The following is a 56,039-nucleotide window of genomic DNA, read 5'->3' on the forward strand; positions in this document are numbered from 1 at the left end:
TGCGAGCCGTGTCCTCACAACATGGGCGGAGAACAGGACAATCCTTTGCCGAAATTCAGGGCGGTCCACTGGCACCGAATCTGAATGGATATGTTGTGTTTACCGATGTCCCCTACGGTACCGAAGTTTTCGTGGAGGTCAGCGGTCTCCCCGCTTTCCAGCCATCCGCTGGCAATCAACCGCAAATTGGGCCATTTGGTTTTCATTTGCATGAGCATGGCGTCTGTACGGTAGGAAATTCGAATGATCCCTTTGCCGCAGCAGGCGGTCACTGGAACCCTACGCATCAGCCACACGGCAACCACGTAGGCGACTTCCCTGTGCTGTTTTCCAATGACGGCTATGCAAGAATGACTTTTTTCACAAACAAAATCAATGCAGCAGATGTGGTCGGCAGAACCGTGATCATCCATCAAAGTCCCGATGACTTTCATTCGCAGCCGGCAGGAAATAGCGGAAAACGACTGGCATGCGGATTGATCTACGCTGGCTAAAGCTTCAATCGAACAGGAAAAGGGGGCAGCCCTGTAAGCTGCCCCCTCCCTTTATTTCAGCTATCGCCGTAATGTCGACAAATCAAATGCTGGTACTAGCCCTTCCTCGGCTGCACGACCGAGCAACGCCTCGACAGCTGCATAACCATCGTTACCCAAATTTCTCGTAAATTCATTCACGTACAAGTTAATATGCGCTTTCGCTACCTCCTTGGACAGCTCTTGGGCATGGGACATGACATATTCTTGTGATGCGGTTGGATTCGCCCATGCATATTCGACAGAGGAGCGCGTCCAATTGGTCAGAGCCTCAATGTCCATTGATTTTTTCGCGATGATGGCACCCAACGGAATCGGCAGACTGGTATCAGACTCCCACCAGTTGCCCAAGTCCGTCATGAGAGACAGTCCATAGTTTTGATACGTGAAACGCGCTTCATGGATCACGAGTCCCGCATCGATCTTGCCGTCTCGTACAGCAGGCATAATCTCATGAAACGGCATGACAACGATCTCGCCAACACCACCCGGGACATTTTGTGCAGCCCAGAGCCGGAAAAGTAAATAAGCTGTGGAGCGCTCACTCGGAACTGCTACACGTTTGTTGGACAAGCGTGCTGGATCCTTCGTACTCTCGCCAGAATTTCCTTGGGTCAAAACGAGTGGCCCGCATCCTCTGCCCAGTGCGCCGCCGCAAGGGAGCAACGAGTAGTTATCCATCACCCATGGCAATGCCGCATAGGAGATTTTCATTACTTCAGGGCCTTCCCCCTGTGCAGCAAGCGTATTCGTAATATCGATATCTGCGTACATAATATCGAGCTTTGGCGCACCCGGAATCAAATTATGTGCCCAAGCATGAAAAACAAAAGTGTCATTCGGACATGGTGAAAACGCAATTTTCATGATAGTACCTCCCGTAGTACAGAGCTTCCCTTTTCCAGAGATTCCAACGCATCTTTTATCCGCCAAGCGGATTTATCCCGCGGTCCAATTGCATTCGATACCGTGCGAATTTCCAGAACAGGTCGTCTGGCAGCCTCGGCAGCAGTCGCAACGCCATACCCCTCCATCGCTTCAGCTAGCGCGTCTGGCATCCGCTGTGCCAAAGCCGCGGCTGTTTCTGCTGTGCCCGTCACGGTCGATAGTGTAAGTACAATGCCTTTTTTGGCGGCCAAGCCTGCTGCCCTCATTGCTTCCGTTGCCCGCTCGACCAATTCCTGATCGACACTTACCCGAGCTGATCCAAATCCGAGCTCGTCCACACTGCAAAAGCCCTCAGGCGTTTCTGCCCCCAAATCCGCACAAATAATCTCTGTCGCGACAACCAGCGACCCAATCTCTGCTTGTCCCACGAATCCGCCGCATATTCCTGCACAAATGACCAGATCGTAGTCCGCGCGAGCAAGCGCTCTGGCTGTACTCGCTGCGGCGGCTGCTGGCCCCACACCCCCAGCGATGACTGTGAAACGCTTATCTCCTTGTATGCCGCGCATTACCGCATCCCGTTCTGCGTCAACAGAGGTCACGACCAGAATGCTTCTATATTGTTGTGACAAAATCATTTGCCCTGGCTCCTTTCAACCGCTTTCCCTCTTCCACGTTATCGCTACTTTTCGTTCATGTAAAGGCGTTTAAAGAGTTTGTCAAAAGACAGGGAAATAATTACAATGAAACCTGTTGTGCATTTTCGTTAGATGAGAGGTGACCGCTCATGCTTCATCCACAGAATCCGAACACCCATCCCGACTGGCTCGCCCCCCACTCTCTGGCCTGGTACGCTCAGCTAGGCGCAATGACTGGTGAATACGTATACCCGTGGCGCTCTACCATTACGGAACCAAATGGCGAGTCGCTTTTTATGGAACAAATTAGTCGTATGGTTCCGAATCAATCCGTTCTCGATATCGGCTGCGGGCACGGCGCATTCACACTGAACTGGAGCCGTTCTGCTAAAGAAATTGTCGGTTTGGATGTGACAGAAAACTTTGTGCAAAAGGCCTGTACGCAAACACCCGAAAACGTCTCCTTCGTTGTCACCAATACGAAATATACCCTCCCCTTCCATGACGATACGTTCGACTGCGCCTACAATCGCAAGGGACCTACCTCCGCCTATCCAGATATAGCACGCGTCGTCAAAAGAGGAGGCTCATTCATCGGATTACATCCGGGCGATCAATTGTCCGCCGAATTATTCGAATGGTTTCCTCATTTATTTGGTTCACGTCCAACTGACACTCCGATCCTGCAAAATCTACAGGAGAGACTCAGACAAGCTGCTTTCCAGCGAGTGGATATTCAGACGGTGATCGCCACTGAGTATTTTCAGACCCCGCTCGATGTCATTCGCATGCGTTGCTTCGGGCAAAGTCCCACTATTCTCACGTCCGTCATCGATCAACACATGGAGAGTGTAATGCCGATTTTTGATCACTATGCGACTTCTGACGGTCTGCCAACTACGCATATGTATTACCTCGTTCGCGCGATGGTTTGATTCGTCCTGTGAAAAAACCTCCAGCCGCATTTGGCCAGAGGTCGTCACTACGCTTATCCTTTTAGCAAATAGCTGTTGCCATCTTCATCCTGAAAAGTCGCATAGGTCCCCCACTGCATCTTGTTCAGTTCTCCTTGAAACGCAACACCGTTCGCGCGCATCGTTTCGTATGTCTTTTCAATTTCTGTACATTCAAAAACGATCGAGGCCTTTTGTTCCTGCCAGTTGCTCATCATACTTTTCGGATAGAGTACCAAAGCAGTCTGGGCACCTGCTGGTCCTACCTCCAGCCAACTGCTGTTTGGTCCCATCGGGTGCTCTTGCTTGACTTCAAATCCAACCTTTTCTGTCCAGAACACTTTTGCACGTTGCTGATCTTCTACGTAAACAGCTACCGTTGCCATTTTGGTAATCATAATATCCTCCCTTAAAAGCTTGTACCTTGCCACATCCCCATTGTAACCGAAAGAAAGCCAGCTTATTGCAAGTAGAAATCCAAACGCAAGTATAAGCTCCTCCCTTTCAATGCATCATGTTAAGGTAAAAACAAGTCGCAGGAGGAATGAAGAGTGAGTAAAGATTTTTATTCAGCCTTACAAAACAGAAGAACGTACTATGGAATCAGCAAGGAAAATGTTGTATCTGATGAGCGCATTAAAGAAATCGTGCAGGAAGCAGTAAAGTACTCACCATCCGCATTCAACTCCCAAAGCGCTCGCGTTGTAGTTCTCTTGGGTGCAGAGCACGATAAGCTGTGGAACATTACCAAGGAAACGCTGCGTAAAATCGTTCCCGCTGAACATTTCGGCTCGACCGAAGAAAAAATGAATGCCTTCAGTAGCGGCTACGGCACCGTACTTTTCTTTGAAGACCAGAGCGTCGTCGAGAATCTGATGCAGCAATTCGAAGCATACAAAGATAATTTCCCGATTTGGTCCGAGCAATCTTCTGGAATGCTTCAGTTTGTTGTGTGGACTGCATTGGAAATCGAGGGCTTCGGTGCTTCCTTGCAGCATTACAATCCACTCATCGATGAAGAAGTCCAACAAACGTGGAAGCTCCCTAGCACATGGAAGCTGAGAGCACAAATGCCTTTTGGCAAACCAACCGCCCAACCAGGTGAAAAACAATTCCAACCTTTGAATGAGAGAGTGAAGTTCTTTTCCTAAGTAACATTTTGCTCCATGTTCGTAATGGACGGCTCAGAGATTTCGTACTCGGGCCGTCCTTTCGTTTTATTGAGCGATTGCTTTCCTCTTTCGTCTGTGATAATATTACCTTAAACAAAAGATTCTTATTAAAGCGTTCACATATTGTAAAGGGTTTACACTTATGTTTGAACCTTTTACAATGTGTGAATTTTATTTTATATAAATAAAAGTTACATATTCATTTTATTTTGTTGGAGGTAACACCCATGCAAACAGGTACAGTTAAATGGTTCAACGCAGAAAAAGGTTATGGTTTCATCGCAGTTGAAGGCGGAAACGATGTATTCGTTCACTTCAGCGCAATCCAAGGCGACGGTTTCAAAACCCTCGAAGAAGGCCAACGCGTTGAATTCAACGTGGTTGAAGGCAACCGTGGACCACAAGCTGAGAACGTAGTAAAACTGTAAATTACACATAAAGCTGCCCTTGCGAATAACAAGGGCGGCTTTTTTTTCCAGCACTTTCTCCTCACATAATTCGTTCTTTGTTCCTAAAGGGCAGTTGACATTAGCCATGCCTCCCCATATAATCTCTTTATAATGCAGAGTAAAGCAACGGCGCTTTCTAGCATAAAATATTCAGAATGTACACAATGGAATAAACGCGACACGTATTTTCCGTTTATTTTTAGCGAGCTATGAAAGCGGTTCCAGTTGGCTGTTATTACCATTACCTGTAAACAAGTTCATACAAGTAAGCAAAGGCGCTTAGGGTATATCTCATTTATTTAATGAGATCCTAAGTGCTTTTATTGTTTACATCCGCAAAAAAGGTGGGATATCCATGGAGCACATTGGAAGCGTCATTATTTACATCATCATGTTATGTGCAGTGATTGGTGCCATTGCCGCGATCCGCAACAGCGATGAAGGTCTCGGTAAGGAATTCATGGAAGGGATTCACTCAACAGGTTACATCTTCGTTCCTGCTGCCGGTATTATGGCGTCCCTCCCGTACATCTCTTGGTTCGTAGAAAAAGCGGTATCACCCATCTTCAACAAAATTGGAGCAGATCCTGCGATTGCGGCAACTGCGATTCTCGCATCTGACATGGGTGGCTATCAGTTGGCAAACCTTCTGAAAACCTCCACGGAAGGTTGGATTATGGCGATGATCGTCGGTCTGATGGCCGGTGCTACAATCGTGTTCTCCATCCCAATGGGACTTGCTATGTTGGACAAGCGCGACCATAAATACATGGCGCTTGGCGTAATGTCCGGTATTTTGACAGTTCCGATTGGTGCTTTTATCTCCAGTGCCATTCTTGTTTTGACAAATGCAGAAGTTCGCAATGAAATCTCGACGAACGCTGAATCTACTTACGCTTTTGCTATTGGTTTCGGTCAGGTACTTTTGAACCTTTCACCGATTTTGTTCTTCGTATTAGCGATTGCTGCAGGTCTTCGCTTCTTGCCAGACTTGATGATTAAAGGCTTCATGATTTTCGGTAAGACAATGGATGCAGCTATCAAGCTCGTACTCGTATTCTCGATCGTGCAACACTTTACTGGCATCTTCACAAAGATTTTCGGAGCATGGGGCTTCGATCCGATCATCGCCGATCCAACTGACCAATACCGTGCGTTGGAGACCGCTGGTTACATCGGTATCATGCTCGCAGGTGCGTTCCCAATGGTATACATGCTGCGTAAATATGCGGCGAAGCCACTCGAAGTATTGGGTAATAAGCTGGGCATGAGCCCTTCTGGTAGTGCAGGCTTGCTCGCAACGAGCGCGAACATCCTGGCGATGTTCCGTCTCATTCGTTCCATGCCACCAAAAGACAAGGTTATCAACATTTCCTTCGGGGTTTGCTCAGCTTTCTTGCTGGGTGACCACTTGTCCTTCTCGGCTAACTTCCAACCAAACATTATCTTGCCGGTCATGATCGGTAAATTGGGAGCAGGTATTATCGGGATTGCTTTTGCTTACTGGCTCTCCGTTCCGAAAGCACTTGAACTGGAAAAACAAGATCGTGCTGCGGGAATTATCGGTCCAGATGAGTACTTGGATCATCACAGCGCTCAAGCTGAGGTTGCAGCAACCAAACAATAAAAGCAAAAGAGCGGTCCTTCGTGGGCCGCTCTTTTTTCCTTTACACAACTTTTTGGCTCATCTCCCAAATTTCCAATGCAGGTATCGGCTTTTTTGAGCACTCCTCCATTGTTAATTCACGCGCTTCTTTTGACCACAAAAAAGGATAGATCGCGAACATTTCATCGCTTTTTAGCTTGGAAACGTCCTTCTCCCAATCCTTCCAGAAAAATGTCGCATAAAACGTATGGATATCCCCCGTCATTGCCCAGTGCAAAAAGTCGGTATAGCCAATTTCAAGATCTTCCCACGCAAGACTGTCCGGAGCGAAATACCATATACCGCCTACCGACTCCGGAAACATTCCACCATTGATTGCAAAGAATCCCCCTATGACATCGTCTGCTACCAACAGCATCTGATTCATGGCACATTGCTGATTCCAAGAAGTGATCGAACGAGGGAAATGAGGATGACCAGACCCTAGAATCCGTAGCCATCCTTGGTGAATCAGAATCCCGCCTGTTTCAAAAGCAACAGCACCTAGTGTTGACCTCGTCGTTACTTGTAAATCAACGAGCTGTTTTTTTCCTTTCTCCAGTTCAGACGGCAGAAGAGTAATCTTTCGGTCTGATGCTGACTGCCATTTCTTTATTTCCTCCATCGCTGAATCCTCTTCGCAGTACAATTCCTCGAAGCTTTTCATTTCAGCCTCCCCACTCCAAAGTTATTTGTGCGACGCCCACAAGATGACTCTCACTTCGACCAGGCAGATGATAGCGACGCCCGAAGAAAGGGAAGAATTGAAGCGTAGGAATGATCAGGATCAGCGCCCCGACGTCTATTATCTGATTGTCTCTCATAGTCTGTATATGTAATCATCAGATTGGCTCGCCAAGACGAATCCTCAAATTCTACCCTTGATGAGCAGCCTGTAGAGAGCAGCACAGATCTCCTTTGCCCGATTCAAGTGCAGATTTCAGGCTCCCCAATACATGAGACCAAGCCATTTCATGCCAGCCCCGAGCCTTTTCCCACTCCTCTCCCTCTTTCCACCCGAAATGCTCGACCAATACTTGCGTTTTCCCCTCTGCTTCAGACAAGGTGACAAGCACGTAAGTCAAGGCATCCTCATGATTCATGGTATCTGCGAATTCATCCGGTCCCTTCCATGTAAAACCCAGGCGCTCCTTCGGTTCAAAATGGGTAATGATGCACCCTTTCGTCCCCATCTGGTCGCGATTGGCTGGATTGAAGTACAATTCGTATGCTCCGCCCAGATACGGCTCAATCGTTGCATCAGGCGCAAACCACTGAACAAGCCGTTCCTTTCGTGTCCACGCCCACCAAACCAGCTCTATAGATGATGATACTTCTATCTCCTTTTTCAAGAAACCCATTGTGCTTCCCCCCAACTATTTTCCTAACAGTTTGAAAATAGCAATTTCTGTATGACCAGTCAATACAGAACACTCGCTATCCCCACTTTCACGCCTGAACGAGATTTCAAGCGTATAAATGAGTCTGAACAAGTCTGAATGGAATATTTTTTACTAAAAAGTGTAATTGTGCAGTAATCGCATAAGAATGAATGCTATAATAGCTAAGTAAGTAAAAAATTTCACAATGGGGAGAGGAACGATGGAACAACCACTTGCAAAATCGACTCATCAGAAATTACCCATTGGAAAATTGCTCAAGAGGGTCTTCGGTATCCTGATTGGTGCTTCCCTGTTCTCAGTAGCACTCGAAATTTTTCTCGTACCGAACAATATTATCGACGGTGGAATCGTAGGTATCTCGATTATTACCTCGCACCTGTCTGGGTTGCCTCTTGGTGTTTTCCTTTTCGTGCTTAACTTGCCCTTCTTAATTATAGGGTACAAGCAAATCGGAAAAACGTTTGCACTCTCGACCCTCTTTGGGGTTACGATCATGTCAATTGGTACGACACTCCTTCACCCTGTCCCAGGGCTAACGGATGATCCCCTGCTTGCAGCTGTATTTGGGGGCATACTTCTCGGAATTGGCGTGGGACTTGTTCTTCGCTATGGAGGCTCTCTGGACGGTACAGAGATCGTCGCTGTACTGCTTAACAAGAAATCTCCGTTCTCCGTTGGTGAGATCGTAATGTTCATGAACTTATTCATTTTGAGCAGTGCCGGATTTGTATTCGGTTGGGATCGCGCGATGTACTCGCTGATCGCCTACTACATTGCATTCAAAATGATCGATCTGACCATCGAAGGCTTCCAGGAGTCTAAAGCGGTATGGATCATTAGCGACAATCACAAGGATTTGGGAGATGCGATTGTTGCTCGTCTGGGCCGTGGCGTTACCTATTTGAATGGGGAAGGCGGCTATACCGGAGACGACAAGAAAGTAATTTTCTGCATCATTACGCGATTGGAAGAAGCCAAGCTGAAGCTGATCGTGGAAGAAGTTGACGAGAATGCCTTCTTGGCTGTCGGCAATATTCACGATGTGCGCGGTGGGCAGTTTAAGAAGAAAGCAATTCATTAAAGGGAAAAAAAGTGTACCCTATAGTGTGGACGTTTGGGAACGTCGGTCTATAGGGTATTTTTTGTAATTTGTAAGAATGCATCTTACATGAAGAAAACCCCAAAGGAGTAATTAGTTACTCTTTTGGGGGTCTATGATAGGCAAGGCATATACTATATATTCAAACTATACATCCTCACTATTTCTTTAAACATCGTATCCTCTTCAAACAATCTAATAAGATAAAACATCTTGGGTCACTGAAGTCTTTGAAGATACAAATCCCTTCTTCACTGTTCTTTCCATTGTTCTTGAGAGAGTTTTCCAAACGTTCAGTATCAAACTCTAATGAAATTTCCCTGTCTCCAAGGTAATAGCCGCCTTGCTGCCCACCACTATGGAGCTTGCGGAACAAAATGCCGTTGCCCCAGATGTTTTGGGCTTTCACGTTACCGCTTTGATCTAATTCTTCATCACATACCCATTTACGTAAACATATTTCGTAGCGTCCCCATTGGATTCCTTCACAGCACGTAATCCATCCGGATTGTACGCAAAAGAACCGCTGTCCCCATTCTGTTTCGAATAGGTTTTCAAGCGGTTCAATCCATCATAGGTAAATGTATAGCTGTCTTTTGTATGTGGCTCCTCGGTGCCCTCCACATGTTCCCGATTGCCTCTCGTGTCGTAACGATAGGTGCGCTCGCCCTGTGGATTCGACTCTGTCGCGATTCGATCAATCTGATCGTAGGCATAGCGATAGGTCTTTCCATTTTGCGTATGCCCTGTTGTGACGGCTTCCCCAAAAGAGTTGTATTCTTTCCGAGCCTCTACGCCATTCGGATAGCGAACCGTCTCCGTGTGTTCCATTGTGTAAAGAAATGTCTTCCAATTGTTCCCGCAGCCTTTAAAATAGAGTACGCTATCCGTATGTTGGCCTGCGATACGATACAATTTTATGCCAAAAGGAGGCTTCTCCCATGAACCACACTTTTTCGATAGAACGAGTTCCTTTTGACCAAAAGCACGTTCTGGGGCAATTGCTAGAGCTGTATACATATGACTTCACTGAGTTTGAACCTTTTGAAGTCGATGAAAACGGCTTGTTTGGCTATGACTACTTTGAAGAGTACTGGATCGAACCTGAGCGTCATCCCTTTTTTATCAAAGTCAATGGCAAGCTCGCAGGGTTTGTCCTTGTTCGCATACTCCCCAATACCGATTCAACGACCCACCCACTTTACTCCATTGCTGAATTTTTTATCATGAAGCGCTACCGTCGACTGGGCATCGGAAAAGCGGCCTCCCATCAAATCTTCAAAATGTTCCCGGGTGCCTGGGAAGTCTTTCAATTGGAAAACAACGTGCCTGCCATCGGCTTTTGGCGTGCCAGCATCCGCGATTACACAGCCAATCACTATCAAGAGCGTCAAGAGGATGGCAAAGTCATACAAACGTTCATTTCTAGACCTTAACAGAAAAAAGCCAAGGGACAGCGCAAATCCCTTGGCTTTTAGTAAGAAAACCAACTAGCTGATGGCCGCAGGAAACGTCATCACGACAACAGTTCCGCTATCCAGCTTGCTCTCCACCGTAATCTCTCCACCGTGAGCCAAGACGAGCTGTTTGGCGATCGCCATCCCCAGCCCCGTTCCACTGGTGTTCTCTCCTGTGTGCCCACCTCGGTAGTATCTTTCGAACAGATTGGCCAATGTCGTCTCATCCATGCCCGGACCATTGTCCGCAATTTTGACCATAAACTGATCGGTTGCAATCGACTGTACCTCTACGAGCACATGTGTACCTGCCGGGGTATATTTGATCGCGTTTGTCAAAATGTTGACGATGATGCGGCGAAACCAGATTGGATCGACCTCGGCCCTTAACGATTGAACATTCGCCAAAAATTCGATGTCATGCAAGGACGAGCTCGGATCGTTCACCATATCCACCACAATCCTGCGAATGGTTTCTACGATCGCGACAGGTTGCTTGACCATCGGCAACGCTTGGTTCTTGAGTCGATAGGTTAAATTCAAATCTTCAATCAGTCCGTTCATGTAGTCTGACTTTTCCCGTATCGTTTTCCCAAATTCGCTGACTTCTTTTCTGTCCCACTCATATTGTTCGGACTCCAAAAAGGTAGCATAGCCGTAAATCGAGCTCAGCGGTGTCTTGAGATCATGGGAGAGCCCGGTAATCCATTCCTCTCGCGTCTGCTCGATCTCTTGCTGAAGCTTTTCATTGGAACGCAAGGTTTCACTCAGATGCCGGAGAGCGTCAAACACATCCTTGAACACACGAAATGACTTCTTTTCTTTCCCTCGCCAATTCCTTCCGATAGGTTTTCCTTTTTTCCCGATAGGCTCCTCATAGCGACCTTGGGCCAGTCTTTCCAGCCAATTCACCATGTGCAAGAGCGGTTTTCCTACCCGCCACGCATACCAGCTACCTGCGAATAGAACGACCAGGATCAAAATAATACCGATCTGAAGGAACGTTTCCTTGACCATGGCATCCTCCGACGTCTCTTGGACACCAGACTGATAGTTTGGATTCGGAGTGCCCACTACGTACGTCAAGTCGCTCTTCGTGTCATATCGACTTGTGATGCGGACAGGAACATTTTTTGCTGTCTCGCCGTTCTGAAGTACTTCCGTCATGTCTAACTGGGCAGAAGCTTTCGGGTGATTCCATTGATGGATGAGTTTCCCCGTATGATCGTATACCAAGTACCATGCCTTTTCTTGGGAAAAGCTTTTGTTCAACGCATCCCATGTCTCTTTGCTGGTTCCCGTTTTTGCTGCGATTAGTCGCTTCATCATTTCTTTTTCTGGAGCGGGTGTTCCATAGAGAATGATCATATTTTCGTCAAATTGATTTATAACCCAGTGCGTGATGTGATAGGGAGAAGCATCTCGGTCTTCTACATAACTAATCCACTCTCCTGGCCCAAATTGACTGGGAACATCAGCAGGTGTCCGATAGTTGTACAGGATTTTTCCGTGCTTGTCGATAATCTGCAACCAGCCTTGATGCCTCGCCACGCTCTTCTCGATTTCCGGTTCGACGCGAACACGCTTCCCCTCGTAATCCATCTTCAATGTCAAATCGGACGCTTCCAGCCTAGACAAATCGACGGCCAACTGCTCGTTCATTATGCGCCAGCCTAACCCCAGCATCGCGATAATCAAAAACAGCAGCAAGACGAGGAGAAACCCGAACAGTTGCCGGACATATTGAAAAATCAGCTTGTTTCGCAAATTCATGACTGTCTTGCCGGGCTAACCAGCTTGTAGCCCAGCCCTCTCACCGTAACCAGGAGCTTTGGCTGTCCCGGATTTTCTTCTATGCGCTGGCGCAGCTTGTGAATGTGCACCATGACTGTATTTTCATCAAACATCCCGTACTCGTCTTTCCATACATGATCGTAAATTTGTTCCTTCGTAAATACCCGGTTCGGATTCTGGCAGAAAAAGACGAGCAATGAAAATACTTGCGCCGGGCAGTCCACTCGTTCTCCGTTCACGAACAGCTCGGCTGCCTCCAGATTTACTTGAAAACGGCCAAAATCAAAGCGCTTTTCTTCCTGGGCTGGAGAAGATCCCCCTAAGGTTCTGCGCAGATGAGCCTTCATCCGGGCAACGACCTCTAGTGGATGAAATGGCTTCGTTATGTAATCATCCGCTCCATAAGCGAATCCGCTTAATTTATCAAAATCCGTGCCCTTTGCCGTCAGAAAAAAGATCGGTGCCTTCGTTCGCTGGCGCACGGCTCCGCACAGCTCAAATCCATTTTTATCAGGGAGCATGACATCCAGAATCAACAAGTCGTATGTCTTCTCCTCCACCAGACGAATCGCCTCTGCTGCTGTCGTACATGTATCGATCTGGACAAAGCCTTCCTTTTTCAGCACTGTTTGAAGCATCTGCAAAATCGCTTCTTCATCATCTACCAGCAAGATTCTTGCTTCTTTCTCCATATCCGTTCCCTCCCTTGCTGTCATTCATTCTACCATGAGAACCGACGCCAACAAAAAAGATAAGGAAATGGTAAGGTAGCGTTTTAGTAGGGGAAAGGTCTGGCCATTATGATGAAGGAGAAAGGAGCGGATTTACCTATGTGGGCTATTTGCCAACACGAATTTTTTCGGCTATTTAAAAGTATTAAATCGTTAATTACCGTTGCCTTTATCGTAGGCATCTCTTACTTGGTTTCTGATCTCGTCAATCAGGCAGCAAGCTTTCTCCCACAAAAGGAGCTGGCTCAGGGACACGCGCTTGGTATCTTTGCACTCATCATGCTGTTCGGGCCCTTGTTTGTATTCAGCCTGTCTCATGATGTCATAAATCGTGAGCTAGCGGGCAGGACGATTCGCTTTCTCGTCACCCGGACTTCACGCAATCAGATCATTTTGGGGAAATTTCTCGGAGTGGCGTTCTTCTGGTTAACCTGCATGATTATTACGTTTGGCGTAGTTTTCGCCACCGTGCAAACGTTTGACGCCAAGACCTTTTACCTCTGCGTATCCCTGCTTCTCTATTGCATCTCGCTGGCGCTGCTGCTCTCGCTCGTGATACCTCGCCCCAGCTACACGATGTTTTTAGGAATTGTGATCGCACTGATCTTGCCAGGTCTCGGGCTGTGGAGCACCTTCTCCAGTCACCCAGCAGCTCCATGGATTAAATATTTGACCCCCTTTTCATTTATGGAAAAAGGCGGCGCCTGGACCGGCTTCATTTGGCTCTATGCAGCAGCTTTTCTGATCGCTTCTATGTACCTATTCCGACGGAGGGATTGTTAATGGCAATGATTGAGACCATACAGTTGAACAAGCGCTTTGGCAATCGAACGGTCGTGAATGACGTTAGTCTTACTGTGCACAGCGGAGAGATTTTCGGATTCCTCGGTCGAAACGGCGCAGGAAAATCAACCTTTATCAATATGCTGACAGGCATTCTGATTCCGACTGCGGGCACTATTCGCATGTTTGGAGAAGATGCCCATACAGAGGGCTGGAAAAAACGAATTGGCGTACTGCCGGATTACTCCACCTTCTACGACCATTTATCTCCTGCGGAGCATCTGCACTATTTCGCTCAGGTAAAAGGCGTCACACTGACAAAAGAAGAATGCATGCGCATCCTGACAGCCGTTGAGCTTGAGGAGCATGCATCCCGCAAAGCCAAAACCTTTTCCTTCGGGATGAAAAAGAAGCTGGGTATTGCCCAAGCATTAGTCGGAGACCCGGAGCTCATCTTCCTTGATGAACCTACTTCTGGTGTAGACGTCGAATCAGCCCTGCATATTCAAAATTTGCTGCGCAAGCTCCATCAACAAGGAAAAACGATCTTCATGACCTCGCACAATTTGAATGAAGTCGAGAAAATCTGTACCCGCATCGCCATCATGAAAAGCGGAAAAATCAGTTCACTCGGTACCCTCGATGAGCTGCAAGCTGCCCATCAGGCATGGCGATCTGTGAACGTACGTCACTCGGCTTTTACTAATGAGGATTCTGGAAACCTGCGCACCTTTATTGAGTCCCTCGGGCGCAATACGATTTGGGAAGACGGGCGTCTCTCGATCCAGGTCGATGACGATCAAAAAGTGGCAACGCTCGTTCGTGCTCTTGTCCAGGCACGCGTGGATATTTATGGCGTGAACGTTGAAGTCCCTTCGCTCGAACGAATTTTTATGGGGGAAGAGCCTCATGATGCTTAATCTCGTTTTTGCCCTGCTCCTATCTGGAATGCTGCTTTTCAACATCTCGATAGGAAAAAGCATGACTACCGGAAGTATGTCAATCACAATTGGCCTGATTGTCCTCAATCTCATCTTTTTCATCACAAAGTACAGGAAGAGTCAGCATGAAAAAATGAAAGATCAGGTTAGTAGATACGAACGATAATCAGGTCATGTAAATGGGGGAATATTCGCATGGCCAGTAGGTATCTGGAGTTTGCCGTTATCCTGACAGTGATTTTGCTGTATAAAATCTTTTGGGGAGATCTTACACCGGGAGCTGTCGGGATTTTAATCGGGCTGATTATTGTTACTCTCATCCTTTTCATGAGAAAGCAGTACGCAAAACGCGAGGAACAAAAGAAGCAAGAAAATAGGTAGAAAAAGCAGCTTGATTGCCACCGAAAACAGCTCGCAAGCTATGCGGCTATGGGGCAATGAGCTGCTTTTTTCTACAAGATTGCGAGAAGCTGATCCAGTCGTTCAATGATAGCGAGTGGCTGATGTTCGGAAGTAGGCTTCTTCCCCCGTGGATTGATCCAAACTGCTGAGAAGCCTGCGTCCATCGCCCCTGCTACATCTGCCTCCCACGTATCCCCTACGAACAGCACCTGCTCGCTCTCGACACCGAGCTTTTCACGAACATGTTCATATATGCGCAGATCAGGCTTATGATGTCCGATGATTTCGGAGAGAAACACCCGCTCCCGAGGAAAATACGCAGACAATCCCAAACGCTCCAGCTTGATAAATGCCATATCAACAGGACCATTGGTGACAATCCCTAGTGTATGCTCCTCTGCCAACCTCGCAATAGTAGACTGGACAGTGGCATCTGGCTGGACTGCATCCATACATGCCGCTTGGTAGGCGCGTTGAAAATCGTCTACCTGCTCCACTTCAATCTGTCGGTTGCAATCAGCCATGGCTCGCTGAAAACGTAGCCTCCTGTATTGCGTAAAATCGTAGCGTTTGGCAATAACATCGACCCACAAATCATCTCCGTGGCGCCGCAGAGCCTCAAGGAATTTCTCTTGGTCTAATTCTGCTGTAAGTGCATGGGTCGCAATCGTCTGCTGCATCCCTTTCTCCCAGCAAGCTGAAAAGTCGAAGAGAGTGTCATCGAGATCAAATAGGATTGTCGTAAATTTGGACATGGCTATCCCTTCCTTTCTTTTGCGAAATTCTATCTGCATGAGATTCTGTCTTTTGATATGATCATTGTAATGGATGAAAAGGAGGTTGGGACATCTCTGAACAGAAACTCGATATTTTGTTGGAAGGGATTAATGAACTTCTCTTGGTTACTCGTGAAATTTTGGATCGTAAGGATAAGATAATAGCAAGCTCGTAGCATCTTAACCGTCCACTATTGTTTTCACTCCGTTCTTTGGTTGACCGTCTCCAATTCCACAAGCAATGCCTCTTTCAACTCAACTGGCAAAGAAATAGATTGGCGTGTATTCGCATCGATCATGACCATTGTCACATCGGCGTCCGCCACTAATACATCTACAGCGTTGTACAGCTCCTGGCGGATGACGAAGCTTTTTTCACCCACCTTGACGACTGTCGTAATCGCCGTTACCTCTTCACGCATCTTCAATTCTTTGCGGTAGTTAATGTTTATATTGACCACTACCGGCATGATGGCCCGTCGCCTCAATTCATCCAGCGTAAATCCTTGCTCCCATATCCACTCAAAACGCGCCCACTCCATGTACTCTAAATATTTGGCATTGTTAACATGTCCGATTACGTCAATATCAGTAGATCGAACCGTTAGATGATAGCGATGAGCCATCGTTCTCACTCCTTGTTTTTCTTCAGTATACCGAATTTAGGTAACTGAGTGAACATTCATTCAAAATATTCCGAATGGTCTTGCTGTTTTTTCCTGAACTTTTTCCTATAATAAAAATAAACACCAGAAAGGAAGATTGGATGTTCGAACAAGAACTATTGCCGACCTTGCAAACAGCTCGCTCCCGATATCAGGATGCACTCGTCCAATTGGAAGAATCCGAGCTTGGCTGGAAGCTGGCTCCGGGCTCCAATTCCATCGGATTTTTGATTCATCACATCGCAGAAGTCGAATATCGATTCAGTATGATGTTTTTCGGAAGAGCAATCCCGTCCGACATCACCCTCACTACAATTGGACCTGTACAGGATGAAGGAAACTTTACCGAATTGTCTGCCCTGCTTGCTTTCAAAGATGCTGCCTACCATCACTTGCTGGATTCTCTGGCTGCTCTGCCAATAAACGCGTGGGACATCCCCTGTGAAGCACCGATTGCGACTTTGACTCCCCGTCAGGCACTCGGTCGTCTGATCTATCATATGGGCTACCACGGCGGGCAGATTGGACTTATCCGCAAATACGGAGGACCTCAATGAGTCTCATTCTGACAGGTGAGCGGCTCATCATTCGCGAATTGCTGCGCGAGGACTTACCCGACTTACTCGCCACCTACAACAGTAATCCAAAGTACAATCAGCTTCGAAACGGCACGAGCACAATAAGTCTTGCTGAACTGCAAGCCGAATATGATGCCACGATAAGCATACCTTCCGGGCATTGGCTCGCTATTACTCGTGAAGGTACAATCATCGGAGTCATCCATATCGTCCTCTCCAGCGAAAACGATTCAAAAAGCTGGATTAGTCTCTTGCTCCTGCATGCTGATTATCAGCACCAGGGCTTTGGAAAAGAAACAGTGACACTCATGGAAGCCTACTGCATCCAACATGGCAGTGAGCATGTTCATCACGGTGTCATTGCGCATAATGAACCCGCTCTTCTTTTCTGGGGACGGCTTGGCTATGAGCAGTATCGTCAGGTGGAGGCACCAGTCGGTCGTCTGACACAACCGGTGCTGCTGGTAGCCAAGTGGCTAACCCCTTCAATTTAAGGAGGTGAACTATATGAACCGTCGCCTTTTTGAAAATGATGTGCCCACCCTCCTCTCCTAGTCGGTGAGGAAGTAGTTCTCTTACTGCCTCCCGGCTACGGAATAACGCTCGAATGATTGATTCATTATTCCGGGAGGGACTTGTTATGTCACAATCACAATGGAAGCAAATGTTTTTGGGGGCTGTCTGCCTGACACTCGCCGCAGCAATCTGGGGCGGTGTTTATGTCGTCAGCAAGGTCGTGTTGGAAGTGATTCCACCGTTCACGCTATTGATTTTGCGCTTTTGCATTGCTTTAGTCGTGTTGGGGGCATTTACCATTGGTCGCAAGGAGCGAGTTGCGAGAAAAGATTATCCTCTGCTGATGGCCATCGCCTTCGTTGGGGTTACGATCTCAATCGCCGCACAATTTCTTGGTACCAAGCTGTCTACTGCCCACATGGGTGCATTGATTACCTCTGCATCCCCTGCTTTTATTGCCATTTTCGCAGTTTGGCTATTAAAGGAGCGCATCCATCTGAAGCAGGCAGCGGGTATTTTGTTAGCGACGATTGGTGTCATCATCGTCATCGGTGTTCCAGATCAAGCTGACGCCCAGTCTTCCCTGGCAGGCAACCTGATTTTGTTCGTAGCAGCGATTAGCTGGGGGTTGTACACCGTTCTCAGCAAAAAAGCAACGCAGCGCTATTCGTCCCTGCTTGTCACTACCTACGTAGCATTGTTTGGCATCATCTTTACGAGTCCGCTCATGTTTTGGGAGTTGTCTGCCACGCCTATCTCCTGGCAATTTGGTTGGGACATCTGGGCAGGCGTCCTCTATATCGGGATGATTTCTACCGCAGGTGCTTTTTATTTGTGGAACAAAGGCTTCGAGCTGCTGCCCGCAGGGAGTGGGGCCGGATTCTTTTTTGTTCAGCCCATTGTCGGTGCATTTTTAGGCTGGCTGTTGCTACATGAACATTTGGGTGTTGGCTTTTTCGCTGGTGGCGCATTTATTTTTCTTGGTGTCGCCTTGTCCACTCTGCGTACACGTGAATCGGCCAAAAATAAACGTGAAACGACGGAGGAACATCCTCTCCCCCATTACAACGAGAAGCAAGGCTAAAAATCATGTATGCTTACATGCTACGAGGACTTCCCATTCGTTGGGAAGCCCTCGTTTTTTATGCTTATGGACGAAAATATTGCCGGACGCTCCCTTTTTCGAAAGACAGCTCCACTTCAGCAAATGCTCCATTAATAAACGTGATTTGTGGCGGCATATGCCCACAATCTACATCGTAGAGAACAGGGACTTGCAGCTCACAAGCCAGCTCCCGATAGACGTCTTCCACGGTATAGCCGTCGACCGCCTGATTCGCTGGACTGCGCCCAAACATGATCCCCGCACAATGATCGAACCATCCGGCCAGCTTCATTTGTACCAAAGATCTGCGCAGATCAGTCGCAGATAGCTCACAGTTTTCTAAATACCAGATGATCGCTTCATTCCCGATCTGTTCTCTTTGAAACGTTTGCACGTCCCCATACGGTGTGCCGATCACATGCCGAATGATATCGATACAGCCACCAAGTAGCCGTCCCTGCATGTTTACGTGGGGAGTAGTCTCTGTGGTTTTCCATACAGTCGGTTCCGTCAGGTGAAAGATATGCGGCGAAGGATTCGCATGCTGCCATTCCTTTTGATACATCGGGGAAGAGTACTGCAAAACCGACTCGCCCTTTTGCGTGGACAGAACTGTTTCCCACATGGCCGTCGTCTCATCCATATGTGCTCCACGCAAATCCACCAGATTCGTCCCATGGGCCGTAGCCATCCCCGTTTTTAATGTAATCGCAAGCAACAGCACACTCACATCGGAATAGCCTAACACCCATTTTGGTTGCATGGACTGGAAATCAAGCTTGTCTAAAATCTCAATCAGCAGCTCGCCACCCCAGGGAGGGATGATGATATCGACGTCTTCCTCTTGCATTAGGGCGTTGAATTCGGCTGCGCGAATTGTGGCAGGAGCTGACTTGGCTTTTTCCTGAGTCCAGACTGTATCTTTGCAAACGATGGAATACCCCCTGCTCTCCATACGACTGCATGCCAGCCTGATCAGTTCATGCAAATACTCTGGTACACCAGATGATGGCGCAGTTACCCCTATAGTAGCGCCCTTTTTTAACGATGGATACGTGATCATGCTTCTCCCTCCCGCTCACTATGTATGTTTTTGGATAATCATACCATGAAATAGAACAAAAAAAAGACGGCCTATAGCCGTCATCAAGGTATATAAAACGGGAGGGAAGTAGAGGAGTTCAAACGAACGTGTTTCCGGTTCGTGAATGATTACTTCTTGCTGGCGTCAGTCGTTGTAGACTGTCCAGTGGAACCACTGCTTTCGGTTCCCGCAGCACTAGGTGATCCAGTGCTGGTGCCTGCATCAGAATTGGCATCTGTCGCAGGTGCTACCGTAGACGAACCTGTGTCCTTCGATGCATCAGAACTGTTCGTAGATGCATCCGTTGTAGACTGATCTTGCGAAACCGAGCTATCGGTCGATTGTCCGCTATCAGAAGTGGAGGACCCCGGAGCGGTTTCGCTTGTCGTGCCCTCTGGTTGTGTCGCCGGTTCAGGAGTTCCTGTTGTGTTAGAGCAGGCAACCAAGCTGCCAGACAGGAGTAATGCGACAGTGGCAATGGAGAGCCATTTTTTGTTCATGTTCATTCCCCTTTCATTCCTTGGCTTCGTGACCTTCTCGCTGTCACACCTATATCGTAACGGTTAAAGATAACCATTCTGTAAGGAAAGTAGGAAAAAACGATGATCAAAATATGAAAAAAGTATGACCATGATCATTTTGATCGGATCATGATTTAGTTCTCCGGCTTAATCCTTGGAAGCCATATCGTAAAAGTACTGCCCTTTCCAGGCGTGCTATCCACTCTGCATTTGCCATCATGCAGCTCTACCAGCTCTTTTACAATGGCAAGTCCAAGCCCTGTCCCTTTATTGTTCTTGGAACGTCCCCGATCCACTTTGAAAAAACGTTCCCAGATGCGATCAAGGTCATCTGCTGCAATTCCCATCCCTGTATCGATCACTTGAATCTGGACGTATTCCTCTTCCAGCGAAGCACGCATGCGAATTTCACCCGCAGCCGTAAACTTGAGTGCATTCTTCACCAGATTTTTCAGAATTTGCGCGATCCGGTCCTTGTCGGCATAAATTCGCGGCAGCTCGTCCTCTACCTCTACCTCCAAGCGAAGCCCTTTTTCCTCTGCTTCTGGATGGAAGGAAAAAGCAACCCGATTCATGACATCTGCTACATCGACAGGGAACTTGGCCAGATTTACTTCATTGTTCTCCAGCTTCATCAAGTCCATCAGGTCATCCACCAAGCGATTCACTTGCATCGTTTCGGTGTACATCACAGCGTAATACTTCTGCCGCGCCTCTTCTTCCTCTACCAAGCCGTCTTGCAACGCCTCGAGAAAACCTTGGATCGCGGTGAGCGGCGTACGCAATTCATGGGAGACATTCGCCAAAAAATCATTGCGCACTTGCTCTAGATGATGACGCTCCTGCTCCACCTTCTCCAGCTTCTGTGCCATCGTATTGATCGTTTGCGCCAAGTCGCTAATCTCATCAGACGTATCGACCTGGACGCGCTCTGCATAATTCCCTCGACCAATTTCAGCCGCTGTTCTCTCAATCGTTCGCAATGGGCGGGAGATTGACCATGACAAATACGAAACCATGATCGTAGAAAGAAGCACCCCAAATAATGTCGCCCACAGAATCGATTCTCGCATTTGACCAAAGGTTTTCTCAATTCCTTCAATCGGCGCATGCAAAATAATTCCGCCATAGATGTTTTCGCCCTCGCCCCACGGGACGGAGACCGACAACATCGGGTCATCCAGACCTTCGATTTGCAGCTCAGTTACCGCGCTTTTTCCGTTCAGCACGTTACCCGCGATGGAAACTGCCACGGACTTGCCCGTAAGCATCTCATCCTTCATCGAAGTCGCGACAATTTTTCCTTCCGTATCAAATAACCAGATGCGGGTATCAAATGACTCGTCCAGCATCGCCAGCTTGTCCAAGAGCTTTTTGTTTACTTCATTGCTGTTATGGATAGCGGCATTTACTTTTTTGGCCATCCGCAAAAGCTCTTCTTCTTTCGCGTTGTAAATATACTCTTTCGTAAAAAAGGAGAGAACGATCCCTGTAATCCCCAACCCTACCAAAACGGTAGCCAAAAAGCTGACCAGCAGTCTGCGGTAGATACTTTTCGACATGCCTAGCATCAGTGATCCACCCCAAACTTGTAGCCGATCCCCCAAACCGTTTGAATGCATTCATAAGGGAGCTTGTCTAAACGCTGTCTGATCTTTTTAATATGAACATCGATCGTTCGAACATCGCCAAAATAATCAAAGCCCCACACTTGTTCCAGCAATTGCTCTCGCGACCAAACACTTCCCGGCGATTTGACGAGTTGAACAAGCAGATCAAACTCCTTCGGGCGAAAGCTCACTTTTTCCCCGGCAACGATCACTTCCCGTTTATCCAGATCGATCGTCAATTGATCAAAAACAAAAGTCCGAAGCACTGCCTCCTCTTCTACCTTTGGCTTTGGCTGTAATCTGCGCATAATCGCACGGATACGTGCAACGATCTCACGTGGACTAAACGGCTTCGTTACGTAATCATCCGCTCCGAGCTCCAATCCGAGTACACGGTCAAACTCCTCATCCTTTGCCGTCAGCATAATAATCGGCGTATCCCACTTCTTGCGGATTTCCCGGCATGCTTCAAAGCCGTCCAACTGCGGCATCATCACATCGAGAATGACCACATCCGGCTGTTCCTTTTCCATCATCTCAAGAGCTTCTCGTCCATCTGTTGCTGAGATGAGCTCGATTTGTTGTTTTTCAAAATAAAGGCGAATAATTTCGCGTACGTTTGGATCGTCATCGGCAACCAAGACTTTCATCGTGGACATAGCCAATAACCTCCCTTCTTTCAAAACGACATAGAATGAAACATGCCGTTCAGACAATTTACGTTTTTCCATGGTAACATAGATCACCCGTGTTGTGGACGGATAGAAGTCCTATCGAGCTGGTAAAAGCAGGACAAAAATTGTTTGCGACAATAAAAAAGCGAGTGGAGCTAAAGCCCACCCGCTCATATTATTTACTTCGTTTCTCTTACAATCGGGACACTGCGTGTGAGGCTAGCCCACAGCAACCCTAGCAGTGCGCCTACAAAAGCTGGCACCACCCAACCAATTCCTACTTTGTACAGTGGCAATTGTTCCAAGATAGGCGTTAGCGAGTCGATAGACAATCCAAGCTGGGAAGCTCCATCCAACAGACTGATGACAGCCGTTGCCGTGATCGCGCCAACGTATACGGCACGATGTCCATTAAACATCCGATCACAAAACGTCAGCAGCATCAGCACGATCGCCAGCGGATAAATCGCCATCAAGACAGGCACAGAGAACGTAATCAACTGCGTCAAACCTACGTTTGCTACCGCAGCACTGAACACACACAGGATCACTGCCATTTTCTTGTAGGAGATGCTAGGAATACGACTCGAGAAAAATTGACTGCACGCTGTGACGAGCCCAACCGAAGTAGTGAGGCAAGCAAGCGTAACAGCTGCTCCCAGCAGGAGCGAACCTAATGGACCGAACAGTTGGTGCACGACCCCGGTTAAAATTTGTCCGCCATTTTCCGATTTCGCAAACGAAACACTCGTCGCGCCCAAATAGCTGAGGGCAAGATAGACAAGTCCAAGACCGGTAGCGGCGAGAATGGCTGCTTTGATCGTGGACCACATCACTTTTTTGCGGTCAATGATGCCTCTAGCCTGAACAGCCGTTGTTACTACCAACCCAAATACCATTGCAGCTAATGCATCCAGCGTCAGATAGCCTTCGACAAAACCCTTGAAGAACGCAGTATCCTGATACGCACCTGTTGGTTGTCCCACTTCACCCAAAGGAGAAATGAGTGATTTGACAAACATCAGACCAATGATGATCAAGAGAGCAGGTGTCAAAATTTTACCGATTCGATCCACCAGCTTGCTCGGGTTCAGACTCAACCAAAACGTGATGGCAAAATAGATGACGGTTGTCACAAAAAGCGGAATCCAACTGCCTTTCATGGATTCAGACAAATATGGCAGCACGCCCATTTCAAAGGTTACTGTACCTGTTCGCGGAATCGCCATGAATGGCCCAATCGACAGATAAACAATGAAGGTGAATACGACTGCAAACATCGGATGGACTCTTGTCGCCAACGTTTGCAAGTTACCGCCAGCCAAGCCTACCGCGATGATTCCCAGTAAAGGCAGACCTACACCGGTAATCAAAAAGCCAACCATTGCGATCCAAACATTATCTCCTGCGGCTTGTCCCAGTGCAGGCGGGAAAATCATATTCCCTGCTCCAAAGAATAGGGCAAACAGCATCAAACCAATTGTAATTGTTTCTTTCGTAGAAAGTTCTTTCATATGAATCCTCTCAATATTATTTAATAAAATAAAATTTTCATTAGTATAACTTAAAATTTACTCACTATTCAACCTTTAATTTTTTAAAATTATTGAACTTTTGTTAAAAATGAAAGTTTTTACAGGTCAAATACCTCTTTTCTCTTGATCGCCCCCACCGCTTCCCATACGTACAGACAATAGATACTGCGCCATGGAGCCCACTTTTCCCCTAGCTTGCGAATGTCGTTTTCATTTGGCTTCGAATTCATTCCATAGAGGTGAACAATTCCATTTCGCAAACCGATATCAGCAGCGGGCAACAAGTCTGGACGCCCCATCCCAAACATGAGCAGGCACTCTACCGTCCACCGTCCAATTCCTCGTAGTGACGTGAGGTACGTAATGATTTCCTCGTCCTTCATTATCCATAGTCTTTCCAAATCTACCGTTTCATTCACAATGGCACGGGCGAAATCGATAATATACTCTGCTTTTCGCTGACTAAATTGCAGCGTACGCAAATCCTCCACCGTCAATCTCGCTACCGCATCAGGAGTCGGAAAGGCGATGATGCCCTCGCCGCTTGCGTTTTCTACTGGGTCGCCAGCCAGTGTAACCAGCCTCTCGGTCAAATTGGCTGCAAAGGTCAGATTGATCTGCTGTCCGATAATCGTCTTGACCATGCATTGAAACAAATCGGTATCCTGCATAGGACGAAGACCGCGAAACCGCTCGGTCAGGATGGCGAGTTCCTTTTCCTCCCTCATCTGCTCGTAAATAATGGATAAATCCAAATCGACACTAAAAGTACGGCGGATCATTTTTTGTAGCAGCTGTTGTTCTGTCGTGGACAAAATCGCCTTTGTCTCGTAGTGCAATGCGGGTTCTTCCAAGCTGCCCACAAATTGCATATGGACCAGAACAGGCCGTAAGCCGATACGAAAGACGCGCTGTAGACTATTTTTTTCTTTATTCACACGTATCTGCGTATCTGGATGTGTCTCAAGACGCCGAAGCAACCGGTCAAAAGAATACGGAGGAGTAAGCGAAATAATCCAACAATTCACAAGACTCTCACCTTTCCAGATAAAATAAAAACCTCCGGAGAATCCTCCGGAGGTGTCAAGTATACTTCGCAAAACTTATTTCGTAAACATCCCTTTGAGAACAAATTTTACGTTTGCCGGACTTTCTGCCAAACGGCGCATGAAATATCCATACCAGTCGTTTCCGTACGGTACATAAACACGCATTTTATAGCCTTCGCGAGCCAAGTCAATTTGGGACTGCGTGCGAATACCATACAACATTTGGAATTCAAACTGTGTGCGCGGGATATTGTGTTCCTTTTCCAGCTTTTTCACAAAATCAATGATGTTGTCATCATGAGTTGCCACAGCAGCGTACCCACCGTTCAACAGATGCTGCTTGATGATTTTTTTGTAGTTCTCATCTACATCTGGCTTGTTCGGGTAAGCGACTTCAGGAGATTCCTTGTAAGCTCCTTTTACGAGACGGAAGTTCACTTTTTTGTCCTTCAAGCTGTCGATATCGTCCGATGCTTTGTAGAGATACGCCTGAATTACGGTTCCTACGTTGTCGTACTCTTGTAGTAATTCGTTCAAAATCTCCATGGTCACGTGATTGTGTGCGTAGTCCTCCATGTCGATACGAACGAAAATGTTTCCGTTTTTCTTAGCCGAATCCAAAATGCGTCTCATGTTGTCCATGCAGAGCTCACGGCTGATATCCAGACCAAGCGAAGTCATTTTCAACGAAAGATTGCAATCGACACCGGATTGGTGGATCGCTTCCAGCGTTTTGATGCAATAGTCAGCAGACTCGTTTGCTTCCTCTACGCTGAACACGAATTCGCCCAGATGATCCAGCGTGCACACGAGACCTTGCTGGTTCAGCTTGCGCACGGCGTTAATTGCCTCCGCAATGGTTTGACCGGATACAAAGCGACTCGCTCCAAAGCGCAGACCCCACTTTTTCGCGGCAGAATTTAAGGTTTTGTTTTTGGATAAAAATAGAAAGAAATCCTTCATAGCTTGTTCCATCGTTGACTGTCTCCTCCTCAACGTACTCTGTCCACTTCTACTAGCATGAATCGTGCCAACTTAATCTCGTAAGCGCTATCGTGATGTCTATACGATGCATTCAACACATATGTACATTACGTGTCTATTCTTGTACACTTTTGATTAGATGTACAACAGGAACGATCCCTTTGCCTGTTAGTTTGGATAAGAGGTGACGATTTGAAACCGCTATTTTCGTTGGACAGTACGCTCTCTTCCTTTGCGATTCCGCTTCCACCCGATATTGTCAAAATACGCACAGGTGAAACTGTAGGTGAATGGGTTGATAAAGAACGAAAGGAAAAAGTAGTCATCGTCTCGCCTACAACCACGCTCGAACAATCTATCAGCCACATTCTCGCTGGCACAGGCATTTCCGATCTACCGGTATTCGTCATCGTGGACGAACAAGGGACTCCGACGGGAATGGTTGAGCCCTACCAGCTCATGACTGCCTTTGTCGTGTTGACCCAAAATCAGTCTGCCCTGCTCAGTACCTTGATGGATACAATGAGTGAGGCTGTCACCATTGTGGACTCCCGCAACGTTGTCCAACACTGGAATCAGGCAGCAGAAACGATTTATGAAATCGATCGCGAGCAAGTCGTCGGCACTTCTCTCGATGAGCACTTCGCGAGTGAATCAATCCGCCTGCTCGATGCGCTACGTCAAGGGACATCTGTACAACGTGTCTATCATATTCCTCGGCCTGATAGTCATGTACTCATTAATGCGGCACCGATTCGCCGCGAGGGTGAGATTATCGGCGCGATTTCTATTGAACAGGATATTACCGAATTGGTTCGTCTCAATGAAGAATTAGCACATACGACGGCTCATCTCCACAATTTGCAGCAAGAGATGAGTCGGTTTCAGGCAGCAGACGATCCTTTTTATGCGATCAAAGGGCATTCCGCCTCGATTCAATCCGCTATTGGTTCCGCAAAAAAAGTGGCGCAGACGGATGCGACTGTGCTGATTTACGGGGAAAGCGGTGTTGGGAAAGAGCTGTTTGCCAAAGCGATTCATCAGGCAAGTCGCCGACATGAAAAGCCCTTTATTGCGATCAACTGTGGTGCCATTCCTGCTGCTCTGTTCGAAAGTGAGCTGTTTGGCTATCAAGGTGGTGCTTTTACTGGAGCCGAGAAAAAAGGCAAGCCTGGCAAGCTGGAGCTGGCGCATGGCGGGACACTTTTCCTCGATGAAATTGGGGAGCTGCCGCTAGAGTTGCAGGTCAAGCTGCTTCGCGCCTTACAGGAACGACAGTTTTACCGCGTAGGCGGAACAGAGCCGATCACCGTCAACACACGGATTGTAGCGGCGACAAACAGACAGCTAGAGCAAATGGTTGCAGACGGGCGTTTTCGCGAGGACTTGTATTATCGGCTGAACGTCTTTTCTCTGGAAATACCGCCGCTGCGCGAACGACGAGAAGATTTGCCGGAGCTCGTGCAAATTTTCATTCATGAGTATTCGGTCGCCCATGACCACTCCGTACCACGCATCTCTCCCGAGGTCATGCAAGCGTTGTTCGAGTACACTTGGCCAGGGAACATCCGACAGCTTCGCAACGTTATCGAACGTCTGTCGATCCTGCAAGAAAACGGCGTTATTTTGCCTGAGCATCTGCCGTCTGTCATTCGCAGTCACACCGAACCCACATACGCCTCTGTACTGACACCGACTGGGGGAACGTATGCACCGCCGACTCCGACACCGCCGACAATTATACGTCCTTCGGTTGCGTACCCTACTCCACCTGCAAACGAAAAAGAGCGCATTCTGGCAGCGTTGGAGCGCACGTACGGCAACAAAAAAGCAGCAGCCGAGCTGCTCGGCGTATCTCGCGGCACCCTTTACAATAAAATGAAGAAGTTCAATATAAACGAGGAGTCTTTCAAATGGGATTGATAACATGGTCCGATGATACGTATCAAATCCATTATGCTGGGGAAACGATTGTCCTTTTGCCAAAGGAATTCGCCTTGTTTCAATTTCTGTACACGTGGAAAAACCGGGCCTTTTCAAGAAGTGATCTGCTGGATCGCGTCTGGCCGCTGGAAGAGCCTACTGACCGTACTGTCGACGATCACATTTACCGTTTGCGGAAAAAACTGCAAAAGTGGTCCCATCTGCTCACGATTGATACGGTCCGAGGAGTCGGCTATCGGCTTACGCTAAAAGAGCAGCAATCGCCTAGTCCATCGGCATTAAACAGTGATTTCTCCGAGAACATCCAGAAGATGCTAACCACCTACCACGGCATGGGGATGGGGGCAGCTTTGCAGACACTCTATGCAAATCAGCAAGTTCTCGGCTTCCAGATGGACTCTTTTTATGCTACCTATTTGCGGTTTGTTGTCGGTGACTTCGGCTGGTTTGTCGAGGATAAAACTTCCATGTCCGACAAGCTGTTTTATTTGTTCCATTTATACCATATGACAGAAATTGACTCGCAAAAAACATTAGTTATTTTACAATGGGCTCTGAAAAACGCGAAAAGTATGCCTGATAATTATCAGGATGAGATGCAAATCACCGCGATCAGTGTCTACGCCCAAGCCAAAGAATGGGAGCGAGCAAAAAAACAGCTACTTCCTGCCAGAGAGGTTGTTGCGCGAGTCAATTCACCCGGCTTTCAACTCTTTTTTCAAGCGGAAGAAACCCTCTTGTATCTGCTCATGGGTGAGGTTGAAGAGGCTGAGAAAGTCATTCAACGCTCTGAGGAGATCTTGCAAGAACTCCCTATGCAGCGTGAGCTCGGCAGCTTTACCATTACACGCGGTCTTTGTCTGTACCATCGACAGGAGCTTGCCAAGGCCCGCCGCTTGGTCGATGAAGGTCTGGAGGTTTTACGAAGCACCAAGTTCGTCCCCCATCTCATTTATGGCATTCAAATGATCTTGTTGTTCTTGAAAGACTTCGGCTACGATCCAGAATGGGAGCGCAAATACCAGAAAATGTGGGCGGAATTATCCGAAGAGTACCAGTTCGATTACTTGCAGCAAAAGATTCTTGCCATCATCTCATCGAATTTCTGATATTCCTCTGACAAATCCCTTTTATCATCGAGGTAACAGATCGATGGAGGGATTTTTTTGTTAAAAGAAAATAGAACGTTCCGCACGCTGTTCATCTCTTACGGACTGTCTACGCTCGGCGATTGGTTTGATTTTATTGCGGTATCCATTCTTTTGGGTTTTGTGTGGAAGGTTGATCCGATGACGATGGCTCTCCTGCCTGTTGCCTATGCGGCTCCAAGCATCTTGCTCGGGCAGTTTGCCGGGGTGCTGGCAGACCGCGTGAACAAGGTACGTATGATCATGACGATGAATATCATTCAGGCTGCTCTCACTTTACTCCTGCTTGCCATGCCTACTCCGTTCTGGTTCCTGGTGGTCATTGCCCTGCGTTCAGGTGCCTCTGTCTTCAATGATCCAGCGCAACAGACCTTGACGCGCCAAATCGTACCTGAGAATCAATTGTTACAAGCCTCTGCCTTGAATGGAGCCGTATACCAGATGGGGAAATTGATCGGCCCACTTGCCGGAGGATTGGTAGCGGCCGTTTTTGCACCTGCCATTTGTCTGATGATTAATGCTTCGACATTCCTTCTCTCTACTGGATTTCTGTTCATGATTCGTAAAGTGGAGCATACGTTGTCCCGTACATCCGTAGAAGAGCAGCCTCTTCCTTACCGTCAAGCATGGCAAGAGGGCTGGCGCATCTTTTTACAAAACCGTGTCCTGCTACTCACCACGATCTTCGCAACCGTTACCTCGTTGGCGATTCAGTTGGCGGATACACAGTTTCCCGTGATCTTCCGTGAGAAACTACCCGACAATCCGGAAATGCTCGGGTTTACAGTTAGTGTCATTGGACTAGGCGCACTAGCCACCGTCACCTGGCTACATCGCTTAAAAGAGATTCGTTCCTACGGTTGGGTGCTGGGCGGTGGCGTTTTGCTCATTGGAATTAGTTTTTCGTGGATTGGATTATTCCAGCCGGGTGATGGCATGTATTGGCTGCTGATTCCCGCTCTATTGGCTGGAGTCGGAACAGGTCTGACTTCGGTCGGTGCCAATTATCTGGTACAAAAAGAAAGCCCCCCGCAAGCACTGGGCCGCGTGAGGGGAATTATTGATTCATTGACGAGCGCCACTTTCATTATTGCTCCGTTGCTCGGTGGCGTCATTATGACCATCTGGGGTCCAAACACTGCTTTTTTATGGGTCGGAATGTTAATTGCTTCGATTGGCGGAGGCGCTGTCCTCTTACAACGCTGGATTTGGGGGAAACGAACACAAGACGTGGCTATTGCTTCCGCTACGACTGGATCGGAACGAGTCGGATAATTTTATCGTCCCCTTCTCTCGGATTTCCACGACCATCGCGGTTGTTGGTTAACAAATAGAGTGAACCGTCTTTTCCTTCGATCACATCGCGCAATCGTCCGAACTCGTCTTGGAACAAAGTAGCAGCCTCCAAAACTGTATCCGGTCGAGTAGCGTCTAAGCTAATTTTCTGAAGCTGCTTGCCCCTGAGGTTCGCTATGAGCAGTTGTCCTTTCCACGGCCCTTTGGATACAAACGTCATGCCAGAAGGAGCCCATGTCGTATCACCGCTTTGCAGGAGGGGGGTTTTCATCCCCTCTTTTTGCTTTTCACCAGAAATGACCGGCCAGCCGTAATTGGCGCCTGGCTCAATCCGATTGATCTCATCATGTGCAGTCTGGCCGTGCTCCGAGCTATAGAGTCTCCCTGTATCCGGATACCATGCGATGCCTTGCGGATTGCGATGTCCATAGCTGTATACAGGTGAGCCGGAAAAAGGATTGTCGGCAGGAATGGTTCCATCCAGATTGATGCGCAAAATTTTTCCGGCGAGACTTGCCCGATCTTGTGCAAGCTTCGGCTCGTGCGCATCGCCTGTCGTAATATAGAGACGCTGATCCGGACCGATTTTGATTCGCCCTCCGTTGTGGATCGAGCTTCCCGGGATTTTGTCGAGGAGTACCTTGTCAATCTGTGCTGAGTTGTTTGCTTCTCGCAGTCGCAGGACACGATTGAAAGTAGCCTGTCCCTCTTTGTAAGTATGGTAAACGTACAAGTAGTGGTTATTCGCAAAATCAGGATCGAGCACAAGGCCCAACAGCCCGCCTTCACCCTCGCTTATAAATGGGGCAGGGAATGAGATGAGCGGCTCCGGCAGCAGCTTGCCTGACTGAATCACACGTATTCTGCCTGGCCGTTCTGTGAAAAAGAAGCGACCGTCCGAGGCTATATCCATCGCCCACGGCACATCTAATTGATCAGCCAATACCTCCATCCGATAGGGAAGAGACTGTTGAGCTGGCTGCGATTCTGTTGCAGGATTCGCCTCGCAGGCCACAACCGGTATACTCAGGATCAAGGTAAGCACACAAAGCATCCATTTTTTCCACATCTCACGTTTTCCTCCCTGTGCAATTTGTCCAGTAGGAACCAGGAAGCATTTTAGACAAAGTTTCGCTTATGTATACTTCTGTTCCTCTTCGCTTCGCAAAAAATCTGTGTGGATGTCTTCCAGCAGTTGAGGTGGGCGTCCAGTTTTTAGATCATTTGCTTGGTATGCCAAGAAGTCTTTTCCGTTTTTTCTTTGCCATTTCATCCTCTTTGATGCCTTTTCAAATGTAGACTGAAGCGGACAGCCCCCTCCTCCGGCAGGGCGTAGGCCGAAGCGTAGACTGGAAATCCGCTTCTTCCCTCCCCTACAGCCCCTCCAATAGCAACCAAAAAGGCAAAAAAAAATTGGTCCCCATTGAACCAATTCACGAAAAATACCTACTCGATTTTCACTTGTCTTCGTTCCTCGATTTGCCGATGCAAAATGTACTTTCGCAGATTGTGAAAATGACGAGCATTGATTCCTTTGATCGTACAGCCGTAAAAATAGTTCGGACCCTCTATTCGCTCATGAATGATAACCAGGTCAGTTTTCACTACCCCATCCGGGCGATTGCGTCCATACAATTCAAAAGAAAAGACAATTTGCTGATCCGCAGGAATCTGTTTGTCTGAGCGGAATGCCAAGCCTCCCAGGCTCAAATTCACCAAGTACACCATTTGACTATAAACGGAAAAAAATGAGTCTGGCTCCTGCGTCGGATACTGAATCCACCCCTTAACTTCCATGTCGAAACGGGGATAGCGTCTGCGCTGTTCCCGAAACTCGATCGCTGTTGGAGAGTGGAACAAAAACAAGCGATGCTTGTCTTTAGCCACGACTACGGCTTCAAACGTATTAATCGTTTCATAATCAGCCGTCAATAGACAAGGGATCTGATCCCCCACCGTGACATCCAATGGGCTGGGAAATAAGGCTTCGATCAAGTCCCCTTCTTCATAGGTAACATGACCTTCTATCACTCGATTCCCTTTTCTAATTTGTATTATGCTTTCCATCTGCGTTCTCCACCACTTCGCACAAATATATTACCGGGATTTCCGAAATCTTTACCTGGATGCTTTTCGCGGAAAATAAGGTATAATGGGAACATTGACAGATAGGAGGTTACAGACCGATGAATCGTTATCAATTGGTAACACTGGCTTTGGCTTTTTTGGTAACCGCCTGTCTCATCGGAGTTGGCATTGCCATTGGGGAAAAAAGCCCCCTCGGTATCCTTGGCTGTATCGTTGTTGCCTTCTCGTTGATGGGATTTGGCTTTTCGTACAAGCGCAAGCATATGCGCTAACCTCTTCTCCGTTATCGCCGTACAAGTAAACTGTTCACATAAAACAGGACAGAGGGCAAGCCCTTTGCCTGCTTCAGCAGTTGTCTAGCGATAGTATAAATGTGTGGCTGGCTCCGATTTACCTTGCGATCCGCGAGATAAAACGCGACTAGCCCGTCCACGATCATACGGTGAAATGCAGGATTTGGCAAGCGTTTAACGCTTGCCTTTGCTTGTTCTATAAAAAGCTTCAAGCGCTCAGTCGCTATCCGTTCCGAATCGTAATAGCTCACGAAGTTTAAATCTCCACCTACTTTATCTTCTTCCAGGTCAATTAAATAGTCTAATAAAATATGTAACCCGCACAGCCACGGAAAGTAAGCTTCACTTACGTTTTGAATTTGCTCTTCCCCTACATCTGGATCAGTCGCCAAGCAAAAAAGCGCGAATATCCCGATAGTCGAGCCTGTGACAGCCGCAAATTCTTGCCAGTGCAAATCGTGATAGCGTTCTTTGTACTGATCCCACCACGTCAACAAGTGATCCTCGCGTAAATGGGGAGCAATGTGCTTGTATACTTGCAAATCGCTATACAAACAAGAAAACTCGAGTATCTTTGCCTGGATTTTTTCATAGGCTGGCAATTGTGCAACATGCTGTTGACAGGTCTGAACCAACCCAACCAAAAAGCCGCCGTCATCCTTATCTTCGCGGTACAAATAATAGTCTCGCAAGGGCGCGCCTGGTGTCAGTGCATCCTGCATCGACACGTGAAGCTGACGGAAGTCTTGCGGATCTAGTGACGTGCTGCGATCACACAGATTATCCAAGTAGTCACTGATTGTTTGGTAGGCGACAATCAGCGGAACAATTGTCTCCACATACGGGATGACTTGTGCTGCATAAACGCATCCCCCTTGGCAGTGAAACTTTTTGGAGTTCATGCTGTCTTGTGCCTGTTTTCTCAGCTCGGGATTGGGAATCGCCTGTGCTCTTTTGTACCAGGCCGCAAACTCTCGCTCCAGAACAGGTTGCACATGACGATAGACTCGGTAAAGTAGCTGCCATGGATTACGTAGTTCGCTCACTTATTTCCCTCCCAAAACAAATGTAAAACGGAGGCATTCCAAAGCTTTTACCAGCTTACATCGAAGCCCTCGCTCATGACCAATAGAAATATCTTATCACATTTGGATGCCCACTCCAAAAGTCAGCCCTGAAATACACCAATTCGCCTTTTTGACTCCATATAGAGTACAAAAATAAACTTTTTGGTATTGATACGAGTAGAAGAGATCGTCATTTCCATCTGATTCTCCAGCTCCAGCATGCGTTTTCGCACCTCAGTAAAATCGAAGAATGTGGTCGCATAGCTCTCGAATTTGGGATTACTGTAATCAGTCAGCCCAAGGGAAGCCAGATGCGTTAATGCCTGATAGATCGCTCTGCGAACCCGCTGCTCGGCTGCCTTTGTTTCCTTTTGAATCAGGACCGTCCCTCCCTTCCCCAGCTTGCGGGCTGCAATCGCCCAAAAAATATCGCGTAAAGGTGGGAGATTCACCTCCCCATCCCTTTCCTTCTCCCAGCGATACAGCCACTCCATCATGTCGAGTAAATCTTTGCTGCCTTTTTCGCTGATCATCCCCAGTTCCGTTAAGAGAAATCGTGCGGAAGACAAGATGGCCTTTTCAGGATACGATGCTTCTTTGGAAAGTGCTGGCGTCACGTTCATACTGCCGGACAGAACGGAAAGCGACCGCTGAATACCCTCGATGGATTGCTGGAGCAATATGCGTTCCCGTACCTTTTGTAGAACACTGATGACCTCCAGACGATTCACCGGTTTGGTCACGTAGTATTCAATCCCTGTCGCATACGCCTCAGCGATCATCTCCTTCGTTTCGATTTGCGAGATCATGACAATTTTGCCTGTAAAACGCCTCAACTGGCGCACTGTTTCAATGCCATCTCGATTCGGCATCAAAAGATCAATCAACAAGATGTCTACTTGCTTCCAATTCAAGAAATCGTGGTCAATTTGTGAGCCATCCTCTGCTTCCCCACATACCTCTCCCAAATCAGCATCCTCAATCATTTGACCGAGCATGAATCGAATCCCAGGATCGTCGTCCACGATGAAGTAGCGCATGAGGTCACCCTTTCTGAATCAGAGTTGCGATTGGCAGGCGAATACAAAACTGTGTTGTTTGTCCGCATGAGTCCTCGGATAAATCAATCATTCCTTGGAGACTGGCTGTCACTTCCTTGACGTAGGATAGCCCAATTCCCGTGGAAGGCCTGCCTGATACGTCGTATTTGGTAGTAAATCCAGGCATGAACAAGAGCCCCTTGTCCTTCACCACAATGCCTGGCCCATCATCGGTTACAACAAAATGAATCCACTCCCGACTCTCGTCAATCGAAGCCACGATCGATACCATCCCCCGGTCGCGGATGGCTTCGACACTGTTGCCGACCAGATTGTTGATGAGTGAGAGTGTCGTGTAAATGTGGCAAGCGAGATACGGCACCTCCACATTCGTTTCAAACTGAATGTCCTTCTCCAACATTCTCGCGTACTTTCGTTGCCCCTGAACAATGATGGCTATCAATTCGCCCAGTGGCATATAGTCACGTTCTTTCTCGTCAGAAATCAGCTTGGAGAGCCCTGCATATATGCGTTGATTGTCCTTTTTCACTTCATGCACTTGCCCAGCAAGGGACAGCAGCCGCTTCGCGTATCGCTTGCTCGTCCCAACCTTGTGCTCCACATCGTTCATCTCGCGATACAGCTCATAGCAGTCACGCGTGATTTCCTCAACCTGATGCAATGTCTTTTTTAGAAGAACTGCTTCCTCGTACAAATTGGAGATGAGCATCAACATCTGCTCGTTTCGATTGCGCTGTTGCTTTTCCATCCATTTCGCCTGACGCAGTTGAATCATATTGAAAAAACTAAGAACAAAAAAACTGCGTATTAATGCAATGACAGCAATCGGCCCTACGACCTCCAGCCTTAAGACTCCCTCCAAGGACACAGCACGAAAGGACAGCTCTACCAAATTGGCTGCTATTTCTGCGCCTGTCCCCAACAATCCCACCCAAAGCGGTCGATGATGTAGTGTATTAACGCGAAAGAGCGAGAATAGACAAGCAAAGGAAGCGTAATAGCAAAATGCGGGGAAGTGCATCTGAAGAGATGACAGAAACGAAAAGGCATCGCCATACAAAAAATCCAAGACTATTCTAAATAGAACAACAATTATTCCTGTTACTATTCCTGCCACTAAAGAAGGACGCAGCCACAATAAAAAAAAGAAAAAAGCCGTTGTACCAAAGCTAATGCGAAAATCATCTTGAAACGGATGAAATTTGAGCTCCCCGGCAATCGGGACAGCAATGAGCATAAGCAGCAGGATCGAAATGGTCTCTCTCATAAAATGTAGCCCGCACTTCCTCCTATGAAATTGTTCAAAAAATCGTTAACGTTTATTTCTTAGTTTACTATATTTTTCTATAGATTTTTGTAGTTTTTTATAGACCTCCCCTTACAATGCCAAAGAAAGTAATATAAACAGAACATTTAGATTAGGGGGAATTATCTTGAAGAAGCGTCATTTTCTTCTCTCGCTCACACTGCTTCTGTCCATGTCGCTCATGACGGCATGTGGTGGCGGCAACTCGACACAAGGAGGTACAGGTGGAGGAAGCGCCGATCCTTCCCAACTAATTATTGCGACAGGCGGTACAGGCGGCACTTATTTCCCACTCGGTGGTGGCATGGCTGACCATATCACGAAAAATGCTGGCATCACTGCTACAGCCCAAGCCACAGGCGCTTCAGCAGAAAATATCCGCCTCATTCGTGATAAAAAGGCGGACATTGCCTTCACGCAAAACGACATTGCCGAGTATGCGTCAAAGGGAACAAACATGTTCCAGCAAGACGGTAAAATTGATTCCTTCCAAGCCCTGGGCGCTCTCTATGATGAGACCATCCAAATCGTCGTCTCTGCTGACAGCAATATAAAAAGCGTTGCCGATTTGAAAGACAAGCGTGTATCCGTAGGCGCTCCGGGAAGCGGCACAGAAGTGAACGCTCAGCAAATTTTGGAAGCATACGGTATGACCTTTGAAGATACCAAGCTCCAGCGTCTCTCCTTTGCTGACTCCGCCAAAGCCATTCAGGACGGTCAATTGGATGCTGCCTTCCAAACTGCCGGTACGCCCACCGCAGCAATCACGGAGCTGGCAGCGACAACTGGCGTAAAAATCATTCCTATTGACGCGGACAAAATCGATGCCATCATCGCCAAATACCCTTACTACGTAAAGACAACAGTCCCTGCCAATACATACCAAACCGTTCCAGAAGAAGTGACAACCGTCTCCGTCAAATCGATGCTCTTGATTCGCTCCGATCTCAGTGAAGACCTCGTGTACAAAGTAACAAAGGCGATCTTTGAGAACAGCGACAAGCTCGGTCACGCCAAAGCCAAGGAAATCAAGCTGGAGAACGTGAAGAACGGCGTCAGCATCCCTGTTCACCCAGGTGCCCAAAAGTACTTCGACGAAAAAGGCGTGAAGTAAAGCCAGATGGTTTTTATCCAAGCAGTAACAAAGGGAAGAGGGCGGACGTTGTTCCGCCTTTTCTCCTTCTTTCTTCTCGTCATTGTCATTTATGTGGGCATCTCCACTCCGCTGATTCACGCTCTGGTTATCCGGGATACACGGTCGAATCAGGTGGTTTGGAGTGCCAATATCCAGGATGAAGCATCCTTTGGCATCCGCTGGACTCATTCTATTCATCTCTCCACAATCGAGGAGCAATACCGGATTGTAGACGGTCAAATTATTTTATCGGAGATGAGCTTTCACGACTACGGTATCGGCATGGAAAATGAATTGGCTCCCGGCGAGGAGCTGATTCTGGCCGATGGACGATTCCACATTCGCAATATGCAGCGCTCTTTTCCTGCCATACGGCTTTTTATCGGGCAAGTACGGGCTAATCATACGTTGCTTTTCGCTGGACAGGATATTCCGTTGAGCTTGATCGACAAGCCGGGAGAAGCCATTACGATTCAGGCAGAAAAGCGATCCATTCTGAGCGAGTTAGGAGGTTACTAGATGAGTACAACATCCAATATGAACCAGCAAGAAATGGATAAGCTGATCGCGCAATACGATAAGGAATCAGCCACACGCCAGCTCGCGGGTCCCATGAAGTGGATCTCTTTTGGTCTACTTGTCCTCTTCTCCCTGTACCAGTTATCCAGCACGCTTTTCTTCACGCTGCCTCCCCAGATTCATCGTCCGATCCACTTGGCCTTCGGACTGGTACTTGTCTATTTGTTGTATGCAGGGACATCCAAAGGCAACAAGAACAAAATCGGAATCGTGAACATGGTTCTCGCCCTGTTAGGCGTCTTCGTGTCACTGTATTGGGTTATTGACTACGAAGGACTTGTGACCCGAACAGGCAACTATACGACGATGGATATGGTTGTCGGCGGTATTGCTGTCGTGCTTGTCCTAGAGGCTGCACGACGAGTCGTCGGAATTCCAATCGCTCTAATCGCCACCATTTTTCTTTTATACACCTACTTCGGACCTTACATGCCAGGCTTTTTGGAGCATCGAGGCAGTGATATCGAGCGGATTATCGGACACAGCTACTACACACTAGAGGGTATTCTCGGTACGCCGCTCGCCGTTTCCTCTACCTTTATCTTTTTGTTTGTGCTGTTTGGCGCGTTTCTCGAAAAAACAGGGGTCGGTGAGTATTTTAACGATTTGTCCCTGGTCATTGCAGGCAAACGAATCGGCGGTCCTGCAAAGGTGGCCGTTTTTTCCAGCGCTCTACAAGGGACGATTAGCGGCAGCTCTGTTGCCAATGTCGTTACCTCTGGTGCCTTTACCATCCCGATGATGAAACGGCTCGGCTATCGTTCCGAATTTGCCGCGGCGGTGGAAGCCTCGTCCTCTACTGGTGGACAAATTATGCCACCTGTAATGGGGGCTGCTGCCTTTTTGATGGCGGAGTTCATCGGCGTTCCTTACTTGGAAATCGCCAAATCAGCGATTCTTCCTGCGATTTTATTTTTCGTGGGCATCTGGATTATGACGCACTTCGAAGCAAAGCGCCTCGGGTTGCGCGGGCTCTCGAAGGAAGAACTGCCGAACAAAAAAGAAGTTTTGAAAAAAATGTACTTGCTCCTCCCCATCGTGATCATTATTACAGCCTTGATGATGAACATATCAGCCGAGCGCGCCGCAATTATCGGTATCGTCTCCACAATCATTGTAGGAGCCTTCCGCAAAGAAACCCGCATGTCTATTGCTGATATTTTAGAAGCGCTTGCCTCAGGTGCCAGAATGGCTCTCGGCGTCGTCGCTGCAACTGCGTGTGCCGGGATCATTGTCGGTACGATTACGTTGACAGGGATTGGGTTGAAGCTGGCAAACGGTCTGATTGATCTGGCTGGCGGCCAGCTTTTGCTTACGTTGTTCTTTACCATGATCGCATCGCTCATTTTGGGAATGGGAACGCCAACAACGGCGAACTACATTATCACTTCGACCATCGCAGCTCCAGCGCTCATTCAATTGGGCGTTCCTCCTATCGCGGCGCACATGTTTACGTTCTACTTCGGAATCGTCGCAGACATCACGCCGCCGGTTGCACTTGCTGCCTTCGCTGCTTCAGGCATTGCCAAGTCAAAGCCAATCCGGACAGGCGTAGAATCAACACGGCTATCAATCGCGGCTTTTATGGCTCCCTATATTTTCGTCATCTCTCCAGCCTTGCTGCTAATTAATACTACCTTGTTGGAATCCATTTGGGTTATGCTGACTTCAACGCTTGGGATGATCGGGGTGGGAGCGGGGTTAATCGGCTACTGGATGTCCAAGCTAAACGTCTTGGAGCGTATCCTCGCGCTTGCAGGTGGTGTTCTCGCGGTCATTCCTGGAATCGAAACGGATATTGCTGGTATTATTTTACTAGGGCTCGTTTTTTCGTTGTCGTATTACAAAGCCCGCAAACAAAAACAATCTGTGCAAACAACACTGTGAAACATAACAAAAAGCCCTCCTTTGCGCATGTTCATGCAAAGAAGGGCTTTCCCTGTTTATTCGTCTTTGTCGGTTCGAATGATTTTGGTCCAGCCGTCTACTTGCTCCACGCGGCGTTCCTTCATTAGCTTGCCGAGTGCCCGCTTGAAGCTGGACTTGCTCATTTGGAATTTTTCTCGGATGACGTCCGCTTCTGTCGAATCGGTATAAGGCATCGCCCCGTCACGATTGATCAAATAGTGCAGCAGCTTGTCCGCATCTTCGCCATACTGCACTTCCTTGCGCTCTTTCATGGAACCATTCAGACGGCCATCCTCACGTACAAAGCTGATGCGGCAGCGCACCGTTTGTCCGAGGCGCAGTCGCCCTACCATTTCATCACGATGAATGAAAAGGATATGCTCGTCCTCCGTCAACAGGAATGCACCTGCTTGAATCACTTTGTAGACCGTACCTTCGACAGACTTGTTTTTCATACTCTGATCTGCCATTGCTGCGATCTTGACGATTTCGTTTTCAGTGACCGGCTTTGCCAAGAGTCTGCCGAGCTTGTCTTGCTTCAGCGCTACCAGCATTTGATCCTTGGGACGCGGCCATTCATCACTATGCTTGGGCAGGTCATCGATGAACAGGAGCAGATCCTTGTTAATGCCGTTGTCCAGGAATACACCCATGCGCGGAGAAATGTCCACTACTTCCAGCCAGCCGTATTCACCCATGCCTACATGAGGCATGTCCATGGTCGCAGCCAGTCGGTTTTCGTGATCATGGTACAAAAACACTTCGACCTCATCATCGATATGTAAACGCTCGTGCGCTTCATTGGCATGGAGAAACACTTCATCTTTGCCATCGCTTAAAAAATAGCCGATTTCCGTTTTTCGCGCTACCGTCATGGTAAGCGTCATCCCTGCCGCCAAATTGCCGTTCTGAATGATTTGGGGCTCACGCTTTTCACGCATTTGTCTTTTGTACATATGTATTTTTTCCTCGCTCTCTACCATTGTGCACACTAACTATACCCATCTCCCGTAAGAAAATACCACAACTTTTTTCTAACAAAATAACGATGTCCAACGAAATAGGCAAGTCTTCCATTCACGGACATACATATGACAGTAAGACTGGCTTGGCCCTACTTTTTCAAGACTGGAGTGACTCTTGCCTATGCTGTTGTTGCTTGAACATATTTTTCTTGGCATTGTACAAGGCTTGACTGAATTTTTACCGATATCCAGCACGGGTCATCTCGTCCTGTTTCGCAAAATGTTTGGCATGCAGGAGGTAGGCCTTTTATTTGACACGATGCTCCATTTCGGTACGCTGATCGCTGTCGTTATCGTCTTTTGGCCACAGGTTCGTTATATCATCATGAATCCGATGAGTAAGCTGACCAAGCTATTGGTCGTAGGTACAATCCCTACGGCAGTGATCGGACTCGCCTTTGAGGATTATTTTGAAGAAATCTCCCAGACAGGCATTACGATCGGGTGGGAATTTCTTGCGACGGGCGCGATCCTCTGGGCGGTGGAGTCCATGCGCCGTGGAAATCGGAGATTCGAGGAAATCAACTACACGGACGCCCTCATCATCGGGACACTGCAAGGTGCTGCGATTCTGCCAGCTATTTCACGCTCCGGACTGACGATTGCCGGTGCACTCCTGCGCGGAATCGACCGTGCTGACGCTGCTCGCTTTTCGTTTTTAATATCCTTGCCTGCGATTCTGGGGGCTTGTGTCCTACAAACAGCCAAGCTCGTAGAAACACCGCTTGAAACAGCCTTATTGATCCCAATGCTCGTGGGCACTATGTTTGCCGGACTAGCTGGATATGTTGCCATTCGCTGGATGCTTACCATCATCAGTACAGGCTCGATGAAGGGCTTCGCCATCTACGTCTGGGTATTGGGTGGGTTCATTTTACTCATGCAGCTCTTGGGCTGGTAATGCGAAAAAAGCCGGCTGCTTGCTCGCCGGCCTTTCATCTGCTTTCTTCCTTGTCTGGATAACGGCTGGCAATTAATTTGCCCACCAATAAAATAACGCCGTAGAATGCTGTTGCCAAAAGCGAGGTAGCCAGCCACGTCGCTGTCCCCAGCACCAGATAGAGCGCGGCGTGAGCGACAAAGATACCTACCAGCCACACCATAATATTCATTCGATTAAAAAACGTCATCAAACTACGCAATTGCTTCGCACCTCCACCATTCCATTTACTACTGTTATAGCCGATGAAACGGTGTTTTATCCCCTTACCGCTCTCCAAGATCAGGATGAGGCACAATAACCGCAAAGCCTGCTCGCTCCAAAATTTCTGCCAGTACCGAAAGAGGCGTGTCTGCAACCTCTCTGTACATTTTCGGCGTATGCAGATGGATCGCATCGGGAAAGTCTTCACTTAAATGCGATCGCAATTTTTTCCCGCTGTCATCTTCATCCGTAAATAGGTATACCTCATCTGCATCTTCCGTTTGAGCGAGCAGCTTCTCCCCTTTTTCCAAGCTGTAGGAACCGTATGTACAAAGAATGGTGACAGGCTCAGCCAGCACCCGAAGCAAGCGTTCTTTGTCTGTCTTTCCCTCCACGATCATGACACACCCTGCCATCCGCTCCCCTCCTCCCTGACTCACGCACTTTTTTATAGTATATCTCAACATCCATCTAGGAAAATGAGGATGACTACTCCTCTTCGAAACAAGACATCTTAAAGAAGCATCCATCTACAAACAGGAGGTAGTAACATGTCCAAATTCAAAAGCGCCAAAAACCTGAATCAAAAAGGATTAGCTGTAGCAGGGCTAACCAGTAGTACGGTTGCCGATGATACGCATACCGAAGACAACCAAGGATCTTCCTATCAGCATCAACACAACAACGAAAACATGAAGAATCAAAAATAAAAGGAATGAAATGGTTGCCTGAATAGAGTTTCCTTAGTAAGATAGTTTTATGAATATTGAACAACTTGAACTAACCGAAAAGCGTATCAAGATTTTTAAAGCGTTGGCAGATGAGACAAGGTTAGCCATTTTAAAGACTTTGTATCATTCCGGCAACGAACTGAATTGTACAGAAGTAGGCTTTACCTGCGACACTTCCAAGTCCAATGCCTCCTATCACTTCAAGACACTTCGAGAGGCGGGGCTGATCAAAGTCAGAAAGGATGGGCAAGCAAGGTACATGAGCATATATAAAGAAACCTTCGATCAAATACTGCCTGGATTTTTAGATACCTTGTGATTGGTATCCTTTTTTTGTCTGTTAGTTCAAAAGTTATTTAACTATAGAATAATAAAACAAAGAGGAGAGTTTTTATGGAGCGCCTATTTTTAACCATCTTTTTCTTCACCATGTTTTTGATCGGTACGAATACATTTATCATTAGTCCACTGCTGCCGACCTTGCGAGAGTTATATCATGTATCCACGAACCAGGCAGCCTGGCTAATCGGAACTTATGCTCTCGGATTTGCTTTGGCCGCTATCGTCGCCGGTCCACTATCTGATAATCGAAACAGGAAGCATGTGATGGCAGTCGGCATGCTTGGATTTGCCCTTTCCACACTTGCATGCGCCTTTGCGACTAGCTTCACCGCAATGCTCTTCTTTCGTTTCCTTGCCGGGATCTGTTCTGCCTTTATCGGTCCTCAGGTGTGGGCTGCCATTCCTGTTTTGTTTTCCCCTGCTCGTATCGGAAAAGCAATGGGGGTTGTCATGGCAGGTCTTTCGGTTTCCCAAGTGATTGGTGTACCTATCGGCAGTTTTCTGTCAGCTTATCATTGGTCGTTTCCTTTTTTGGCTGTAGGAATTGCTTCTCTCGGAGCTTTTGTACTCATAATGCGAAAACTTCCTGATTTATTGCCTGCTACCTCCGTAGCCGGACTTGGTACAAATAACGCCCGAGTGGCTATTTTTGCACGTTACAAGGATCTGTTGCGACTGCCTCAAGCTTCACGCAGCTTCATCGGTTATTTCGTTTTCATGACCGGTGTCTATGCAGTCTTTTCATTCTATGGCGTATGGCTTTCCGATCAATATCAGCAATCCGTTACCGAAATTGGCTTGATCACTTTGGTTATCGGGCTTGGCAACACCGTTGGCAGCTTACTCAGCGGTTGGTTACTCGAGCGTTGGAAGAGAAATACGATTTTGACTGTTGGGTTTCTGGGCAGCGCCCTGCTCTATCTTGTTTTGCCTTACATACCGGGAGTTGGTTTTTTGCAGGTTGTCCTCTTCTTCATGTACTGCTTCGGCGGTGTACTCGTGCCTGTCCTGATGGGTTACTTGCAATCATTGTCCGACACCTCGCGTGGTACCATATCGAGCTTGGCCAACGCTTGCATGTACATAGGGACTTTCATTGCCTCTTCATTCGCAGGCAGTTTGTATTCGATTTTTGGTTTCGCAGGGGTCAGCACCTTCGCGACCTTCACTTTTCTTATCGCTTATTTTCTCTTTGTCTGGAGGACTGGTAAATTACATGTAACCGCACAAGCATGAGTCCTTTACTTTCCCTCTGCGCCTTGCTACGCTATGATCAAATTCATTTTATCGCAGTCAGCAGGACGGAGAGGGTCAACGTGGATTCATCCCCATCTTTATGGAAAAACAGTTCGTTTCTCAAACTCTGGCTCGCACAAATGACGGCAAGCATCGGTGATCAGTGCTACAGCTTCGCATTACTCTGGTATTTACTGCAAGCAACCAAATCGGGTACGGTGCTGAGCTTGCTCGTGATCCCGGAAATGGTGGCGGGTCTCATGTTTTACCTCGTCGGCGGGGTCATGGCTGATCGGTACAGCCCACGCATGCTCATGGTGGGAGCGGATGTTGCGCGAATTGTTGTCGCAATCATGGTTGGCATCCTGGTCTACATGGGTGTGGAAGAGTTTGCTTTTTTTCTGGCAGCTCAATTCTTATTGGGGTTGTTCTCCAGTCTGTTTCAGCCAGCACGGACTGTTGCGCTCAAATCAGTGGTTCCCCAAGAACAGCTAGGACGAGCAAATGCCATCTTGGACACGACTTTCCGGACGATTCGGATTATTGCGCCAATGTCAATTGGACTAGTCGCTTCGATTATGCCGCTGTCTACTTTGTTTTTTGTGAACGCAGGCAGCTATTTGATATCCGTCTTGTTTCTTTATGCCATTCGTATTTCGTTAACCGATCAACAGCGAATGTCTACGACGAAAATGACACCCAGCCAGTACGCCCGGGATATTGCCTCAGGTTTACAGGAGCTCAAACAGAATCGTGCTCTGTTCTTGATTCTTCTCTTTAGCAATATGGGCTTTCTCGTCTGGCAGGTCACTTATACGGTGGGTTTCCCGTTTATGGCCGAACGCATGCAGCAAGGAAACGGAAGTACACTAGCTGTCTTGTTGGGCTTTTACGGGATCGGAAACTTGCTGGGAAGCCTGTACATGGCTCGAACGTTCTACAGCCGCTATTTGTTTATCATTTTGATTGGATGGGTGTTTCAGGCAATCGGATTCCTGTTGCTTACGACAGGAGGCACCGCTCACTGGATTGCCTTCCTCGGAGCAGCCGTTGCAGGGTTCGGTGGACCGCTCATTGGTATCCCGACCGTGACTGCCATTCAAATCAAAGCAACGAGCAGCAGTACAGGCAAAATATTTGCGATCAACATGCTCATGTTCACCTTCTTTTCTACCTTGTCCAGCAGCCTAGGCGCCATCTGGATGGGCAAATGGCCTGTCGAGCAGCTCTTCCTCGTCAGTGGACTATTCCTCGCGGTCATGAGCTTCGCAGGCTTCCTGATTGAAAAACGAAAACCAACCACACAACACCAATCCTCCTCCGCTTAAGACGGAAGGATTGGTGTTTTCTCATTATTTGCAAAAAACAATTGCAACTGGAATTTTCATGTCATATAATCTGACATAAATAAATTAGTGTCAGGTTATGTGACACAGAAATGAGGTAGATGGATGGAACCTACTGTCGCAAGTCTCTCATCTGCCATTGACGCCACATGGGTCATGGTCTCAGCCATTCTGGTTATTCTCATGCAGGTTGGATTCGCCCTGCTGGAAGCTGGTTCTACTCGCATGAAGAACGCTGGTCACGTCGCAGGTAAAACAGTCCTTACCTTTGGCATCTGCTCGATTGCTTTTTGGGCGTTTGGCTTTGGTCTGACGTTTGGAGACGGCAACTCTTTCATCGGACTTTCCGGATTCTTTTTTGACGGCATGCAAAAAGACGCTTTCTCCGCTTTTTCTGCTGCAACTGTTCCTATCTCGATTCTCTTCCTCTTTCAACTCGCTTTTGCGGCCGTTTCACTCGCGATCGCCTGGGGCGGTTTTGCTGAACGCGCCAAGCTGTCCATTTATTTTATTTTCAGCGTATTGTTTACTGTCCTCATCTATCCTGTCGTCGGTCACTGGGTATGGGGCGGCGGTTGGTTGGCACAGCTAGGAATGCAAGACTTCGCTGGTTCTACGGTTGTTCATCTCCAAGGTGCCATCGTCGCACTCGTCGCCACTATCCTTTTGAAGCCTCGCATTGGAAAATACAATCGCGACGGCAGCTCCAATCTGATTCCCGGTCACAACCAGGTCTACTCTGTCTTAGGTGTCCTGTTTCTTTGGATCGGCTGGTTCGGCTTTAACGCCGGTTCCACGCTCGGTAGCACATCTGGATTTTTCGGCTATATCGCCGTCACTACCAATCTCGCTACCGCAGCAGGCGCTGTCGCCGCTCTCGCCATCTCCTGGATCGTCATGGGAAAAGCAGATATCCCAAGCATGCTCAACGGCGTCCTCGCCGCTCTCGTCGCGATTACAGCATCCTGCGCCTTCGTCGATCCGTGGGCAGCCGTCGTGATCGGCGCAGTGTCAGGTATTCTTACATTCTATACATCCATTTGGTTTGACCGCATGGGAATTGATGATCCTGTCTTCGCTTTTTCCGTGCATGGGGTGGCTGGTATTTGGGGAACGTTGTCCACTGGTTTATTCGCTACCCCGGAGCTGGCCCAAAAGGTCGGCGTAGGCGGTCCTGGGCTGTTTTATGGCGGCGGCCTGCACCAGTTAGGGATTCAAGCATTGGGCTTGGCCGGCTCCGCGCTCTACGTCTTCTTAGTAGCCTTCATCATTTTGTATGTGTTAAAAGTAACCATTGGCCTGCGAGTCACAGAAGAGGAAGAGGTGGTTGGTCTTGACCTTAGCGAACACGGGGGATACGGTTATCCCGAACTACTCCAGCCTGAACGCGTACGATCGGCTGCATCTACTCAAAGCAGCACCTCTCACTCTCTCACCTGAACAAGTGGAAAAGATACGGAATGTTGACTCCTTTGGCGAGCTGGCCTTATTGCGACGAGAATTGCTGGACCCTTCTGTCTTGCGCCCATTGAATCGCGCAGGGGAATTGGCCCCCTATTCGATCGTCGTCAATCTGATTCACGACAATCTCATCCGACAAGGGGTGCTCCTCGCAGTGAACGGCCTTGCCAAAAGGGGCTTGGGTACCCCTCCCGTCCCCTTTGCCTTTTTGCAATTCGGCAGTGGTGGCCGGTCAGAGCAAGCACTCTTCAGCGATCAGGATAACGGCCTCGTCTATCAACTCCCAGATCATCTGGGCGAACAGGACACAGAAAAGATACATGGCTACTTTCAGTTGCTGGGGGCGACGATCGTTGCTGGTTTGGAGTTAGCCGGCTATCCTCCCTGCCAAGGGAACGTCACTTGCCTCTCTCCAAAATGGCGAGGCAGCACCGAACAATGGCTGGACCAAATAGACAGATGGGTCTCTCACCCCATCTGGGAAAACGCTCGTTATTTACTGCTCGCAAGTGATGTGCGTGTCTTATGGGGTGAATCGACCATTTTTACTCCCGTCCATGAACGCTTCCGTCAATTGCTTGCAGGGAATGGCTTCTTGCTAAACCGACTGGTGAGCAATACGTTGCATTATCGGGTACCACTCGGAATCTTTGGCAGAGTTTTACCTGAGGTCCATGGACGCTTCCGCGGCGCCATCAATGTGAAGTACGGCATTTATTTGCCACTGGTGAATTGTGTACGGCATTTTGCCTTGGCGCATGGCATCTTTGCCAGCTCTACCTTGGAACGATTGGATCTACTCGGCGAAAAAGGAGTCTGGAGCAAAAGCTTCTGTGACGAAGTAGCCGCATACTTCCGGCAAATTCAAGGTCTGCGACTGATCGCCCCACTCCATTGGGAAGATGGGCAATACACGAGCAATAGCTATATCAAACTAGGGGAGCTTTCTCCTGACACCCAAGTGATGGTACGACAGTCGATGAAGCTGGCAATCCGCCTGCAAAAAATGACAGAAAAGCTCCCGTCCGTTTTTGGGGGATAGGAGGAGATTGCGTGGCAAAATGGGACTTATTCGGACGCATTTGGCATATGAGCCGGGCTATACCACATATAGCAGATGACAAACAGCACATCGCCTATCTGCGCTCCATCTCCAAAACGAATAAACCAGTCGATTCTAGTGCCGATATTCCTCTGCACAATCTGGAGGTTGTCGTTGTCGACCTGGAAACGACCGGTTTTTATCCCGATCACGGAGACGCGATTATTTCGATGGGAGCAGTCGCCATGAGAGGAGAACACCTCCTCCTCGGCGATTCTTTTTATACGCTGGTCAATCCCGGGCGGGCGATTCCTCCACACATCCGCTCTCTCACGGGGATTACCGATGATATGGTTGCCGATGCCCCGCCGCTATTAGAGGCTTTGTCCCGCTTTTTTCAATTCGTCGGAGATCGTCCGCTCGTCGCCCATCACTCTCGCCATGAGCGCGAATTTTTACGATCTGGACTTTGGAAAACGAGCCGGCGTCCGTTTACCCATCGCATGCTGGATACGATGCTGCTCATCCGATTGTTGAGTAATCCGATTGGCAACGGCTCACTCGACGCACTCTGTGCAGCACACGACATCCCGATCTCACGCAGGCATCATGCTTACTGTGACGCTGTTGCCGCTGGTACGCTCTGGGCGAAGTATTTGGTGAAAGCACAATCCCAAGGCTTTACAAACCTGCGGCAGGTTTACGAGGCCGTACGCTAGAAGTAGTTCGAACAAGTTCAACTAGTCCTACCAACCAACATGAGGAGAGAATATCATGCTACAGATCAGAGACGCAGTTCTGGGTGACCTGCCCGCTATGCTCGCTATTTACAACTACGCGGTGGAAAACCTGGTTGCAACATTTGACTTGGAGCCACAGACCTTGGCCCAGCGCGAAGAGTGGTTTCACAAGCACGGTGGTAGACATCCGATCATCGTCGCCGAATACGAAGGGAAAGTGATCGGATATTGCAGTCTGTCCGTTTTCCGTGAGAAGCCCGCCTATCAAAAATCTACGGAACTGTCTATTTATATCGCCCCTGATCAAAGCGGGAAAGGTGTCGGCACTACCTTGATGAGTGCGATTCTGGAGCGCGCCAAACAACTCGAATACCACACGATCGTGAGCGGAATCGTAGGTGGCAATGACGCCAGTGTGAAGCTGCACGAGAAATTCGGCTTTTCCTTGGCAGGGAAGTTTCAAGAGGTGGGATTTAAATTCGGAGAGTGGCACAATGTTCATTTTTATCAATGGATGGTCAAGTAACAGCATGCGAAAAGCCGACACCCCTTTCCACAAGGAAGTGTCGGCTTATTTGTTGTGTAGGAATCGAATACCTAAAAGTGGCACATCTTAAGTCAGGGTCTAATCCCTTAGCCCTTATGATATTAGTGTACCCGACGGATGATTATAAGTCTATATCTTTTTGAAAATTTGCACTAAAGTAGGTGTACCTGGCCAGGGAATCAAAAACAGGAGGTACACCTGCTGTGCAATGGCTGAAGTGGGATCTGAATTTGAAGACCAGATTGATCGGCGAGACGCTTTTTAACCTGTTGTTTTGGATGTACTTTCCCTTCCTTACCCTCCACTTTAGTGATACCTTTGGCAAAAATGTTGCCGGGTTACTCATGACAGTGCCACCGATTATGAGTATGATCGGCAATCTTTTTGGCGGCTATCTGGCTGATCGCTTTGGTCGTCGATACGTCATGCTTTCAGGAGCATTTTTGCAGGCAAGCATGTTTGTTCTGTTTGCCTTCTCCCTCTCCTCTTGGATCGATTATCTTGCGTTTATTGGAATCGGGCTCGGCAAAGCGATATACAGCCCGGCGAGTTCTGCGATGGTCGCTGATCTCACCTCCGAAAAAGACAGACGCAGAATTTTCGCTACCTTCGTTACAGCCATGAACATTGGCGCCGTATTGGGACCCGCCTTGGGGGCCATCTTTTTCTTTCAGTACCGCAGTGAACTGCTGTGGACTTGTGCGCTTGTCACTTTTTTGTATTCGATTGCGATCTGGATTAATGTGAGAGAGACACTGCCACCGACCGTAAAAAGCTCTGTCGCCTCTATCCATTTCCCTTCCGTTATGAAGGAGCAATGGCAGAGTTATGCTGTCATTCTACGCGACAAAGCTTTTGCCATCTATATTTTCGCAGGCATGCTGATAACGATTGCAATCGTGCAGCTCGATTTATTTTTGGCCGTCTATGTAAAGGAATTCGTTCCAGCGCAGACACTGCTTTCGTGGAATACCTGGTCACTCTCGCTTAGGAGTACGGAGATTTTCGGATGGATGCTGGGAATCAGCGGCCTTCTGTTTGTTCTGTGCGCCCTGCCTGTTACCAAGTGGTTTGAGAACTGGAGCGATCGGAATGTCTTCCTCTTGTCCTCTTTGCTATTTGGCATAGGCATGTTTTTGGTGGGATTCACGACGAATGCATGGCTGTTGTTCGGATGCGTGGTCATTTTTACAGTAGGGGAAGTGATGCGAACTCCGGTCGAGCAGAGCTTCGTCAGCAAATACGCACCAGAACATGCACGAGGACAGTACATGGGTGCCGCTAACCTGCAGTACTCGCTCGGCCGCTTCCTCGCTCCCGTGACCGTCATTCTTTCGGAGTGGATCATGCCGATTGGCGTTTTTGGGTTTATCTTGTTATGCTCCCTCTTGAGTGCCTTTCTTTATGGGAGGCTATTCCAAATAGTTTTGAAACGCGAGTCCTCTCCTTGCAGCTAAATTACAACAGATAACGAAAAGTGGTTGCGCAGCCATAACCTCCTGCCAACCACTTTTTCATTTTCAGCATTATAATTTTTTCGGAGCTTCTAATTTCACGGGGTCAACCATTACTTTTATTTGTGTTGACGTTCCTTCGATCGTTACCTTCACATCGGAAACAACCATTTCTTTTGGCGTTTGTGCAACGTTGGTAACCGCAATGAACTGATCCAGCTCCGGTGTCCAGGTAAGTCCAGTAGCTTGGATCATCGCCTTTACTGTATGAACGTCAGGAACCCCTTCATACATGATACCGTCTATTGTTTTTTGATCACCGTTCAGCATGACGCTTACCCATATCGCTTTTTCGTTTGCCGCGTTTTCTTGTTTTGGATAATAAAAGCGGTAGTAATTCGTTTGCTTGTCCAGCTCAAGCTGAAAAGGCAGGGTATGAATTCCTTTCACAGCTAACTCTTCTTTGATTTTGTTGTAATGACTCAGATACGTGTCTGTTGTCATCTCTTTAAACGAGGAAGCAGAATGGGAGATGTTGTTTTCAATTGCAGTCGTTTGATTAGACATTCCGAGCAAGGAAAGACCCGCGACTACGACGATGGCTACTACTGCGATGGCGAATGCAACCTTTTTCATGATGCGCTCCCTTCTGCCGAAGCGGCATCGATTTCTTTCGCCCCTGTCATCTCCAACAAGGCTTCATAAGATACGGGTAAAAGCGATTCAGCGATGCCAGCCGCTGTATAAACTACAGAAAAGCGTTTCAAGGACCGATCCACATAGACAGGCACTTCTTCCTGTAAAGCAAATGGACAAACCGCTCCAACACGAAAGCCTGTCATTTTTTCTACCTCTTCCGGTGTAGCCATCTTTGGCTTTCCTTGTCCAAAAGCTGCCTTCACTTGCTTGGGATGGACACGTACGTCGCCTGCTGCCACGAACAAGGCGAACTGCTCATCTACCCGAAACAAAATTGACTTTGCAATTTGGCCGATCTCGACACCTAATGCCTGCGCAGCCACTTCGGACGTAGGTAAGGGTTGTTCAAACAATATCGGCTCGATGCTCGAGTCATAGCGTTGTACGTAGCTACGAACCTTTTCCAGAGGGCTTGCGATCATTCCCCGTCACTCCCCATCTCCACTAAAAAAACATCATCGCCTTGTGACACACTGCCTGTCGTGACAACCGAAGCATATACACCGAAGTGATTATTGTGACGCTTGACGCATGCCTTCAATACGGCAGGAGTCATCGCCAACGTATCTGGGTCGATATTGACATATACACAGCGCTCACAGTGCTTGTTGACTTGCAAGGTCACATCATTGATTTTGATCTGTTTGCCGATCCATTTGTCTTCCGCAAACGGCTCATCATCCTCTAGGACAACGACCAAATTCCCCCGAAAGCGCCGTGGATCTACCTGTTCTGCGCCAATCTGCCGTGCGATCTCTCTAAGAGAGGCATCCGTAACCAGTAGAATGTGGTCTTCCCAGTTCACGCCACCTTCTTGCGGACTACTAATCATAGGCGTAATGGAGCGCTTCGCCGTCTCTGCGACATGGGCAAATAAAGCATCATCCCACGTATGTACACTGCCATCTCGGGCTTCAATCCGAATCGGCGGGTACGCTTCTTTTGCTGTCCCTTCGCTCATGGTGGCGTGATACCCGATAAGCGCAGGCACAACATCCGCGCTGAGATACTTACCTTGACGGGCATGATCCAAAAAATAATAGGCACGGTCTCCATACAAGCCAAATTCATCGACCGTACTTGATGATAGCTCTTCCCCCCTCATTCCTTTGACAGGATGACGGAAAATGGTCTGCAGTGTTCCTACTTTTTTCATTTGGTTCCCCTCCCCAACGCTTTCTCTATCCGGATATAAACGAATTACGAACCCGCCCCCAAAACGTCAGTCGCTTGTAGCGAGCGAATTTCACTTTGTCAGGTCCCACTCGGCAACGAATGGAACACACATCTCTCCATACAGCCTGCTCACGATCCAAGCCGATCATAATCTCGGGATTCATGACGATCAGCTCTACTTCATGATGCTTCGGCAATACGAGCGAGCTGTTGATCGTCCGATACGCCTGGTTATTGATCGAAGCGATCTCGGACAACTGAATCGCCTCAATAGACGGATGAACAATCGCTCCATCCACGGCCTTGTTGTAGGCTGTACTTCCTGAAGGTGATGAAACGATCAAGCCGTCACCGCGAAACGTCTCCAGCTCATCGCCATTAATATAGACGCACGACACCAAGGTGGACAAATTCGCGTTACGCAAAACCATTTCATTCAACGCCCACTTTTCATACTGCTTTCCATCTCTTGTACTAATCCGGCATTGGACCGTCGGGTATTCCGCGATCTGAGGCTCATCGTTCAACAGACGTTCAACGAATTCGTCCAGCTCCTCAGGCCGCCAGTCCGCATAGAAGCCGAGATGCCCCGTATGAATCCCCACATAAGACGGCTCGATCCCGTATTGATGGACGGCCTCCAAAAGTGTCCCGTCTCCCCCGATGGACAACACCATATCCGGTTGCTCACCTGGTCCCTTCACAAAGGTAAACGGGCTATTGGCTGCATGGAGCTTTTCTTTTAATGCTTGTTCCACTTCTCGTGTAAAATCGTCATTTCGCAGTACAGTCGCAATCTTCATGCTGGTCTGCCCTCACTTTTATCCTTACAAGCGGTCTTGTACGCTCTGTTGTTTGTCTTCACTATACCATAGGAAAAATCGACTTGCATAAAATCCCACCTGTCACCAGCGGTCACTCTGAAAAGACTGCTTGCGAAATTGAGATAAGCGCCTCTCTGTAGCTGGTGATATTTCCCGCGGAAGCTCATCCCAAGCAAAAAAACGCATTTCCGCTACTTCCTTGTCATCCTTATGCAAATCTTGGCCAGGTGTGAGGTCGACATGATACAAGGCAATGTGGTCTCGCTTCCCTTCCCGCTCACTGTAAAAAAGATGGCAGAGGGTAAGTTCGTCCGCTCGTATTCCGCACTCCTCCCACAGCTCCCTGCGAGCAGCATCCCCAAACGACTCTCCTCGCTCTACCCCTCCTCCCGGCAAATACCAGCCATGGACATACGTATGCCGAATTAACAAGACTCCCTTTTCATCATCCGTTACAATGACACGGACACCCAAGGTAAGAGGTTTGCGGATTTTCCAATACCATTTCGCCACTGCATGGTACCAGGCCATATTTCCACCTCACTTTTTCCATGTGCTACCATTCTTTAACCGCCTATATTTTCCCTGCCAGGAACAAGAAAAAACAGGCCTATCGGCGGCCTGTCTCACGCGAGGCGATTCTCCAGCTCTTTGACAACCGCCTCTGCTTTTCGAATCCATCTCGAATCAATTTGTGCGTCCTTGTCTACCGGCTCCTGAAACTGATTCATCAAGCCCGAAGCGAGCGCCTCCGTGTAGCCGATATCTTCTTCTACCCCAGTCTGGTACACATGCCGGATCACAAACGGCCGCCCGAGTTCCAGCCAGGCATCCGGGCTGTCGAGCTCGCCTTGCAAGACTTTTACAGGCAAGCGCAAAAAGACCGTGTTCTTGTCATCCAGCGCCCGGTCAAAATACCCTTGCTCATAATCCCAGTTGGATAATGTAAAATGCGGCTGAAGCGCTTCACGAAAATAACCGAATGTCGCTCGCGTGCCTGGCAAGCTGCTGTTTATTTGTTTCATCGTCCATCCCTGCCTTTATTTATTCTGTGAGAAACGTCCACCGTTTTGTTCGTAGTGTGTGACAAAAGGAGAGGTTGTACTCTCACACTTACAAAAAGCAGCAAGCCTCCTAAGCCGTGATGGCCTTAAGAGGCTTGTAAGTTTCCCCCCATTAAATCAAGACAATTGTCAGAAGCGTAAAGAGCGCCAATGGAATGATTTTACGTCCATTCCGGCATCTTTTCCGTCTCCTTCTCCCTTGTACTTTTGGCAAAACATATGGCGGTGGGGGTGGTGGTGGCGGACAAAAAAATGGCGGATACGGCGGGAATGGTGGAAATGGCGAAATATTTTGCTCCCAAGGACTTACCTGTGGCTTCTGCTCGCTATACGGACTAACTTGGGGGGCGGGGCGGTTACTGCTGCTAAACGGGCTAACTTGGGGAGCGGGACGATTGCTGCTGCTAAATGGGCTGACCCGTGAGTTGTTGGAACTGCCGAAAGGACTGACCTGACTGTATGGATTGAACTCATCGCCGTAGGGACTGACCTGCGGATAGTATGGATTGCCCCTATAAGGACTGAGATCGCCATAGGGAGGATAACCTGCATACGGATTATAGCTCACATACTGAAAGTAATAATCCGGATATTGCCCCCATCCTCCATACGGCTGCCGATTGGCTACTTCCATCACTTGATAAGGATTGTAGTCCGCATAGTCCTCATAGTTCTCATAATCATACTCTTCGAGAACTTCTTCTTCCTCCGCATCCTGGTCTACAACTTCTACGTATACGTTCTGATCATCATAATCGACAATGACGCCTTCAAACACTTGTCCGTCAATTGCTTCGATGCGCACTTTTTTCTCCACGTGCTCCTTGCAAATGTTGTGCACATTTTCTCGCATATCCTTTAACAGGCTGACAAACTGAATGTCAGCCTGATACAGGTTTTTATCAGAATCAGACTGCATGGAAACTCCTCCCCTTCTGGTGTTTCTTTATTACCATATACAAGTGCCCATGGGGAGGTTACCAGAATCTAGGCGAGACTAGCCCAATTTATAGAAAGCGGGCAGGTAAAAATGGCAAAAGGCGCTCCGTCTCTCCTTTTTCCACAAAGTCCGCCATCGATTTAGCTGTGACGGGGGAAAGCAGGATGCCATTGCGAAAATGTCCACCTGCGATCGACAGTCCTTCCCAGCCAGGAACGGGGCCCAGGAGCGGCTTGCCATCTTGTGTCGCAGGTCGAAGTCCACCCCAAGCCTCCAGAAAGGTAGCGGAGTGCAGCGCAGGAACATACGGCATGGTCCCTTGCAGGACACTGGCTAATCCCGCCATTGTGACGTCCCGATGGAAACCACTTTCATCCTCAGTGGCACCAATGACAATTTTTCCGTCCTTTTTCGGAGTAATGTAGCCTGTCGTTCCGAAAATCACCGTTCGCAGTGGA

63 protein-coding genes (2 of these 63 only partly in view) are annotated in these 56,039 nt (G+C 48.1%); 30 read left to right on the plus strand and 33 right to left on the minus strand.

The features are described from left to right. Window positions 1-494: the 3' portion of a superoxide dismutase family protein gene (locus ASG16_RS11020; RefSeq protein ID WP_056490332.1), read on the plus strand. The gene continues 43 nt to the left of window position 1, outside the view; the window shows 494 of its 537 coding nt (coding positions 44-537); the start codon falls outside the window, past its left edge; its stop codon occupies window positions 492-494. A gap of 60 nt (window positions 495-554) precedes the next feature. Here ASG16_RS11020 and ASG16_RS11025 read toward each other — a convergent pair whose 3' ends face one another. Both ASG16_RS11025 and ASG16_RS11030 read right to left on the minus strand, forming a co-directional pair. Then, a complete protein-coding gene (locus tag ASG16_RS11025; protein ID WP_056490335.1) occupies window positions 555-1,400 on the minus strand; it encodes a 1,4-dihydroxy-6-naphtoate synthase in 846 nt (281 codons plus the stop codon). Then, window positions 1,397-2,059 carry a futalosine hydrolase gene (locus ASG16_RS11030; protein ID WP_056490337.1) on the minus strand — a complete coding sequence of 221 codons (663 nt, stop codon included), beginning with the start codon at window positions 2,057-2,059 and terminating at the stop codon, window positions 1,397-1,399. Before ASG16_RS11030 ends, ASG16_RS11025 begins: the two co-directional genes overlap by 4 nt. 149 nt (window positions 2,060-2,208) lie before the next feature. Between ASG16_RS11030 and ASG16_RS11035 the strand changes: the two genes are divergently transcribed. Next, complete coding sequence (locus ASG16_RS11035) at window positions 2,209-2,994, plus strand: class I SAM-dependent methyltransferase (protein WP_056490340.1); 786 nt, start codon at window positions 2,209-2,211, stop codon at window positions 2,992-2,994. 53 nt (window positions 2,995-3,047) lie between these two features. Here the strand turns inward: ASG16_RS11035 and ASG16_RS11040 are convergent, their stop codons facing one another. Then, window positions 3,048-3,410 carry a VOC family protein gene (locus ASG16_RS11040; protein ID WP_056490341.1) on the minus strand — a complete coding sequence of 121 codons (363 nt, stop codon included), beginning with the start codon at window positions 3,408-3,410 and terminating at the stop codon, window positions 3,048-3,050. Between the two features lie 153 nt (window positions 3,411-3,563). Here ASG16_RS11040 and ASG16_RS11045 point away from each other — a divergent pair, with 153 nt between their 5' ends. The 3 genes from ASG16_RS11045 to eutH all read left to right on the plus strand — a co-directional run bounded on the left by ASG16_RS11045 (window position 3,564) and on the right by eutH (window position 6,260). After that, on the plus strand, window positions 3,564-4,163 hold the full coding sequence (locus ASG16_RS11045; RefSeq protein ID WP_056490344.1) for a nitroreductase family protein: 600 nt from the start codon (window positions 3,564-3,566) through the stop codon (window positions 4,161-4,163). 248 nt (window positions 4,164-4,411) lie between these two features. After that, a complete protein-coding gene (locus tag ASG16_RS11050; protein WP_048031362.1) occupies window positions 4,412-4,612 on the plus strand; it encodes a cold-shock protein in 201 nt (66 codons plus the stop codon). Window positions 4,613-4,988: 376 nt separating this feature from the next. Beyond that, window positions 4,989-6,260, plus strand: a complete 1,272-nt coding sequence (gene eutH / locus ASG16_RS11055; RefSeq protein WP_056490349.1) for an ethanolamine utilization protein EutH — start codon at window positions 4,989-4,991, stop codon at window positions 6,258-6,260. A 40-nt stretch (window positions 6,261-6,300) separates the two neighbouring features. On the opposite strand, the gene ASG16_RS11060 is transcribed toward eutH, so the two are convergent. Then, window positions 6,301-6,945 carry a DUF2625 domain-containing protein gene (locus ASG16_RS11060; RefSeq protein WP_056490351.1) on the minus strand — a complete coding sequence of 215 codons (645 nt, stop codon included), beginning with the start codon at window positions 6,943-6,945 and terminating at the stop codon, window positions 6,301-6,303. Window positions 6,946-7,153: 208 nt separating this feature from the next. Continuing rightward, entirely contained in the window at window positions 7,154-7,639 is a 486-nt protein-coding gene (locus tag ASG16_RS11065) for an SRPBCC family protein (RefSeq protein WP_056490353.1), read from the minus strand. Window positions 7,640-7,880: 241 nt separating this feature from the next. Here ASG16_RS11065 and ASG16_RS11070 point away from each other — a divergent pair, with 241 nt between their 5' ends. Continuing rightward, the gene (locus tag ASG16_RS11070; RefSeq protein WP_017250060.1) at window positions 7,881-8,762 is read left to right on the plus strand and encodes a YitT family protein; all 882 of its coding nucleotides are present in this window, start codon (window positions 7,881-7,883) and stop codon (window positions 8,760-8,762) included. 441 nt (window positions 8,763-9,203) lie between these two features. Here the strand turns inward: ASG16_RS11070 and ASG16_RS11075 are convergent, their stop codons facing one another. Next, a complete protein-coding gene (locus tag ASG16_RS11075; RefSeq protein WP_157966769.1) occupies window positions 9,204-9,611 on the minus strand; it encodes a hypothetical protein in 408 nt (135 codons plus the stop codon). 110 nt (window positions 9,612-9,721) lie between these two features. Here ASG16_RS11075 and ASG16_RS11080 point away from each other — a divergent pair, with 110 nt between their 5' ends. Further along, complete coding sequence (locus ASG16_RS11080) at window positions 9,722-10,216, plus strand: GNAT family N-acetyltransferase (RefSeq protein WP_056490360.1); 495 nt, start codon at window positions 9,722-9,724, stop codon at window positions 10,214-10,216. Window positions 10,217-10,270: 54 nt separating this feature from the next. Here ASG16_RS11080 and ASG16_RS11085 read toward each other — a convergent pair whose 3' ends face one another. Further along, on the minus strand, window positions 10,271-12,010 hold the full coding sequence (locus tag ASG16_RS11085; protein WP_056490363.1) for a sensor histidine kinase: 1,740 nt from the start codon (window positions 12,008-12,010) through the stop codon (window positions 10,271-10,273). Further along, entirely contained in the window at window positions 12,007-12,723 is a 717-nt protein-coding gene (locus tag ASG16_RS11090; protein WP_056490366.1) for a response regulator transcription factor, read from the minus strand. The genes ASG16_RS11085 and ASG16_RS11090 overlap by 4 nt, the downstream gene beginning before the upstream one ends. Before the next feature lie 108 nt (window positions 12,724-12,831). On the opposite strand from ASG16_RS11090, the gene ASG16_RS11095 reads away from it, so the two are divergent. The 3 genes from ASG16_RS11095 to ASG16_RS11110 all read left to right on the plus strand — a co-directional run bounded on the left by ASG16_RS11095 (window position 12,832) and on the right by ASG16_RS11110 (window position 14,867). After that, the gene (locus ASG16_RS11095) at window positions 12,832-13,545 is read left to right on the plus strand and encodes an ABC transporter permease (protein WP_056490369.1); all 714 of its coding nucleotides are present in this window, start codon (window positions 12,832-12,834) and stop codon (window positions 13,543-13,545) included. Beyond that, on the plus strand, window positions 13,545-14,465 hold the full coding sequence (locus ASG16_RS11100; protein WP_056490371.1) for an ABC transporter ATP-binding protein: 921 nt from the start codon (window positions 13,545-13,547) through the stop codon (window positions 14,463-14,465). The genes ASG16_RS11095 and ASG16_RS11100 overlap by 1 nt, the downstream gene beginning before the upstream one ends. A 216-nt stretch (window positions 14,466-14,681) precedes the next feature. Further along, window positions 14,682-14,867, plus strand: coding sequence for a hypothetical protein (locus ASG16_RS11110; protein WP_056490373.1), 186 nt, complete (start codon window positions 14,682-14,684; stop codon window positions 14,865-14,867). Window positions 14,868-14,938: 71 nt separating this feature from the next. Here ASG16_RS11110 and ASG16_RS11115 read toward each other — a convergent pair whose 3' ends face one another. Beyond that, on the minus strand, window positions 14,939-15,643 hold the full coding sequence (locus ASG16_RS11115; protein WP_056490376.1) for an HAD family hydrolase: 705 nt from the start codon (window positions 15,641-15,643) through the stop codon (window positions 14,939-14,941). A gap of 221 nt (window positions 15,644-15,864) precedes the next feature. After that, a complete protein-coding gene (locus ASG16_RS11120; RefSeq protein WP_056490379.1) occupies window positions 15,865-16,290 on the minus strand; it encodes an acyl-CoA thioesterase in 426 nt (141 codons plus the stop codon). A 140-nt stretch (window positions 16,291-16,430) separates the two neighbouring features. On the opposite strand from ASG16_RS11120, the gene ASG16_RS11125 reads away from it, so the two are divergent. From ASG16_RS11125 to ASG16_RS11135, 3 genes are all read left to right on the plus strand, one after another. Then, on the plus strand, window positions 16,431-16,886 hold the full coding sequence (locus tag ASG16_RS11125) for a DinB family protein (RefSeq protein ID WP_056490383.1): 456 nt from the start codon (window positions 16,431-16,433) through the stop codon (window positions 16,884-16,886). Further along, window positions 16,883-17,401 (plus strand): GNAT family N-acetyltransferase, encoded by a 519-nt coding sequence (locus tag ASG16_RS11130; RefSeq protein WP_056490387.1) that lies wholly within the window; start codon window positions 16,883-16,885, stop codon window positions 17,399-17,401. The genes ASG16_RS11125 and ASG16_RS11130 overlap by 4 nt, the downstream gene beginning before the upstream one ends. A 146-nt stretch (window positions 17,402-17,547) precedes the next feature. Then, window positions 17,548-18,507, plus strand: coding sequence for a DMT family transporter (locus tag ASG16_RS11135; protein ID WP_056490388.1), 960 nt, complete (start codon window positions 17,548-17,550; stop codon window positions 18,505-18,507). Between the two features lie 64 nt (window positions 18,508-18,571). On the opposite strand, the gene ASG16_RS11140 is transcribed toward ASG16_RS11135, so the two are convergent. From ASG16_RS11140 to ASG16_RS11170, 7 genes are all read right to left on the minus strand, one after another. Further along, a complete protein-coding gene (locus tag ASG16_RS11140; RefSeq protein WP_056490391.1) occupies window positions 18,572-19,591 on the minus strand; it encodes a S66 family peptidase in 1,020 nt (339 codons plus the stop codon). Between the two features lie 149 nt (window positions 19,592-19,740). Continuing rightward, a complete protein-coding gene (locus tag ASG16_RS11145) occupies window positions 19,741-20,112 on the minus strand; it encodes a hypothetical protein (protein WP_056490394.1) in 372 nt (123 codons plus the stop codon). 155 nt (window positions 20,113-20,267) lie between these two features. After that, window positions 20,268-21,704, minus strand: a complete 1,437-nt coding sequence (locus tag ASG16_RS11150; protein WP_056490397.1) for a sensor histidine kinase — start codon at window positions 21,702-21,704, stop codon at window positions 20,268-20,270. Beyond that, window positions 21,704-22,402 (minus strand): response regulator transcription factor, encoded by a 699-nt coding sequence (locus ASG16_RS11155; protein ID WP_056490400.1) that lies wholly within the window; start codon window positions 22,400-22,402, stop codon window positions 21,704-21,706. The genes ASG16_RS11150 and ASG16_RS11155 overlap by 1 nt, the downstream gene beginning before the upstream one ends. A 194-nt stretch (window positions 22,403-22,596) precedes the next feature. After that, window positions 22,597-23,931 carry a branched-chain amino acid transport system II carrier protein gene (gene brnQ / locus ASG16_RS11160; protein ID WP_056490403.1) on the minus strand — a complete coding sequence of 445 codons (1,335 nt, stop codon included), beginning with the start codon at window positions 23,929-23,931 and terminating at the stop codon, window positions 22,597-22,599. A gap of 119 nt (window positions 23,932-24,050) precedes the next feature. Continuing rightward, window positions 24,051-24,980 (minus strand): DNA-3-methyladenine glycosylase family protein, encoded by a 930-nt coding sequence (locus ASG16_RS11165; RefSeq protein ID WP_056490406.1) that lies wholly within the window; start codon window positions 24,978-24,980, stop codon window positions 24,051-24,053. 75 nt (window positions 24,981-25,055) lie between these two features. Continuing rightward, window positions 25,056-25,976 carry a proline dehydrogenase family protein gene (locus ASG16_RS11170; RefSeq protein WP_056490409.1) on the minus strand — a complete coding sequence of 307 codons (921 nt, stop codon included), beginning with the start codon at window positions 25,974-25,976 and terminating at the stop codon, window positions 25,056-25,058. A 201-nt stretch (window positions 25,977-26,177) separates the two neighbouring features. Here ASG16_RS11170 and ASG16_RS11175 point away from each other — a divergent pair, with 201 nt between their 5' ends. From ASG16_RS11175 to ASG16_RS11185, 3 genes are read left to right on the plus strand one after another with little or no spacing between them, the layout of a single operon-like run. After that, window positions 26,178-27,908, plus strand: coding sequence for a sigma 54-interacting transcriptional regulator (locus ASG16_RS11175; protein ID WP_056490412.1), 1,731 nt, complete (start codon window positions 26,178-26,180; stop codon window positions 27,906-27,908). Next, entirely contained in the window at window positions 27,899-29,038 is a 1,140-nt protein-coding gene (locus ASG16_RS11180) for a winged helix-turn-helix domain-containing protein (protein ID WP_056490416.1), read from the plus strand. Before ASG16_RS11175 ends, ASG16_RS11180 begins: the two co-directional genes overlap by 10 nt. A gap of 57 nt (window positions 29,039-29,095) precedes the next feature. After that, window positions 29,096-30,352 carry an MFS transporter gene (locus ASG16_RS11185; RefSeq protein ID WP_056490419.1) on the plus strand — a complete coding sequence of 419 codons (1,257 nt, stop codon included), beginning with the start codon at window positions 29,096-29,098 and terminating at the stop codon, window positions 30,350-30,352. Here ASG16_RS11185 and ASG16_RS11190 read toward each other — a convergent pair. Further along, on the minus strand, window positions 30,324-31,442 hold the full coding sequence (locus ASG16_RS11190; RefSeq protein WP_082517231.1) for a PQQ-dependent sugar dehydrogenase: 1,119 nt from the start codon (window positions 31,440-31,442) through the stop codon (window positions 30,324-30,326). The two genes, ASG16_RS11185 and ASG16_RS11190, sit on opposite strands and share 29 nt — an antisense overlap. 377 nt (window positions 31,443-31,819) lie before the next feature. Then, window positions 31,820-32,440, minus strand: a complete 621-nt coding sequence (locus ASG16_RS11195) for a PilZ domain-containing protein (RefSeq protein ID WP_056490424.1) — start codon at window positions 32,438-32,440, stop codon at window positions 31,820-31,822. Window positions 32,441-32,559: 119 nt separating this feature from the next. Between ASG16_RS11195 and ASG16_RS30675 the strand changes: the two genes are divergently transcribed. Further along, window positions 32,560-32,733 (plus strand): YlaF family protein, encoded by a 174-nt coding sequence (locus ASG16_RS30675; RefSeq protein ID WP_007722723.1) that lies wholly within the window; start codon window positions 32,560-32,562, stop codon window positions 32,731-32,733. An 11-nt stretch (window positions 32,734-32,744) separates the two neighbouring features. Here the strand turns inward: ASG16_RS30675 and ASG16_RS11200 are convergent, their stop codons facing one another. From ASG16_RS11200 to ASG16_RS11210, 3 genes are all read right to left on the minus strand, one after another. Next, window positions 32,745-33,800 (minus strand): tetraprenyl-beta-curcumene synthase family protein, encoded by a 1,056-nt coding sequence (locus ASG16_RS11200; RefSeq protein WP_056490427.1) that lies wholly within the window; start codon window positions 33,798-33,800, stop codon window positions 32,745-32,747. A gap of 122 nt (window positions 33,801-33,922) precedes the next feature. Further along, on the minus strand, window positions 33,923-34,861 hold the full coding sequence (locus ASG16_RS11205; RefSeq protein WP_056490430.1) for a response regulator: 939 nt from the start codon (window positions 34,859-34,861) through the stop codon (window positions 33,923-33,925). Window positions 34,862-34,865: 4 nt separating this feature from the next. After that, a complete protein-coding gene (locus ASG16_RS11210; RefSeq protein ID WP_056490433.1) occupies window positions 34,866-36,149 on the minus strand; it encodes a sensor histidine kinase in 1,284 nt (427 codons plus the stop codon). 166 nt (window positions 36,150-36,315) lie between these two features. Between ASG16_RS11210 and ASG16_RS11215 the strand changes: the two genes are divergently transcribed. From ASG16_RS11215 to ASG16_RS11225, 3 genes are read left to right on the plus strand one after another with little or no spacing between them, the layout of a single operon-like run. Further along, on the plus strand, window positions 36,316-37,302 hold the full coding sequence (locus ASG16_RS11215) for a TAXI family TRAP transporter solute-binding subunit (RefSeq protein ID WP_056490436.1): 987 nt from the start codon (window positions 36,316-36,318) through the stop codon (window positions 37,300-37,302). A gap of 6 nt (window positions 37,303-37,308) precedes the next feature. Beyond that, window positions 37,309-37,842 carry a DUF1850 domain-containing protein gene (locus ASG16_RS11220; protein ID WP_056490439.1) on the plus strand — a complete coding sequence of 178 codons (534 nt, stop codon included), beginning with the start codon at window positions 37,309-37,311 and terminating at the stop codon, window positions 37,840-37,842. Then, window positions 37,843-39,789 (plus strand): TRAP transporter permease, encoded by a 1,947-nt coding sequence (locus ASG16_RS11225; protein WP_056490441.1) that lies wholly within the window; start codon window positions 37,843-37,845, stop codon window positions 39,787-39,789. 56 nt (window positions 39,790-39,845) lie between these two features. Here the strand turns inward: ASG16_RS11225 and ASG16_RS11230 are convergent, their stop codons facing one another. Beyond that, the gene (locus tag ASG16_RS11230; protein WP_056490444.1) at window positions 39,846-40,766 is read right to left on the minus strand and encodes a CvfB family protein; all 921 of its coding nucleotides are present in this window, start codon (window positions 40,764-40,766) and stop codon (window positions 39,846-39,848) included. A 190-nt stretch (window positions 40,767-40,956) separates the two neighbouring features. Here ASG16_RS11230 and ASG16_RS11235 point away from each other — a divergent pair, with 190 nt between their 5' ends. After that, window positions 40,957-41,736: an undecaprenyl-diphosphate phosphatase gene (locus ASG16_RS11235; protein WP_056490447.1), complete on the plus strand. Its 780-nt coding sequence runs from the start codon at window positions 40,957-40,959 to the stop codon at window positions 41,734-41,736. A gap of 34 nt (window positions 41,737-41,770) precedes the next feature. Here the strand turns inward: ASG16_RS11235 and ASG16_RS11240 are convergent, their stop codons facing one another. Next, the gene (locus tag ASG16_RS11240) at window positions 41,771-41,977 is read right to left on the minus strand and encodes a hypothetical protein (protein WP_012684645.1); all 207 of its coding nucleotides are present in this window, start codon (window positions 41,975-41,977) and stop codon (window positions 41,771-41,773) included. A gap of 64 nt (window positions 41,978-42,041) precedes the next feature. Beyond that, complete coding sequence (locus tag ASG16_RS11245; protein WP_056490449.1) at window positions 42,042-42,395, minus strand: toprim domain-containing protein; 354 nt, start codon at window positions 42,393-42,395, stop codon at window positions 42,042-42,044. Window positions 42,396-42,530: 135 nt separating this feature from the next. Between ASG16_RS11245 and ASG16_RS30885 the strand changes: the two genes are divergently transcribed. From ASG16_RS30885 to ASG16_RS11285, 9 genes are all read left to right on the plus strand, one after another. Then, window positions 42,531-42,689 carry a hypothetical protein gene (locus ASG16_RS30885; RefSeq protein WP_167385157.1) on the plus strand — a complete coding sequence of 53 codons (159 nt, stop codon included), beginning with the start codon at window positions 42,531-42,533 and terminating at the stop codon, window positions 42,687-42,689. A gap of 49 nt (window positions 42,690-42,738) precedes the next feature. Beyond that, window positions 42,739-43,029 carry an ArsR/SmtB family transcription factor gene (locus ASG16_RS11250; RefSeq protein WP_017250024.1) on the plus strand — a complete coding sequence of 97 codons (291 nt, stop codon included), beginning with the start codon at window positions 42,739-42,741 and terminating at the stop codon, window positions 43,027-43,029. A gap of 74 nt (window positions 43,030-43,103) precedes the next feature. Then, complete coding sequence (locus ASG16_RS11255) at window positions 43,104-44,288, plus strand: MFS transporter (protein ID WP_056490452.1); 1,185 nt, start codon at window positions 43,104-43,106, stop codon at window positions 44,286-44,288. An 80-nt stretch (window positions 44,289-44,368) separates the two neighbouring features. Continuing rightward, window positions 44,369-45,616, plus strand: coding sequence for an MFS transporter (locus tag ASG16_RS11260; protein WP_056490818.1), 1,248 nt, complete (start codon window positions 44,369-44,371; stop codon window positions 45,614-45,616). Between the two features lie 123 nt (window positions 45,617-45,739). Next, entirely contained in the window at window positions 45,740-47,074 is a 1,335-nt protein-coding gene (locus ASG16_RS11265; RefSeq protein ID WP_056490455.1) for an ammonium transporter, read from the plus strand. A 49-nt stretch (window positions 47,075-47,123) separates the two neighbouring features. Further along, window positions 47,124-48,137 carry a DUF294 nucleotidyltransferase-like domain-containing protein gene (locus ASG16_RS11270; RefSeq protein ID WP_198674218.1) on the plus strand — a complete coding sequence of 338 codons (1,014 nt, stop codon included), beginning with the start codon at window positions 47,124-47,126 and terminating at the stop codon, window positions 48,135-48,137. Window positions 48,138-48,148: 11 nt separating this feature from the next. Beyond that, window positions 48,149-48,856, plus strand: a complete 708-nt coding sequence (locus ASG16_RS11275) for a 3'-5' exonuclease (RefSeq protein ID WP_056490459.1) — start codon at window positions 48,149-48,151, stop codon at window positions 48,854-48,856. A 55-nt stretch (window positions 48,857-48,911) separates the two neighbouring features. Continuing rightward, a complete protein-coding gene (locus ASG16_RS11280) occupies window positions 48,912-49,403 on the plus strand; it encodes a GNAT family N-acetyltransferase (RefSeq protein ID WP_056490462.1) in 492 nt (163 codons plus the stop codon). Window positions 49,404-49,627: 224 nt separating this feature from the next. Further along, window positions 49,628-50,881, plus strand: coding sequence for an MDR family MFS transporter (locus ASG16_RS11285; RefSeq protein ID WP_056490465.1), 1,254 nt, complete (start codon window positions 49,628-49,630; stop codon window positions 50,879-50,881). A 69-nt stretch (window positions 50,882-50,950) separates the two neighbouring features. Here the strand turns inward: ASG16_RS11285 and ASG16_RS11290 are convergent, their stop codons facing one another. The 8 genes from ASG16_RS11290 to thiO form a co-directional block, all read right to left on the minus strand. Further along, entirely contained in the window at window positions 50,951-51,514 is a 564-nt protein-coding gene (locus ASG16_RS11290; protein ID WP_056490469.1) for a hypothetical protein, read from the minus strand. Next, complete coding sequence (locus ASG16_RS11295) at window positions 51,511-51,999, minus strand: YbaK/EbsC family protein (protein ID WP_056490471.1); 489 nt, start codon at window positions 51,997-51,999, stop codon at window positions 51,511-51,513. Before ASG16_RS11295 ends, ASG16_RS11290 begins: the two co-directional genes overlap by 4 nt. After that, the gene (locus ASG16_RS11300; protein ID WP_056490474.1) at window positions 51,996-52,733 is read right to left on the minus strand and encodes an MOSC domain-containing protein; all 738 of its coding nucleotides are present in this window, start codon (window positions 52,731-52,733) and stop codon (window positions 51,996-51,998) included. The genes ASG16_RS11295 and ASG16_RS11300 overlap by 4 nt, the downstream gene beginning before the upstream one ends. 25 nt (window positions 52,734-52,758) lie before the next feature. Then, complete coding sequence (locus tag ASG16_RS11305; protein WP_056490477.1) at window positions 52,759-53,556, minus strand: NAD kinase; 798 nt, start codon at window positions 53,554-53,556, stop codon at window positions 52,759-52,761. Between the two features lie 102 nt (window positions 53,557-53,658). Continuing rightward, window positions 53,659-54,108, minus strand: a complete 450-nt coding sequence (locus ASG16_RS11310) for an NUDIX domain-containing protein (RefSeq protein ID WP_056490479.1) — start codon at window positions 54,106-54,108, stop codon at window positions 53,659-53,661. A gap of 95 nt (window positions 54,109-54,203) precedes the next feature. Next, entirely contained in the window at window positions 54,204-54,602 is a 399-nt protein-coding gene (locus ASG16_RS11315) for a YugN-like family protein (RefSeq protein ID WP_048031312.1), read from the minus strand. Between the two features lie 151 nt (window positions 54,603-54,753). Further along, window positions 54,754-55,560 (minus strand): LSm family protein, encoded by an 807-nt coding sequence (locus ASG16_RS11320; RefSeq protein WP_056490481.1) that lies wholly within the window; start codon window positions 55,558-55,560, stop codon window positions 54,754-54,756. 88 nt (window positions 55,561-55,648) lie between these two features. Further along, window positions 55,649-56,039 carry the 3' portion of a glycine oxidase ThiO gene (thiO, locus tag ASG16_RS11325; RefSeq protein WP_056490484.1) on the minus strand. 713 nt of this gene lie beyond the right edge of the window, so 391 of the gene's 1,104 nt are visible here — the last part of the coding sequence; its start codon lies beyond the right edge, outside the window; its stop codon occupies window positions 55,649-55,651.

Source organism: Brevibacillus sp. Leaf182 (assembly GCF_001423865.2).
GTDB classification, from domain to species: Bacteria; Bacillota; Bacilli; order Brevibacillales; family Brevibacillaceae; genus Brevibacillus; species Brevibacillus brevis_C.

What these genes read in the sequence shown, in the direction of transcription:
- ASG16_RS11025 (WP_056490335.1), bottom strand. Translation starts at nt 1,400, where the DNA reads ATGAAAATTGCGTTTTCACCATGTCCGAATGACACTTTTGTTTTTCAT.
- ASG16_RS11030 (WP_056490337.1), bottom strand. Translation starts at nt 2,059, where the DNA reads ATGATTTTGTCACAACAATATAGAAGCATTCTGGTCGTGACCTCTGTT.
- ASG16_RS11035 (WP_056490340.1), top strand. Translation starts at nt 2,209, where the DNA reads ATGCTTCATCCACAGAATCCGAACACCCATCCCGACTGGCTCGCCCCC.
- ASG16_RS11040 (WP_056490341.1), bottom strand. Translation starts at nt 3,410, where the DNA reads ATGATTACCAAAATGGCAACGGTAGCTGTTTACGTAGAAGATCAGCAA.
- ASG16_RS11050 (WP_048031362.1), top strand. Translation starts at nt 4,412, where the DNA reads ATGCAAACAGGTACAGTTAAATGGTTCAACGCAGAAAAAGGTTATGGT.
- eutH (WP_056490349.1), top strand. Translation starts at nt 4,989, where the DNA reads ATGGAGCACATTGGAAGCGTCATTATTTACATCATCATGTTATGTGCA.
- ASG16_RS11060 (WP_056490351.1), bottom strand. Translation starts at nt 6,945, where the DNA reads ATGAAAAGCTTCGAGGAATTGTACTGCGAAGAGGATTCAGCGATGGAG.
- ASG16_RS11065 (WP_056490353.1), bottom strand. Translation starts at nt 7,639, where the DNA reads ATGGGTTTCTTGAAAAAGGAGATAGAAGTATCATCATCTATAGAGCTG.
- ASG16_RS11070 (WP_017250060.1), top strand. Translation starts at nt 7,881, where the DNA reads ATGGAACAACCACTTGCAAAATCGACTCATCAGAAATTACCCATTGGA.
- ASG16_RS11075 (WP_157966769.1), bottom strand. Translation starts at nt 9,611, where the DNA reads ATGGAACACACGGAGACGGTTCGCTATCCGAATGGCGTAGAGGCTCGG.
- ASG16_RS11080 (WP_056490360.1), top strand. Translation starts at nt 9,722, where the DNA reads ATGAACCACACTTTTTCGATAGAACGAGTTCCTTTTGACCAAAAGCAC.
- ASG16_RS11085 (WP_056490363.1), bottom strand. Translation starts at nt 12,010, where the DNA reads ATGAATTTGCGAAACAAGCTGATTTTTCAATATGTCCGGCAACTGTTC.
- ASG16_RS11090 (WP_056490366.1), bottom strand. Translation starts at nt 12,723, where the DNA reads ATGGAGAAAGAAGCAAGAATCTTGCTGGTAGATGATGAAGAAGCGATT.
- ASG16_RS11095 (WP_056490369.1), top strand. Translation starts at nt 12,832, where the DNA reads ATGATGAAGGAGAAAGGAGCGGATTTACCTATGTGGGCTATTTGCCAA.
- ASG16_RS11100 (WP_056490371.1), top strand. Translation starts at nt 13,545, where the DNA reads ATGGCAATGATTGAGACCATACAGTTGAACAAGCGCTTTGGCAATCGA.
- ASG16_RS11110 (WP_056490373.1), top strand. Translation starts at nt 14,682, where the DNA reads ATGGCCAGTAGGTATCTGGAGTTTGCCGTTATCCTGACAGTGATTTTG.
- ASG16_RS11115 (WP_056490376.1), bottom strand. Translation starts at nt 15,643, where the DNA reads ATGTCCAAATTTACGACAATCCTATTTGATCTCGATGACACTCTCTTC.
- ASG16_RS11120 (WP_056490379.1), bottom strand. Translation starts at nt 16,290, where the DNA reads ATGGCTCATCGCTATCATCTAACGGTTCGATCTACTGATATTGACGTA.
- ASG16_RS11125 (WP_056490383.1), top strand. Translation starts at nt 16,431, where the DNA reads ATGTTCGAACAAGAACTATTGCCGACCTTGCAAACAGCTCGCTCCCGA.
- ASG16_RS11130 (WP_056490387.1), top strand. Translation starts at nt 16,883, where the DNA reads ATGAGTCTCATTCTGACAGGTGAGCGGCTCATCATTCGCGAATTGCTG.
- ASG16_RS11135 (WP_056490388.1), top strand. Translation starts at nt 17,548, where the DNA reads ATGTCACAATCACAATGGAAGCAAATGTTTTTGGGGGCTGTCTGCCTG.
- ASG16_RS11140 (WP_056490391.1), bottom strand. Translation starts at nt 19,591, where the DNA reads ATGATCACGTATCCATCGTTAAAAAAGGGCGCTACTATAGGGGTAACT.
- ASG16_RS11145 (WP_056490394.1), bottom strand. Translation starts at nt 20,112, where the DNA reads ATGAACAAAAAATGGCTCTCCATTGCCACTGTCGCATTACTCCTGTCT.
- ASG16_RS11150 (WP_056490397.1), bottom strand. Translation starts at nt 21,704, where the DNA reads ATGCTAGGCATGTCGAAAAGTATCTACCGCAGACTGCTGGTCAGCTTT.
- ASG16_RS11155 (WP_056490400.1), bottom strand. Translation starts at nt 22,402, where the DNA reads ATGTCCACGATGAAAGTCTTGGTTGCCGATGACGATCCAAACGTACGC.
- brnQ (WP_056490403.1), bottom strand. Translation starts at nt 23,931, where the DNA reads ATGAAAGAACTTTCTACGAAAGAAACAATTACAATTGGTTTGATGCTG.
- ASG16_RS11170 (WP_056490409.1), bottom strand. Translation starts at nt 25,976, where the DNA reads ATGGAACAAGCTATGAAGGATTTCTTTCTATTTTTATCCAAAAACAAA.
- ASG16_RS11180 (WP_056490416.1), top strand. Translation starts at nt 27,899, where the DNA reads ATGGGATTGATAACATGGTCCGATGATACGTATCAAATCCATTATGCT.
- ASG16_RS11190 (WP_082517231.1), bottom strand. Translation starts at nt 31,442, where the DNA reads ATGTGGAAAAAATGGATGCTTTGTGTGCTTACCTTGATCCTGAGTATA.
- ASG16_RS11195 (WP_056490424.1), bottom strand. Translation starts at nt 32,440, where the DNA reads ATGGAAAGCATAATACAAATTAGAAAAGGGAATCGAGTGATAGAAGGT.
- ASG16_RS30675 (WP_007722723.1), top strand. Translation starts at nt 32,560, where the DNA reads ATGAATCGTTATCAATTGGTAACACTGGCTTTGGCTTTTTTGGTAACC.
- ASG16_RS11205 (WP_056490430.1), bottom strand. Translation starts at nt 34,861, where the DNA reads ATGCGCTACTTCATCGTGGACGACGATCCTGGGATTCGATTCATGCTC.
- ASG16_RS11210 (WP_056490433.1), bottom strand. Translation starts at nt 36,149, where the DNA reads ATGAGAGAGACCATTTCGATCCTGCTGCTTATGCTCATTGCTGTCCCG.
- ASG16_RS11220 (WP_056490439.1), top strand. Translation starts at nt 37,309, where the DNA reads ATGGTTTTTATCCAAGCAGTAACAAAGGGAAGAGGGCGGACGTTGTTC.
- ASG16_RS11225 (WP_056490441.1), top strand. Translation starts at nt 37,843, where the DNA reads ATGAGTACAACATCCAATATGAACCAGCAAGAAATGGATAAGCTGATC.
- ASG16_RS11230 (WP_056490444.1), bottom strand. Translation starts at nt 40,766, where the DNA reads ATGTACAAAAGACAAATGCGTGAAAAGCGTGAGCCCCAAATCATTCAG.
- ASG16_RS11235 (WP_056490447.1), top strand. Translation starts at nt 40,957, where the DNA reads ATGCTGTTGTTGCTTGAACATATTTTTCTTGGCATTGTACAAGGCTTG.
- ASG16_RS11245 (WP_056490449.1), bottom strand. Translation starts at nt 42,395, where the DNA reads ATGGCAGGGTGTGTCATGATCGTGGAGGGAAAGACAGACAAAGAACGC.
- ASG16_RS30885 (WP_167385157.1), top strand. Translation starts at nt 42,531, where the DNA reads ATGTCCAAATTCAAAAGCGCCAAAAACCTGAATCAAAAAGGATTAGCT.
- ASG16_RS11250 (WP_017250024.1), top strand. Translation starts at nt 42,739, where the DNA reads ATGAATATTGAACAACTTGAACTAACCGAAAAGCGTATCAAGATTTTT.
- ASG16_RS11255 (WP_056490452.1), top strand. Translation starts at nt 43,104, where the DNA reads ATGGAGCGCCTATTTTTAACCATCTTTTTCTTCACCATGTTTTTGATC.
- ASG16_RS11265 (WP_056490455.1), top strand. Translation starts at nt 45,740, where the DNA reads ATGGAACCTACTGTCGCAAGTCTCTCATCTGCCATTGACGCCACATGG.
- ASG16_RS11280 (WP_056490462.1), top strand. Translation starts at nt 48,912, where the DNA reads ATGCTACAGATCAGAGACGCAGTTCTGGGTGACCTGCCCGCTATGCTC.
- ASG16_RS11290 (WP_056490469.1), bottom strand. Translation starts at nt 51,514, where the DNA reads ATGAAAAAGGTTGCATTCGCCATCGCAGTAGTAGCCATCGTCGTAGTC.
- ASG16_RS11295 (WP_056490471.1), bottom strand. Translation starts at nt 51,999, where the DNA reads ATGATCGCAAGCCCTCTGGAAAAGGTTCGTAGCTACGTACAACGCTAT.
- ASG16_RS11300 (WP_056490474.1), bottom strand. Translation starts at nt 52,733, where the DNA reads ATGAAAAAAGTAGGAACACTGCAGACCATTTTCCGTCATCCTGTCAAA.
- ASG16_RS11305 (WP_056490477.1), bottom strand. Translation starts at nt 53,556, where the DNA reads ATGAAGATTGCGACTGTACTGCGAAATGACGATTTTACACGAGAAGTG.
- ASG16_RS11310 (WP_056490479.1), bottom strand. Translation starts at nt 54,108, where the DNA reads ATGGCCTGGTACCATGCAGTGGCGAAATGGTATTGGAAAATCCGCAAA.
- ASG16_RS11315 (WP_048031312.1), bottom strand. Translation starts at nt 54,602, where the DNA reads ATGAAACAAATAAACAGCAGCTTGCCAGGCACGCGAGCGACATTCGGT.
- ASG16_RS11320 (WP_056490481.1), bottom strand. Translation starts at nt 55,560, where the DNA reads ATGCAGTCTGATTCTGATAAAAACCTGTATCAGGCTGACATTCAGTTT.